Source organism: Pseudomonas sp. FSL R10-0399 (assembly GCF_009600165.1).
In the GTDB taxonomy this organism is placed as follows: Bacteria; Pseudomonadota; Gammaproteobacteria; order Pseudomonadales; family Pseudomonadaceae; genus Aquipseudomonas; species Aquipseudomonas helleri.
In genome coordinates this window covers 1-54,347 of sequence record NZ_WIWK01000033.1, presented here as the reverse complement: position 1 = coordinate 54,347, position 54,347 = coordinate 1, and the positions used below count along the sequence as shown (strand labels likewise).

Annotated in this window: 48 protein-coding genes and 1 tRNA gene; 23 read left to right on the top strand and 26 right to left on the bottom strand. The window is 57.1% G+C overall.

The genetic code is table 11. The annotated features are described in order from the left end of the window. Positions 1-293: 293 nt before the first annotated feature. The 6 genes from GHO41_RS12160 to GHO41_RS12135 form a co-directional block, all read right to left on the bottom strand. A complete protein-coding gene (locus GHO41_RS12160) occupies positions 294-995 on the bottom strand; it encodes an ABC transporter ATP-binding protein (RefSeq protein WP_153433715.1) in 702 nt (233 codons plus the stop codon). Then, a complete protein-coding gene (livG, locus tag GHO41_RS12155) occupies positions 996-1,763 on the bottom strand; it encodes a high-affinity branched-chain amino acid ABC transporter ATP-binding protein LivG (RefSeq protein WP_123751932.1) in 768 nt (255 codons plus the stop codon). After that, complete coding sequence (locus GHO41_RS12150; protein WP_048369466.1) at positions 1,760-3,016, bottom strand: high-affinity branched-chain amino acid ABC transporter permease LivM; 1,257 nt, start codon at positions 3,014-3,016, stop codon at positions 1,760-1,762. Before GHO41_RS12150 ends, livG begins: the two co-directional genes overlap by 4 nt. Continuing rightward, the gene (gene livH / locus GHO41_RS12145; RefSeq protein ID WP_123751934.1) at positions 3,013-3,936 is read right to left on the bottom strand and encodes a high-affinity branched-chain amino acid ABC transporter permease LivH; all 924 of its coding nucleotides are present in this window, start codon (positions 3,934-3,936) and stop codon (positions 3,013-3,015) included. Before livH ends, GHO41_RS12150 begins: the two co-directional genes overlap by 4 nt. A 247-nt stretch (positions 3,937-4,183) precedes the next feature. After that, positions 4,184-5,311, bottom strand: coding sequence for a branched-chain amino acid ABC transporter substrate-binding protein (locus GHO41_RS12140; protein WP_371928907.1), 1,128 nt, complete (start codon positions 5,309-5,311; stop codon positions 4,184-4,186). Then, entirely contained in the window at positions 5,298-5,558 is a 261-nt protein-coding gene (locus tag GHO41_RS12135; RefSeq protein ID WP_153332395.1) for a hypothetical protein, read from the bottom strand. Before GHO41_RS12135 ends, GHO41_RS12140 begins: the two co-directional genes overlap by 14 nt. A gap of 111 nt (positions 5,559-5,669) precedes the next feature. On the opposite strand from GHO41_RS12135, the gene GHO41_RS12130 reads away from it, so the two are divergent. Continuing rightward, complete coding sequence (locus GHO41_RS12130; RefSeq protein ID WP_048369860.1) at positions 5,670-5,975, top strand: DUF2288 domain-containing protein; 306 nt, start codon at positions 5,670-5,672, stop codon at positions 5,973-5,975. 167 nt (positions 5,976-6,142) lie between these two features. Here GHO41_RS12130 and GHO41_RS12125 read toward each other — a convergent pair whose 3' ends face one another. Both GHO41_RS12125 and rapA read right to left on the bottom strand, forming a co-directional pair. Continuing rightward, complete coding sequence (locus GHO41_RS12125; RefSeq protein ID WP_048369472.1) at positions 6,143-8,338, bottom strand: bifunctional diguanylate cyclase/phosphodiesterase; 2,196 nt, start codon at positions 8,336-8,338, stop codon at positions 6,143-6,145. 234 nt (positions 8,339-8,572) lie between these two features. After that, a complete protein-coding gene (rapA, locus tag GHO41_RS12120; RefSeq protein WP_153433713.1) occupies positions 8,573-11,419 on the bottom strand; it encodes an RNA polymerase-associated protein RapA in 2,847 nt (948 codons plus the stop codon). A gap of 155 nt (positions 11,420-11,574) precedes the next feature. Between rapA and GHO41_RS12115 the strand changes: the two genes are divergently transcribed. From GHO41_RS12115 to ccoM, 3 genes are all read left to right on the top strand, one after another. Further along, complete coding sequence (locus tag GHO41_RS12115; protein ID WP_048369861.1) at positions 11,575-11,886, top strand: hypothetical protein; 312 nt, start codon at positions 11,575-11,577, stop codon at positions 11,884-11,886. 96 nt (positions 11,887-11,982) lie between these two features. Further along, positions 11,983-12,144 carry a hypothetical protein gene (locus GHO41_RS29805; protein WP_088500241.1) on the top strand — a complete coding sequence of 54 codons (162 nt, stop codon included), beginning with the start codon at positions 11,983-11,985 and terminating at the stop codon, positions 12,142-12,144. Between the two features lie 143 nt (positions 12,145-12,287). Further along, the gene (gene ccoM / locus GHO41_RS30560) at positions 12,288-12,401 is read left to right on the top strand and encodes a cytochrome c oxidase subunit CcoM (RefSeq protein ID WP_048369476.1); all 114 of its coding nucleotides are present in this window, start codon (positions 12,288-12,290) and stop codon (positions 12,399-12,401) included. A 132-nt stretch (positions 12,402-12,533) separates the two neighbouring features. Here ccoM and GHO41_RS12110 read toward each other — a convergent pair whose 3' ends face one another. Both GHO41_RS12110 and GHO41_RS12105 read right to left on the bottom strand, forming a co-directional pair. Further along, positions 12,534-14,006 carry an inorganic phosphate transporter gene (locus GHO41_RS12110; RefSeq protein WP_048369477.1) on the bottom strand — a complete coding sequence of 491 codons (1,473 nt, stop codon included), beginning with the start codon at positions 14,004-14,006 and terminating at the stop codon, positions 12,534-12,536. A 346-nt stretch (positions 14,007-14,352) separates the two neighbouring features. After that, the gene (locus GHO41_RS12105; protein WP_048369479.1) at positions 14,353-14,553 is read right to left on the bottom strand and encodes a hypothetical protein; all 201 of its coding nucleotides are present in this window, start codon (positions 14,551-14,553) and stop codon (positions 14,353-14,355) included. A gap of 799 nt (positions 14,554-15,352) precedes the next feature. Between GHO41_RS12105 and pcaR the strand changes: the two genes are divergently transcribed. From pcaR to pcaC, 8 genes are all read left to right on the top strand, one after another. Continuing rightward, on the top strand, positions 15,353-16,195 hold the full coding sequence (gene pcaR / locus GHO41_RS12100; protein WP_048369481.1) for a pca regulon transcriptional regulator PcaR: 843 nt from the start codon (positions 15,353-15,355) through the stop codon (positions 16,193-16,195). Between the two features lie 249 nt (positions 16,196-16,444). Then, a complete protein-coding gene (locus tag GHO41_RS12095; protein ID WP_048369484.1) occupies positions 16,445-17,302 on the top strand; it encodes a CoA transferase subunit A in 858 nt (285 codons plus the stop codon). Further along, a complete protein-coding gene (locus GHO41_RS12090) occupies positions 17,299-18,081 on the top strand; it encodes a CoA-transferase subunit beta (protein ID WP_371928906.1) in 783 nt (260 codons plus the stop codon). Before GHO41_RS12095 ends, GHO41_RS12090 begins: the two co-directional genes overlap by 4 nt. Further along, complete coding sequence (gene pcaF / locus GHO41_RS12085) at positions 18,078-19,283, top strand: 3-oxoadipyl-CoA thiolase (RefSeq protein ID WP_173430588.1); 1,206 nt, start codon at positions 18,078-18,080, stop codon at positions 19,281-19,283. Before GHO41_RS12090 ends, pcaF begins: the two co-directional genes overlap by 4 nt. A 114-nt stretch (positions 19,284-19,397) precedes the next feature. Continuing rightward, a complete protein-coding gene (locus GHO41_RS12080) occupies positions 19,398-20,690 on the top strand; it encodes an MFS family transporter (protein WP_048369489.1) in 1,293 nt (430 codons plus the stop codon). A gap of 48 nt (positions 20,691-20,738) precedes the next feature. Then, a complete protein-coding gene (locus GHO41_RS12075) occupies positions 20,739-22,091 on the top strand; it encodes a 3-carboxy-cis,cis-muconate cycloisomerase (RefSeq protein ID WP_153329558.1) in 1,353 nt (450 codons plus the stop codon). Positions 22,092-22,104: 13 nt separating this feature from the next. After that, entirely contained in the window at positions 22,105-22,905 is an 801-nt protein-coding gene (gene pcaD, locus GHO41_RS12070) for a 3-oxoadipate enol-lactonase (RefSeq protein ID WP_371928904.1), read from the top strand. 10 nt (positions 22,906-22,915) lie between these two features. Then, positions 22,916-23,308 carry a 4-carboxymuconolactone decarboxylase gene (gene pcaC / locus GHO41_RS12065; protein WP_048369492.1) on the top strand — a complete coding sequence of 131 codons (393 nt, stop codon included), beginning with the start codon at positions 22,916-22,918 and terminating at the stop codon, positions 23,306-23,308. 219 nt (positions 23,309-23,527) lie between these two features. On the opposite strand, the gene GHO41_RS12060 is transcribed toward pcaC, so the two are convergent. From GHO41_RS12060 to GHO41_RS12050, 3 genes are read right to left on the bottom strand one after another with little or no spacing between them, the layout of a single operon-like run. Further along, positions 23,528-24,979, bottom strand: coding sequence for an AdeC/AdeK/OprM family multidrug efflux complex outer membrane factor (locus GHO41_RS12060; protein WP_153433710.1), 1,452 nt, complete (start codon positions 24,977-24,979; stop codon positions 23,528-23,530). After that, complete coding sequence (locus tag GHO41_RS12055) at positions 24,976-28,131, bottom strand: efflux RND transporter permease subunit (RefSeq protein ID WP_153433709.1); 3,156 nt, start codon at positions 28,129-28,131, stop codon at positions 24,976-24,978. Before GHO41_RS12055 ends, GHO41_RS12060 begins: the two co-directional genes overlap by 4 nt. Positions 28,132-28,134: 3 nt before the next feature. After that, a complete protein-coding gene (locus tag GHO41_RS12050; protein WP_048369498.1) occupies positions 28,135-29,286 on the bottom strand; it encodes an efflux RND transporter periplasmic adaptor subunit in 1,152 nt (383 codons plus the stop codon). 265 nt (positions 29,287-29,551) lie between these two features. Here GHO41_RS12050 and GHO41_RS12045 point away from each other — a divergent pair, with 265 nt between their 5' ends. After that, positions 29,552-30,202 (top strand): TetR family transcriptional regulator, encoded by a 651-nt coding sequence (locus GHO41_RS12045; protein WP_153389873.1) that lies wholly within the window; start codon positions 29,552-29,554, stop codon positions 30,200-30,202. A gap of 211 nt (positions 30,203-30,413) precedes the next feature. On the opposite strand, the gene fdxA is transcribed toward GHO41_RS12045, so the two are convergent. Both fdxA and mutS read right to left on the bottom strand, forming a co-directional pair. Then, positions 30,414-30,737, bottom strand: a complete 324-nt coding sequence (gene fdxA / locus GHO41_RS12040) for a ferredoxin FdxA (RefSeq protein WP_153332387.1) — start codon at positions 30,735-30,737, stop codon at positions 30,414-30,416. A gap of 129 nt (positions 30,738-30,866) precedes the next feature. After that, entirely contained in the window at positions 30,867-33,446 is a 2,580-nt protein-coding gene (mutS, locus tag GHO41_RS12035) for a DNA mismatch repair protein MutS (RefSeq protein ID WP_153433708.1), read from the bottom strand. 192 nt (positions 33,447-33,638) lie between these two features. Between mutS and GHO41_RS12030 the strand changes: the two genes are divergently transcribed. The 5 genes from GHO41_RS12030 to recX all read left to right on the top strand — a co-directional run bounded on the left by GHO41_RS12030 (position 33,639) and on the right by recX (position 37,392). Further along, a complete protein-coding gene (locus GHO41_RS12030; protein WP_153389871.1) occupies positions 33,639-34,373 on the top strand; it encodes an XRE family transcriptional regulator in 735 nt (244 codons plus the stop codon). A gap of 426 nt (positions 34,374-34,799) precedes the next feature. After that, positions 34,800-35,141, top strand: coding sequence for a phage holin family protein (locus GHO41_RS12025; protein WP_048386556.1), 342 nt, complete (start codon positions 34,800-34,802; stop codon positions 35,139-35,141). A 77-nt stretch (positions 35,142-35,218) separates the two neighbouring features. Then, positions 35,219-35,719 (top strand): CinA family protein, encoded by a 501-nt coding sequence (locus tag GHO41_RS12020; protein ID WP_048369506.1) that lies wholly within the window; start codon positions 35,219-35,221, stop codon positions 35,717-35,719. An 84-nt stretch (positions 35,720-35,803) separates the two neighbouring features. Further along, positions 35,804-36,916, top strand: coding sequence for a recombinase RecA (gene recA / locus GHO41_RS12015; protein ID WP_048369508.1), 1,113 nt, complete (start codon positions 35,804-35,806; stop codon positions 36,914-36,916). 8 nt (positions 36,917-36,924) lie between these two features. Beyond that, entirely contained in the window at positions 36,925-37,392 is a 468-nt protein-coding gene (recX, locus tag GHO41_RS12010) for a recombination regulator RecX (protein ID WP_153329550.1), read from the top strand. 87 nt (positions 37,393-37,479) lie between these two features. Here the strand turns inward: recX and GHO41_RS12005 are convergent, their stop codons facing one another. Together GHO41_RS12005 and GHO41_RS12000 are read right to left on the bottom strand one after the other, a co-directional pair. Then, complete coding sequence (locus tag GHO41_RS12005; RefSeq protein WP_153329548.1) at positions 37,480-38,589, bottom strand: TIGR00730 family Rossman fold protein; 1,110 nt, start codon at positions 38,587-38,589, stop codon at positions 37,480-37,482. A gap of 198 nt (positions 38,590-38,787) precedes the next feature. Continuing rightward, a complete protein-coding gene (locus tag GHO41_RS12000; RefSeq protein WP_048369514.1) occupies positions 38,788-39,198 on the bottom strand; it encodes a PA3611 family quorum-sensing-regulated virulence factor in 411 nt (136 codons plus the stop codon). 229 nt (positions 39,199-39,427) lie between these two features. Here GHO41_RS12000 and GHO41_RS11995 point away from each other — a divergent pair, with 229 nt between their 5' ends. From GHO41_RS11995 to GHO41_RS11985, 3 genes are all read left to right on the top strand, one after another. Further along, positions 39,428-40,174, top strand: coding sequence for a tRNA-uridine aminocarboxypropyltransferase (locus tag GHO41_RS11995; RefSeq protein ID WP_123751968.1), 747 nt, complete (start codon positions 39,428-39,430; stop codon positions 40,172-40,174). 301 nt (positions 40,175-40,475) lie between these two features. Continuing rightward, positions 40,476-41,126 carry a response regulator transcription factor ErdR gene (gene erdR, locus GHO41_RS11990; protein WP_048369516.1) on the top strand — a complete coding sequence of 217 codons (651 nt, stop codon included), beginning with the start codon at positions 40,476-40,478 and terminating at the stop codon, positions 41,124-41,126. Positions 41,127-41,201: 75 nt separating this feature from the next. Beyond that, positions 41,202-41,564, top strand: a complete 363-nt coding sequence (locus tag GHO41_RS11985; RefSeq protein WP_048369518.1) for a diacylglycerol kinase — start codon at positions 41,202-41,204, stop codon at positions 41,562-41,564. Here GHO41_RS11985 and GHO41_RS11980 read toward each other — a convergent pair. Then, complete coding sequence (locus GHO41_RS11980; protein ID WP_048369520.1) at positions 41,561-42,487, bottom strand: LysR family transcriptional regulator; 927 nt, start codon at positions 42,485-42,487, stop codon at positions 41,561-41,563. The genes GHO41_RS11985 and GHO41_RS11980 overlap by 4 nt on opposite strands. Positions 42,488-42,604: 117 nt before the next feature. Between GHO41_RS11980 and fpr the strand changes: the two genes are divergently transcribed. Then, entirely contained in the window at positions 42,605-43,384 is a 780-nt protein-coding gene (fpr, locus tag GHO41_RS11975; protein ID WP_048369522.1) for a ferredoxin-NADP reductase, read from the top strand. Positions 43,385-43,492: 108 nt separating this feature from the next. On the opposite strand, the gene tsaA is transcribed toward fpr, so the two are convergent. From tsaA to rimO, 5 genes are all read right to left on the bottom strand, one after another. Next, positions 43,493-44,194: a tRNA (N6-threonylcarbamoyladenosine(37)-N6)-methyltransferase TrmO gene (tsaA, locus tag GHO41_RS11970; RefSeq protein WP_153433707.1), complete on the bottom strand. Its 702-nt coding sequence runs from the start codon at positions 44,192-44,194 to the stop codon at positions 43,493-43,495. Between the two features lie 112 nt (positions 44,195-44,306). Continuing rightward, positions 44,307-44,768: a DUF1456 family protein gene (locus tag GHO41_RS11965; protein WP_153433706.1), complete on the bottom strand. Its 462-nt coding sequence runs from the start codon at positions 44,766-44,768 to the stop codon at positions 44,307-44,309. 75 nt (positions 44,769-44,843) lie between these two features. Next, positions 44,844-45,554: an rRNA pseudouridine synthase gene (locus GHO41_RS11960; RefSeq protein WP_048386573.1), complete on the bottom strand. Its 711-nt coding sequence runs from the start codon at positions 45,552-45,554 to the stop codon at positions 44,844-44,846. 71 nt (positions 45,555-45,625) lie between these two features. Further along, complete coding sequence (locus GHO41_RS11955) at positions 45,626-46,099, bottom strand: GNAT family N-acetyltransferase (RefSeq protein WP_153433705.1); 474 nt, start codon at positions 46,097-46,099, stop codon at positions 45,626-45,628. A gap of 104 nt (positions 46,100-46,203) precedes the next feature. After that, positions 46,204-47,541: a 30S ribosomal protein S12 methylthiotransferase RimO gene (gene rimO, locus GHO41_RS11950; RefSeq protein ID WP_123751956.1), complete on the bottom strand. Its 1,338-nt coding sequence runs from the start codon at positions 47,539-47,541 to the stop codon at positions 46,204-46,206. Positions 47,542-47,850: 309 nt separating this feature from the next. On the opposite strand from rimO, the gene GHO41_RS11945 reads away from it, so the two are divergent. Next, positions 47,851-49,752, top strand: a complete 1,902-nt coding sequence (locus GHO41_RS11945) for a potassium transporter Kup (RefSeq protein WP_153433704.1) — start codon at positions 47,851-47,853, stop codon at positions 49,750-49,752. Between the two features lie 105 nt (positions 49,753-49,857). Here GHO41_RS11945 and GHO41_RS11940 read toward each other — a convergent pair whose 3' ends face one another. The 3 genes from GHO41_RS11940 to GHO41_RS11930 form a co-directional block, all read right to left on the bottom strand. Continuing rightward, positions 49,858-51,138 carry a virulence factor family protein gene (locus tag GHO41_RS11940; RefSeq protein WP_048369610.1) on the bottom strand — a complete coding sequence of 427 codons (1,281 nt, stop codon included), beginning with the start codon at positions 51,136-51,138 and terminating at the stop codon, positions 49,858-49,860. After that, a complete protein-coding gene (gene mprF / locus GHO41_RS11935; RefSeq protein ID WP_153433703.1) occupies positions 51,138-53,780 on the bottom strand; it encodes a bifunctional lysylphosphatidylglycerol flippase/synthetase MprF in 2,643 nt (880 codons plus the stop codon). The genes GHO41_RS11940 and mprF overlap by 1 nt, the downstream gene beginning before the upstream one ends. A gap of 257 nt (positions 53,781-54,037) precedes the next feature. Continuing rightward, positions 54,038-54,114: transfer RNA gene (locus GHO41_RS11930), tRNA-Met, on the bottom strand. Positions 54,115-54,347: the final 233 nt, after the last annotated feature.

The following is a 54,347-nucleotide window of genomic DNA, read 5'->3' as shown; positions in this document are numbered from 1 at the left end:
GATCTTGTAGTCGCTGACGAGGCACGAGGCTGCGATGCGAGCCGTAGGGCCGCCACGATTTGCAGCCAACTCCCCCGCAGCAGTTGCCGAGTTTTACGAGGCTACGTCCGATTGCGAAGCGATCGTAAATACTCAATGCAAGGTTGAACGGACACACCGCGGAGCATGGTTTTGCGACTGCTGCGCAGCCGGACGTAGCCTCGCGGTGCTCGTCAACGACTACAGGGCGCGCAGCGCGATCTGCGGGCCAATAAAAAACGGCCCCGCAGGGCCGTTTTGTGTAGCAGGCAGGGTTAACCGCCCAGATACGCGTCACGCACTTTTGGATCGTTGAGCAATTGCTCGCCAGTGCCTTGCATGACCACCCGGCCGTTTTCCAGCACGTAGGCGCGGTCAGCAATTTTTAGCGCCTGGTTGGCGTTTTGCTCAACCAGGAACACGGTCACGCCTTCATCACGCAGCTGTTCGATGATGTCGAAAATCTGCTGAATGATGATGGGCGCCAACCCCAGCGACGGCTCATCGAGCAGCAGCAGCTTGGGTTTGCTCATTAGCGCACGGCCAATGGCGAGCATCTGTTGCTCGCCACCGGACATGGTGCCGCCGCGTTGGGTAAAACGCTCTTTAAGACGCGGAAACAGGTGCAAAACCTTGTCGAGTTGCTCCTGATAATCGTGCTTTTCAGTAAAGAACCCGCCCATGGCGATGTTCTCTTCTACGGTCAAACGGGCAAATACCCGACGACCTTCCGGCACGACCGCGATGCTTTTGCGCATGATCTGCGCCGAGGTCAGGCCCACCAGCTCTTCACCCATGTAGCGAATACTGCCGCTTTGGGCTTGTGGCGAACCGCACAGGGTCATCATCAGCGTCGATTTACCGGCACCGTTGGCACCGATCAAAGTCACGATTTCACCCTGGCGCACTTCGACGTTGACGCTGTGCAGCGCCTGGATCTTGCCGTAGAAGGTCGAGACGTTTTCAAACTGCAGCATTTACGCTTCCCCCAAATAGGCTTTGATCACGTCAGGGTTGTCGCGGATTTGCTCCGGGGTCCCGTCGGCCAAAGGTGTGCCCTGATTGATCACCACGATATGGTCGGAAATGCTCATGACCAGTTTCATGTCGTGTTCAATCAGCAAGACCGTTACGTTGTGCTCATTGCGCAATACGCTGATGAGCATCTTGAGGTCTTCGGTCTCTTTAGGGTTGAGGCCCGCCGCGGGCTCGTCGAGCATGAGCAGGCGCGGGCGCGTCATCATGCAGCGAGCGATTTCCAGACGGCGTTGCTGCCCATAGGCCAAGGTGCCCGCCGGGCGGTTGGCGAACTCGGTCAAGTTGACCTTGTCCAGCCAGTACGCGGCATATTCCATGGCCTCGCGTTCGCTTTTACGGAACGCCGGGGTCTTGAACAGACCGGCCAGGAAGTTGGTGTTGAGGTGGCGGTGCTGAGCGATCAGCAGGTTCTCAACGGCGGTCATGTCCTTGAACAAACGAACGTTCTGGAAGGTGCGCACCACGCCTTTGCGGGCGATTTCATGACCAGACAGCCCTTGAATCGGCTCGCCATCGAGCAGGATGGTGCCCGCAGACGGTTTGTAGAAGCCCGTCAGGCAGTTGAACACGGTGGTTTTGCCGGCGCCGTTAGGGCCGATCATCGATACAACCTGTTTTTCCTGGACGGTCAGGGCTACGCCATTCACCGCCAACAAGCCGCCAAAGCGCATGCTCAGGCCGCTGACTTTCAGTAACTCGCGGCTCATTTTCGCAGCTCCAGGTGAGGACGTTGCATAGGCAGCAGACCTTGTGGCCGCCAGATCATCATCACAACCATCAGGGCTCCGAACAGCAGCATCCGGTACTCACTGAATTCACGCATCATTTCTGGCAGCAGGATCATCACCACGGCCGCCAGAATCACGCCCAGTTGCGAGCCCATGCCACCCAGTACCACGATCGCCAGAATGATCGCCGACTCAAGGAAGGTGAACGATTCTGGGGTCACCAAACCTTGGCGAGCGGCAAAGAAGCTACCTGCGAAACCGGCAAAGGTAGCGCCCAGGGTGAACGCCGACAGTTTGATAATGGTCGGATTCAAGCCCAGTGCGCGGCAGGCGATTTCGTCTTCACGCAGGGCTTCCCACGCGCGACCAATCGGCATACGCAGCAAACGGTTGATCACGAACAGCACGATCAGCACCAGCACCAGCGCGATCAGGTACAGGAAGATGACCTTGTTGATCGAGTTGTAGGCGATACCGAAGTATTCGTGGAAGGTTTGCATGCCTTCGGCAGCGGTCCGGTCGAAGCTGAGGCCAAAAAGAGTAGGTTTTGGAATGTTACTGATGCCGTTCGGTCCACCGGTGATGTCCGTCAGGTTACGCAGGAACAGACGGATGATTTCACCAAAGCCCAAGGTCACGATCGCCAGGTAGTCACCGCGCAAGCGCAGCACCGGGAACCCCAGCAGGAAACCAAAGGTTGCGGCCATCAACCCTGCCAATGGCAGGCACACCCAGAAGCTCAGGCCGAAGTAGTGCGCGAGCAGCGCGTAGGTGTAGGCACCGACCGCGTAGAACCCCACATAGCCCAGGTCCAGAAGGCCGGCCAGGCCCACCACGATGTTCAGGCCAAGGCCCAGCATCACGTAGATCAGGATCAGGGTGGCGATGTCGACGGCGCCGCGTGAGCCATAGAACGGCCAGATCAAGGCGACAACGACCAGCCCCAGAATGATCCAGCGTTGGGTGCTGGGCAGGGTCAGGAAGTTGGTTGCCTTGGCAGGGACTTTCGGCAGGCCCGGTGAAGCACGCCAGGCGGCGCTCAGTTGATGGTGGAACAGCACACGCAAAAACATCAGCAAAGAGCAGATCGCAATCACGCTCAGGGTGAAGGTGCTGGTGTGGTGAACTTCAATGTTGATCCCGACGATTGTCAGTTTCAGGCCGAGTACCGGGTAGGCGACGGCCCAGACCAACAGGGCGCTGAAGAGCGCCGCTTTAAGATTCCTGATCATACTTTTTCAATCTCCGGACGTCCCAGAATGCCGGTCGGACGGAACAGCAGTACCAACACGAGCAGGCTGAATGCCACGACGTCTTTGTACTGGTCGCCGAAAATGTCAGCACCAAAGGCCTCAGCCACGCCGAGCACCAGACCACCGAGCATCGCGCCGGGAATGCTGCCAATCCCGCCCAATACCGCTGCTGTAAAGGCTTTAAGCCCTACAAGGAAGCCGGAACCGGGGTTGATGACACCGTACTGAACGCTGATCAGAACAGCGGCAACGGCTGCCAGGGCAGCACCAATCACGAAGGTCAGGGCGATCACGTTGTTGGTGTTGATGCCCAGCAGGTTGGCCATCTTCATGTCTTCGGCACAGGCGCGGCAGGCGCGGCCCAGGCGTGAACGGGAGATGAACAGGGTCAGGCCGAGCATGGCCACCAGAGTGACGACGAAGACCACGATTTGCATGTAGGAGACGACAACTTCGCTCGCACCACCTGGGCCGAAGCTGAAGCCGCCGGGGATCAGGTTAGGAATCGATTTGTCTTTTGAGTCCTGGGACAGCAGCACCATGTTTTGCAGGAAGATCGACATACCAATGGCAGAGATCAAGGGGATCAAGCGGTTACTGCCACGCAAGGGACGGTAAGCCACCCGTTCAATGCTGTAGCCGTAAGAACTGGTTACTACGATGCTCGCGATAAACGCCCCGGTCAGCAGCAATGGCACGCTGTCCAGGCCCATCATGGTCAGACCGGCGATGGCGATAAACGCAATGTAGGAACCAATCATGTACACCTCGCCATGGGCGAAGTTGATCATTCCAATAATGCCGTAAACCATCGTATAGCCGATGGCGATCAGGGCATACGTGCTGCCAACGTTGAGGCCGTTAACCAGCATTTGGAAGAAGTGATAGATGTCAGGCATTACAAGCTCCTAAAAACCTGAGACGCATTTCACTGGTGGAGTCATTTTCCGGCCTGTTTCGTACGCTTTTTTAGCCGTTTGAGCACAGGTCTTTTGCCAGCGAACCGCTGGTGACGGTTTTAAAGATTTTCAGGTGGGGAGACTTTCGGATCACGAAAGCGCGGCCCAATTTCTGTGGGCTTAAGGCCCGTAAAACAAAGCCCACCGTTCGCGCAGTGGGCTTTGTAGTCAGATCAAGAACCGACCCTTATTGAGGGCTTACTTCTGTTTTAGGCTTGCCGAAGTGCCATTCGTAGACCACGAATTTGAAGTCTTTGAGGTCACCTTTGGCGTCGTAGCTCAGATCACCCGTAGGAGTTTTGAACGTGCCAGCATGGATGGCTTCAGCCACTTTGGCCGGGTCTTCGCTCTTGGCTGCGGTGATGCCTTGGGCGATCAGCTCAACCGCAGAGTAAGCCGGGAACACGAACGGGCCGCTAGGGTCCTTGCCATCTGCCTTGATGGCATCCGCGATCGCCTTGTTTTCCGGGGCTGTATCAAAGGATTTTGGCAGGGTAACCAGCAGGCCTTCGGAAGCATCCTGGGCAATTTGCGAGATGGAATCGTTGCCCACGCCTTCAGGGCCCATGAACTTGGCGTTCAGGCCTTTCTCTTTGGCTTGGCGCAGGATCAGGCCCAGTTCAGGGTGATAGCCGCCGTAGTACACGAAGTCGACGTTAGCTTGCTTGAGCTTCTGAATGATGGACGCGAAGTCTTTGTCGCCAGCGTTAACACCTTCAAATACAGCAACCTTAACGCCGTCTTGTTCAAGCGTCTGTTTGACGGCAGTCGCGATGCCTTCGCCGTATTGCTGTTTGTCGTGCAAGACAGCAACGATTTTCGGTTTCACGAACTTGGCAATGTAGTTACCCGCTGCCGGGCCTTGGGCGCTGTCCAGACCGATGGTGCGGAATACCAGTTTGTAACCACGGTCAGTGATCTCCGGGCTGGTGGCAGCCGGGGTGATCATGATGATGCCTTCGTCTTCGTAAATGTCCGAAGCCGGTTGAGTGGAGCTGGAGCACAAGTGGCCTACAACGAATTTGACGCCATCGTTGACCACTTTGTTGGCCACCGCGACCGCTTGTTTTGGATCGCAGGCATCGTCGTATTCAACGGCTTCAAGTTGCTTGCCATCGACGCCGCCTTTGGCGTTGATGTCTTTGATAGCTTGTTTAGCGCCCATGAACTGCATGTCGCCGTACTGGGTCACAGGCCCGGTTTTAGGGCCAGCAATACCGATCTTGATGGTGTCTGCAGCAAACGAATGGCTGGCAACCCCGGCCAAAACCATAGCGGCAAACAGTTTAGTAATCTGCTTCTTAGCCATCTTTATTGGTGCTCCACTCTTCTGTTGTAATTTTTATAGTCCTGGAAGCCAAGGCAGCCGGACCGGGTTTTTTCTGAGCGAAATTCCCGACCAATCCCCCCTGCAACTGTACCGGTACAGTGTAGAGCGCCGGTTCAACGCTTGAATAGCGGGCTACCGGGAGAAAAAGCAGGAAATGTCGCTTAAACGAAAGAAAGAGACAGAATGGCGGCGGATTATGTTGTTGATCTATATCGGGATGTTGCCAGCTCAACAGGTTCGTCCTTGGCGCTTCACTCTTTCCTCGTTTCCATACCTCTGTTTGGGTTTTTCTACCGGGTGTGCGGCGCTATCATTGCGCCGATTTTTTTACCTGGTGAATCCCATGAATCAAGAACCTAGCACCCTCTATGCCAAGCTGCTTGGTGAGACCTCAACAATTGAATGGAAGGTGTTGCTGCCATTCTTCGCCAAAGGTGACTTGTTGTGGGTTGACCCCGCACTGGACTTGATCGACGCGGCCATTGCCGTGACTCAGGATGAAGCAGAGAAGATCAAGGCCTGGATGGCTTCTGGCGTATTTGGAAAGATGACTACAGAACACGCGCTAGACGTTAATGCGCGAGATCCTGAGCTGTGGGCCGTGGTGGTATCGCCTTGGGTGATGGTCCAGGAAAGGGCACAAATTTAATTGAACGCACCAAACAGGAGCGTTTATAGAGGGGCGATTTGGGCGAGGTGGTGTGTAGGCCAGTAACTGGTTTCACAATAGTGGCCACTTGCCGTAGAGAAACGCCACAGTCAGTTCTGTGGCATTTCGCTAAATGGGTAGCTGCTAAATGGGTAGCGAATGCGCTACTACAGTTGAAGCGCCGAGTAGCCCGATGCAAAGCGGTGAGATTGATTGAGCTGTTCCAGCACGCCGGGCAGCGCTTCAAACGGTACAGGGCGGCTGATCAGATAACCCTGGATAAAGTCGCAGCCATAGCGGCTTAAAAGCTCGAGTTGCTGGGTGGTCTCGACACCTTCGGTCACCACTTGCAGTTGCAGTGTGTGGGCCATGACGATAATTGCCTGAACGATTTCCATGTCCTGGCTGGAGGTTTGGATGTCCTGGATAAACGAACGATCAATTTTCAGGGTATTGAGGGGCAGGCGCTTTAAATAGGCCAGGGACGAGTAGCCGGTGCCAAAGTCGTCAATCGACAAGGACACGCCCAGCGCGCGTATCTGCCTTAATAGCTGTGAGGTATTGCTGATATTGCCCATTAAAGCGTTTTCAGTGACTTCAAGTTCCAGCCGATGCGGGGCGATCCCGGAGCAATACAGCGCATTTTCAATGTCCTCAGCCAGTTCTTCGCGCACCAGGTTGAGTGCCGAGCAGTTGACGGCAACCCCAAGCTGCTGCCAGCCGAGCCGTGAAAGTGTCGCCAGATCGGTGCAGGCTCTGCGCAACACCCAATGATCCAGTTCGGCAATCAGCCCGTTGGCCTCAGCAATATTGATAAAACGGTCCGGGCCGAGCAAGCCATGCTCCGGGTGCTGCCAGCGGATCAATGCCTCCAGTTTGGCGACTCGCCCTTGCTTGAGGTCGATGATGGGTTGGTAGTGCAGTAGCAAGCCGGTGTCTTCATTCAGCGCCTGGCGCAGTTCTTCTTCGATTTGCAGCTCGAGTGAGGCGCGTGTGGTCAGGTTAGGGCTGAAAAAATTCAGGCTGTTGCGACCACCGCCTTTGGACTGATAGAGCGCCAGATCCGCGTGCTTGAGCAGCTCAATGCTGCTGGTGCCGTCGTCCGGGAACACACTGATGCCAATGCTGGTGGTCATGACCATGCGCCTGCCCGTCAGCTCGATGGGCTCTTTGAGCGTGTGCATGATGCGCTTGGCCATGCTTTGCGCTTCGTCGCGATCGTGGATGTCGATCAGAATACAAAACTCGTCGCCGCCAAATCGCGCCACCACATCCCCGTGATTGCGGGCGGCGCCTCTGATCTGATTGGCAATGGTCTTAAGCAGCTCATCGCCTGCGTCGTGGCCCAGGCTGTCATTGATCCGCTTGAAGTGATCGATGTCGAGAAACAGCACCGCCAGTTTGCTGTTCTTGGCGGCCGCGTCAGCGAGTTTTTCAGCAAAGATCTGGTTGAAGCCGCGCCGATTGATCAGGTTGGTCAGCGGGTCGTAATGCGCCACTTGCTGCAATGACATGCGGGCTTCATCAAGCTGGCTGAGCAGGGCATTGACCCGTGCCAGGTCGTGCTCTTTTTGTTGCAGCTTTTTATCGACCAAGGCCGCACTGATGCTGCTGCCGATCAACAACAGCGTGATCATGGCGACCATTAAGGCGACTTGCCAGTGGTTGGTTTCAATGTGGGTCTGGTTGATCTCGCCCTCAGGCGATAGCGTGTGCAGTGCCCACATGCCAATAAAGTGGACGCATAAAATGGCGGTGCCCGCGGTGAGGCTGATGGCGTATTTAAAAAACTGATGGGCCATGCCGTGGGTAGTGCGCAAGGCTATGGCCATCTGCAAGGCCCAATAACTGGCACCCACAGCCAGGATTAAAGAAAGGGCAACGCCGATGAATTCGTAGTGTTGCTGGCTGTTGGAGTGCATGGCGGTCATGCCGGTGTAATGCATGCCGCCGATGCCCAGGCCAAATATCAGCGCTGCGAGCATTAAGGGTATGCGCGAAAGGCCGGGCTGATTGAGCAGATGCATGGCAATCAGTGCGCTGACCCAGATGATAACCAGCGAGCCGATGGTGATGCCCAGGTTGTAATGAACCTCAAGCGAAGACTCAAAGGCCAGCATGCTGATGAAGTGCATGGCCCAAATACCGCCTGCCAGGCAGCTTGCGCCCAGCCATCGCCAAACCGTTTTGGCCGTGGCTTTTTCTGCATTGGCGGCACGTTCACCCATATGCAGCGCAGCCAAGCTCGCGGCGCAGGCCACCAGCCAGGCGAGAAACACCAGGTACAGGTTGTGGCTGCTGTGCAGTGTCTGGAGGCCGTGCTCAGCATGTGCGCCGAGAAACTGCCATTCGAACCATTCCATTGCGGCCCTCGGCACTGAGTCCAGGTTTGCCAGTCAACAGGTGCTGACGTGCTTTCAGTGTAGAGGCTGGAATAGGGCGGGGGAGGGTGGTGGCTATATGATGCTAATCATTTCGTAATAAACAATTAGTTTTTAATCGCGAACTTCGGTTGAAAACCTGTAGGAGCGAGCTTGCCTCGCGATCTTTTAAAGATCAAAAGATCGCGAGGCAAGCTCGCTCCTACAGAATGCGGGTTAGCCGGCGACTAGGACGCGAATCGCTTCAAGGCGCAGCGCGGCTTTTTCAAGCATGGCCAGCCCTTGTTCGCGTTGTTTACGCAAGGCAACCAACTCGCTGTCACGTACGGTCGGGTTGACCGCTTGCAGCGCAGTCAGGCGCGCCAGTTCTTCTTCTGTGTCGGCTGCCAGACGGCGTTGCGCTTCGGCTACACGTTCAGCGTGACGTGGCGCAACCTTGGCTTCGCCGGCATTGATTTTCGGCGTCAGGTTATCGCGCTGCGCCTGGATGAACTTGTTGGCGCTGGCACGGGGCACGCTTTCCAGTTGTTCATTCAGGGTGTCGAAGGCCACGCGCGAGGACAGGTCGTTGCCGTTGGCATCGAGCAGGCAACGCAGTGCAGCAGGCGGCAGGTAGCGGCCCAGTTGCAGGGAGCGCGGGGCAACGGCTTCGCTGACGTAAATCAGTTCGAGCAGAACGGTCCCGGGCTTGAGCGCCTTGTTTTTGATCAGTGCCACGGCGGTATTGCCCATCGAGCCCGAGAGCACCAAGTCCATGCCGCCCTGCACCATCGGGTGTTCCCAGGTGATGAACTGCATGTCTTCACGCGACAGCGCCTGGTTGCGGTCGTAGGTGATGGTCACGCCTTCGTCGTCACCCAGCGGGAAGCTGGCGTCGAGCATTTTCTCGCTCGGCTTGAGAATCAGGGCGTTCTCGGAATGGTCTTCACTGTCGATGCCGAACGCATTGAACAGGGTTTCCATGTAGATCGGCAGGGTGAACTGGTCGTCCTGCTCAAGAATCGCTTCTACCAGGGCTTCGCCTTCACCTGTGCCGCCGGAGTTGAGCTCCAGCAGGCGGTCACGACCGGTGTGCAGTTCTTGCTCCAGGCGCTCGCGCTCGCTGCGGGCTTCGTTGATCAGCGCTTGCCACGGGGTGTCGTCGGTTTCTTCAAGCAACGGCAGCAGGCGTGGGCCGAACTGGTGTTGCAGGGCGTTGCCGGTCGGGCACGTGTTGAGGAACGCGTTCAGAGCCTCGTGATACCACTGGAACAGGCGCTCTTGCGGGCTAGTTTCCAGGTACGGCACGTGCAGTTCGATGACGTGCTTCTGGCCGATACGGTCCAGACGGCCGATACGCTGCTCCAGCAGGTCCGGGTGGGACGGCAGGTCGAACAGCACCAGGTGATGGGCGAACTGGAAGTTGCGGCCTTCGCTGCCGATTTCCGAACAGATCAGCACTTGTGCGCCGAACTCTTCATCAGCGAAGTAAGCAGCTGCGCGGTCACGTTCAAGAATGTTCATGCCTTCGTGGAAGACCGTGGCAGGAATGCCGGAGCGAACGCGCAGGGCGTCTTCCAAATCCATGGCGGTTTCGGCGTGGGCACAGATCACCAGCACTTTAGTGCGCTTGAGCATTTTCAGGGTGTCGGTGAGCCACTCTACGCGAGGGTCAAAGCGCCACCAGCGCTCTTCATCGCTGGCGTCCGGCTGGGCCTGGAAGCTGACTTCCGGGTACAGCTCGGCGTGATCACCGATGGGCAGTTCGAGGTATTCGTCCGGGCACGGCAGCGGGTAAGCATGCAGTTTGCGCTCGGGGAAGCCCTGGATCGCGGCGCGGGTGTTACGGAACAAAACGCGGCCAGTGCCATGACGGTCGAGCAGTTCGCGAACCAGACGCGCGCTGGCTTCGGTATCGCCTTCGTTGACTGCGGCGAGCAACGAGTCGCCTTCAGTACCCAGGAAGTTATGGATGGTGGTGTGCGCTTCAGGGGACAGGCGGCCTTTATCCAGCAGTTCCTGTACCGCCTGAGCGACCGGGCGATAGTTCTCGCTCTCGGCGCGGAAGGCGGCCAAGTCGTGGAAGCGGTTTGGATCGAGCAGGCGCAAACGTGCGAAGTGACTGTCCTGACCCAGTTGTTCCGGGGTCGCGGTCAGCAGCAAGACGCCAGGGATTACGCCGGCCAGTTGCTCGACCAGACCGTATTCAGGGCTGACTTGATCTTCGTGCCACACCAGGTGGTGAGCTTCGTCGACCACCAGCAGGTCCCAGTCTGCGTCGAACAGGGCTGCTTGCGCTTTAGGGTCGTCAACCAGCCATTCCAGAGCCACCAGAGCCAACTGGCAGTCTTCAAACGGGTTGCCGGCATCGCTTTCAATGAAGCGCTCTTCGTCAAACAGTGCGACTTCAAGGTTGAAGCGGCGACGCATTTCGACCAGCCACTGGTGTTGCAGGTTTTCCGGAACCACGATCAGCACACGGCTGGCGCGGCCACTGAGCAGTTGGCGATGAATCACCAGGCCCGCTTCGATGGTTTTACCCAAGCCCACTTCGTCAGCCAGCAATACGCGCGGCGCGATACGGTCGGCCACTTCACGGGCAATGTGCAGTTGGTGAGCGATAGGTTGCGCACGCACGCCACCCAGGCCCCACAGCGGCGATTGCAACTGGCGGCTAGTGTGCTCAAGGGTGTGGTAACGCAGCGAGAACCACGACAGCGGGTCGATTTGCCCGGCGAACAGGCGGTCGCTGGCCAGACGGAACTGGATAAAGTTCGACAGTTGCGTTTCTGGCAGGGTCACCAGCTCGTTTTGTTCGTTGAAACCGTGATAAACCATCAGACCGCTGGAGTCATCGACTTCGCGAACGGTCATCTTCCAGCCTTCAAAGTGGATGATGGTGTCGCCCGGCGAGAAACGCACGCGCGTCAGTGGGGCGTTACGCAGCGAATATTGGCGGGTTTCGCCAGTGGCCGGATAGAGCACGGTCAGCAAGCGACCGTCCTGTGCCAGAACGGTGCCTAAGCCTAGCTCAGCTTCGCTGTCACTAATCCAGCGTTGCCCCGGTTGATACTGCTGCGCCATGCTGCCTGACTCCCGCTTTGAAAAAGCCGAGTATATTAACGCAGCAGAGTCCTCAGTCCAAAGGACTCTGACAAAAAGCTGCTCTACTCAAAAGAAGCCAATGGCGCTTTTCGATGAGTGGTTTTCAGCCGGACGCAGAACAGGAGCACACCATCATGCTGCCGCCGATTCTACCGCTGAGCGTTGTCCCCGTGACCTCACAACAAGACCCGGTACGCCCGCGACCTGAAATCCCGGCGGTGGTGCCTGCCCAGGCCAGTTCGGGGGACAGCACGGTCAACATCAAACACCATGATGCTGACCAGGCAGCCTTGTTATTGCGCGAAGAGCAGCAGCGTCAGCAACACAAACGCCAGCATGAGGGGCAGCCGCCGCTGCCCGATGAAGTCCAGGCGGATCAGCCTGCCGATGATGGCGTGGTCGATGGGACGCAGCGTCAGGGTTTATGGATTGATATCGAGGTATGACTGGATTTTTTCTGGCCTGTTGTCCGGCCTCAACGCATTATTGCGCTGTCCCTTGAACCCTTTTAGCCAACAGCCTCTGACAGTGACCTGATTTTTATGAGCCAAGACAGCAATCTGGTTGACCTGGGTGCAGAACGTGCCAAGCGCGTGCATGACCTTAAAGAGAAGCGTCTGAACGAAGTGCGCCAGGCATTCGAGCAAGCAATGCCCTTGGCAAATGCCAAGAAAAAGCCGAAAAAGAAACCTAAAAAGCGCTGATCTACCGCGTTTTAGCTGATCTGGGTCAACTTTTCTTCCCAAGCCTCGTCGGGCCGTGATCACTATTGATCCCGGTCAACGTATGCGCCTGCCTGTGTGGTTAATCTAGCTCCAATACAAACAGACACGAGCAGGAGGCCGTCATGTTTCTCGACAATGTGGTTATCGCAGGGGTAGTGACGGTCGGTCTCATGGTGTTGTTCTTCGCAGGTCTGGGTTTTTTTATCTGGAGAGACTCCCAGAAGCGCAATAAGTAGCGCCGGGTCTTTCTGGTACACGAGCACGCAAGGCATTTTGGGCGACTTCGGTCGCCTATTTTTTTGCCTGTAATAAACGCATAAAAAAAGGTACGCCCCGTGAGGGGCGTACCTTTTTTGTCAGGCGCTGGATCAGTTGAGGGCGATGGACGCCAACCAGAACAGTGCTGCAGACAGCCCGACAGTGGCCGGCAGGGTCAGCACCCAAGCCATCAGGATGGTCTTGATGGTGTTGCCTTGCAGGCCGCTTTTGTTGGCAACCATGGTACCCGCCACGCCTGAAGACAGGATGTGCGTGGTCGAGACCGGAAGGGCAAACACGTTGGCCAGGCCAATCGCGATGGTGGTAGTGATCTGAGCGGCCATGCCTTGGGCATAGGTCATGCCTTGCTTGCCGATCTTCTCGCCGATGGTTTTAACCACGCGTCTCCAGCCAACCATGGTGCCCAGGCCCAGGGCCAGTGCGACAGCCAGAATCACCCAGAACGGTGCGTATTCAGTGGTGGTGGTCAGGTCTTTACGCAGTTTTTCGAGATCCGCCTTTTCACTGGCGTCGAGCACTGGCAGCTTGCTGACTTTTTTCGCCGTGTCATCCAGGCACAGCAAATAGCGACGAATTTCGATGCGCTGCTCAGAGGTCATGGAGTGGTAGTCAGTCACGCCCTTGAGTGAGCTCAGCAGAGCGGCAATGGTTGGCTCGGTTTGCTGCGGATTGCAGCTGAACTTGCCCGGCAGGTCGCTTTTAATGCTTTTGCCCAGTGCCAGGTATTCGTTCAGGCTCTCGTGGTTACGCTGATAGAACTGGCTCAGGTGCAGCGTCGCGTCGCGCGTTCGCTCGATCTGGTAAGTGCTACTGTTCAAGTCCAGAACGAAGGCGCTCGGCACGATACCGATCAGTACCAGCATGATCAGGCCAATACCTTTTTGACCGTCGTTGGAGCCGTGAACGAAGCTCACGGTCATGGCAGAAATCACCAAAACCAGACGGTTCCAGAACGGCGGATGCTTTTTATCATCCAGCTTGCGGCGTTCTTCTGGGGTCTTGTGCATCTTGGAGTTAGGACGCCACCACTTCAGGCCCACCAGCATGAGGCCGGCAATGATGAAGCCCGCCAGTGGCGAGAACACCAAAGAAGCGCCAATCTCAATAGCCTTCTGCCAGTTAACGCCTTCGCTCACCGGGATGCCGTTGATCAGGGCGTTGGCCAGGCCGACACCGAGGATCGAGCCGATCAGGGTGTGGGAGCTGGAGGCCGGAATCCCGAAGTACCACGTACCCAGGTTCCAGGTAATGGCTGCAGCCAGCAGCGAGAACACCATGGCCAGGCCATGTCCGGTGTTCACGTTGACCAGAAGCTCTACCGGCAGCAAGTGGACGATGGCGTATGCCACCCCGACTCCGCCCAGCAGAACGCCCAGAAAGTTGAATACACCGGAGAAGAACACCGCCAGGTGAGGCGGCATGGCTTTGGTGTAGATGACAGTCGCTACCGCGTTCGCGGTGTCATGAAAGCCGTTAATGAACTCGAAGGCGAGAACAAAGGCTAGGGCGAAGAAGAGGCTGATAAGAACCCAGGCATCCAATCCGCTTAGTAGATCGATCATGAAGGTTTTCTGACACGGTCATAAAGGGGGCCGGATTATGCCAGAAAACCTTGGTAATCGATGCACTTGGTGCTCGCCGGTAACATCTATAAATGAAAAAAGCGGTAGGACACCCCGATTTACAGAGGCCCAAAAACAGCTCCAAGCCGCTGATAACAAAGGCTATAAGCGTTTCAGAGGGGAGGGCCTGTGCCTACGTGACGGTCTGATTTGAGTGTGTGAAATTTCTGTAATCAGACAGTTTGGTGGCTTGGGCAGACCTTTTGTCGGGCAAAGGTCAGCCTCCGAGCAATGCAGCGGCAGGAGGCGTTGTAGCCGTTTTTACACAGATTTCAGCCGTGGTGATTCACGACTCTTCAGCTTTGAGTTCTTTCTCAATTTTTTGAATTTCTTGAGAAAACGCCTGATCCAGCAGGCTTGCACGTTTGCGCCAAGGCTTGCGCTCGGGCTCCGGCTTTGCGGCATAAGTGGTCACTTCGCCGCCATAAACATCCTTGTAACGTTGTTCCTGACGCTCAAGTTCTGCGCGCAGTTCGTCTTTCGTCACAGTGCTACCTAATTAAGTAAAGATTAAACCTGGTGAACCACTCGGCAAGAGAGGTTGATACATCTGACGTTTGAGTCAGCTTTAGACGGATATCTATAAGCAGCGTCAAGGTTAAATCAACCACTCTGTGCAGGCGGCAACGTCATTAATTAACGCATGAGCGCTGTCGCACTTAAGTGCTCACCCCAGAGGGTGGACAATTCAGGTCGCACTTGGAAGTTAAGCCTCTCGGCCTATTGAGTTCAACGAGCGGGTTGGATCCAAAAGGCGGGAATGCTTGACTCTGTGCATTCAATTACTTGCGGGCCATAAAGGCTTGAGTAAGGCGTCTACTATCGCCGAAGCGCTTTAGGTCCGTCAACTTCCAAGTGCAAACTTTGTTGCAAAAATTCAGGGAATGAACAGCTTTCGGCATTTTTTAGAACTATTAATACGAGTGAAGGTAAATGGAGTGTCAAGTTGTTGAGCGCTACCGTCAGCTTAATTGACCGGGCATATAAGGAAAATGCACTCCAATGAGTGGGGGAGGCTGTTTGTCGCAGTGTAGTCGGTAAAAAAAGCTTAATGGAAATCAGACGCAGGTGTTGTCTGTAGTTATAAAGTACGGCAATGGAACTTTATTAAACGCACAGGATCATGGGGCGTTGCCTACGTCTCATTCATATCCGTGATGAAGAGTGAGGATATTGCGATTATCGGTCATCGGTTCGATAATCGGCCAATATTGCATCTGCCATGTGTCTGTTGTTACCGGGGCCGATCTGTAATAACAATAAAAGCGACATCAGGGGGATAGGGTATGAGTGAGCAATTGCGCAATGCAGTGACTGGCCTGGCGCCACCGATTGTGGCGTCACCAGCCAAACGTATTCAGGCGTTTACCGGCGACCCCGACTTCATGGCCTCGCTGGCCCGTGGTCTGGCCGTGGTGCAGGCGTTTCAGGAGCGTAAACGGCACCTGACGATTGCGCAGATCAGCCATCGAACCGAGATCCCCCGCGCCGCTGTACGGCGTTGCTTGTATACGTTGATCAAACTGGGCTATGCCACCACCGATGGCCGGACCTATTCGTTGCTGCCCAAAGTGTTGACCCTGGGCCATGCCTATTTGTCATCGACGCCGCTGGCGGTGTCGGCCCAACCGTATCTGGACCGCATGAGCGAGCAACTGCACGAAGCCTGCAACATGGCGACGCTCGAAGGTGACGACATCCTCTACATCGCCCGTTCGGCCACCACCCAGCGGCTGATTTCAGTCGACCTTTCGGTGGGCGGCCGTTTGCCTGCGTATTGCACGTCGATGGGGCGTATTTTGCTGGCGGCCCTTGATGATGTGACCCTCAACGAATACCTGGCCCACGCTGAGTTCCAGGCCAAAACCAGTCGCACCCTGCATACCCCCGAGGCGTTGCTTGAATGCTTGCAGAAAGTTCGCGAGCAGGGCTGGTGCGTTGTCGACCAAGAGCTGGAACAGGGGCTGCGTTCGATTGCCGTACCGGTGTACGACGCTTCCGGCCAGGTGCTGGCGGCCCTGAACGTCAGCACCCACGCCGGGCGCGTGTCACGTACAGAACTGGAGCAGCGCTTTTTGCCGATCATGCTCACTTCGAGCCGCGAACTGAGCGCACAGTTGTTCACCTGACCTCGCCGTTAAGTACATTAACCCTGTAGGAGCGAGCTTGCCTCGCGATCTTTTGATCTTAAAAAATCGCAGTCTTTGAGCTACGTTTCGGTCAATTCCAAGCAGGCTAACTATGTGTTCGATTACCGAACACATCGTCGATTATCGGATTGTTTGAGCCGGGAGGGCGGCTTAACCTGCTGACAGTCCGGTGCCGCTCGACGCACCGTTTTCTATTCAGTGGCAAACAAGAAACGGGAGCTACCCCTCATGGCAGAAATCATTTCGTTACACGACGCCGTGAAACAGTTTGTGAATGACGGTGATACGGTCGCCCTCGAAGGTTTCACTCACTTGATTCCGACCGCAGCAGGTCATGAAATCATTCGTCAGGGCAAGAAAGACCTGACGTTGGTCCGTATGACGCCTGACTTGATCTACGACCAATTGATCGGCGCCGGCTGTGCACGAAAGTTGATTTTTTCCTGGGGCGGCAACCCTGGTGTCGGTTCGTTGCACCGTCTGCGCGATGCCGTCGAAAAACAGTGGCCGCAGCCGCTGGAAATCGAAGAACACAGCCACGCCGACCTGGCCAATGCCTATGTGGCGGGCGCTTCGGGCTTGCCATTCGCGGTACTGCGCGCCTATGCCGGTTCCGACTTGCCCAAGGTCAACCCGCTGATCAAGACTGTTACCTGCCCGTTTACCGGTGAAGTGCTGGCTGCGGTGCCTTCGGTGCGCCCTGACGTCACGGTGATCCACGCGCAAAAGGCTGACCGCAAAGGCAACGTGCTGTTGTGGGGCATTCTGGGCGTACAAAAAGAGGCCGCCTTGGCCGCCAAGCGCTGCATCGTGACGGTTGAAGAGATTGTCGATGACTTGCAGGCGCCGATGAACGCCTGCGTCCTGCCAACCTGGGCTTTGAGCGCTGTATGTCACGTGCCGGGTGGTGCGCATCCTTCCTACGCACACGGTTACACCGAGCGTGATAACCGTTTCTATCAGGCCTGGGACCCGATTGCCCGTGACCGCGAAACTTTTACCGCATGGATAAACGAATACATCCACGGCACCGCCAATTTCAGTGAGTTCCAGGCCAAGCTGGCCCGCGCTTCGGAGGCAAAATAATGGCTTACTCCACCAACGAAATGATGACCGTTGCCGCCGCCCGCCGTTTGAAAAATGGCTCGGTGTGTTTTGTCGGCATTGGCCTGCCTTCGAAGGCTGCGAACCTGGCGCGCCTGACCTCGTCGCCGGATGTGGTGCTGATTTACGAGTCTGGCCCGATTGGCGCAAAGCCTAATGTGCTGCCGCTGTCGATTGGCGACGGTGAGCTGGCCGAAACGGCTGACACGGTCGTCTCCACCAGCGAGATTTTCCGCTACTGGTTGCAAGGTGGTCGGGTTGACGTCGGCTTTTTGGGTGCCGCTCAGGTAGACCGCTTCGGCAATATCAACACGACTGTGGTCGGTGACTATCACCATCCAAAGGTCCGCCTGCCGGGCGCGGGTGGTGCACCTGAAATCGCCGGTTCTGCCAAAAGCGTGCTGATCATCCTCAAACAATCAGCCCGTTCGTTTGTCGACAAACTGGACTTCATTACCTCGGTTGGTCACGGCGAAGGCGGCGACTCGCGCAAGCGTTTGGGCCTGCTTGGCGCAGGGCCAGTGGGGATCATCACGGACCTGTGCATCATGGAACCCGAAGCGCAGACCAACGAATTCGTGGTCACCGCCCTGCACCCCGGTGTGACGCGTGAACAAGTTGTGGCGGCAACGGGCTGGGCGATTCGCTTTGCCGACAAGGTTGAGCAAACCGCCGAGCCAACCGACGTTGAGCTAAGCGCTTTGCGTGACCTGGAAGCGCGCACGGCCCTGGCTCACGGTCAGGCACCAGGAGAAGCGTGATGCGTGAAGTGTTTATCTGTGACGCGATTCGAACCCCGATTGGCCGTTTTGGCGGGGGCTTGTCGGCCGTTCGTGCCGACGATCTGGCGGCAACGCCGATCAAGGCACTGATCGAACGCAACCCCACGGTCAAATGGGACGAAGTCGACGAAGTGTTTTTGGGCTGCGCCAACCAGGCGGGTGAAGACAACCGCAACGTCGCGCGCATGGCGGCGTTGCTGGCCGGACTGCCGGAGAGCATCCCCGGTGTCACCCTCAATCGTTTGTGTGCCTCGGGGATGGACGCGATTGGCACGGCGTTCCGTGCCATTGCCAGCGGTGAAATGGAGTTGGCGATTGCCGGCGGCGTTGAATCGATGTCGCGGGCACCGTTTGTGATGGGCAAGGCTGATGCCGCGTTCTCGCGCAACATGAAGCTGGAAGACACCACCATTGGCTGGCGCTTCATCAACCCGTTGATGAAAGCTCAATACGGTGTCGATGCGATGCCGCAAACCGCCGACAACGTGGCCGATGACTATCAGATTTCTCGCGCCGACCAGGACGCCTTTGCCCTGCGCAGCCAGCAGCGCACAGCGGCTGCACAGGCGGCGGGCTATTTTGCTGAAGAGATTGTGCCGGTACGTATCGCCCACAAAAAAGGCGAAAGCGTGGTTGAGCGCGATGAACACCCGCGTGCCGACACCAGCCTCGACACCCTGAGCAAACTCAAACCGGTCAACGGCCCGGACAAAACCGTCACCGCAGGCAATGCCTCGGGGGTCAACGACGGGGCTGCGGCGTTGATTCTGGCCTCGGCTGATGCGGTCAAGCGTCATGGCCTGACTGCCCGCGCACGGGTGCTGGGCATGGCCAGCGCCGGGGTTGCACCACGGGTGATGGGCATTGGCCCGGTGCCTGCGGTGCGCAAACTGGTTGAGCGTCTGGGCCTGGCGGTCAGTGACTTTGATGTCATCGAACTCAATGAAGCCTTTGCCAGCCAGGGGTTGGCCGTGTTGCGTGAGTTGGGGCTGGCGGATGATGCGCCGCAGGTTAACCCCAATGGCGGCGCCATCGCGTTGGGCCATCCGCTGGGCATGAGCGGTGCGCGGCTGGTGCTGACGGCCCTGCACCAACTGGAAAAAACCGGCGGTAAAAAAGGTCTGGCGACTATGTGTGTAGGGGTCGGCCAAGGCTTGGCGCTGGCGATAGAACGGGTCTGATTTGCCCTGACGACGCGCCAGACGATTAAGGACTCAATCGTTTGGCGCATTGTGGTTGCAGGGTACTTGTTGCAAGGTATGTCTGAAAATAACTAACCAGATGAGTCTAAAATCATGACAACAGACACTCACTACACAGGAGAAGAACGTAGAAAAAGGATCTTCGCGATTGTCGGTGCCTCCTCGGGCAACCTGGTCGAATGGTTCGATTTTTACGTTTACGCGTTCTGTGCAATCTACTTTGCGCCAGCTTTTTTCCCCTCCGATGACCCTACGGTACAACTGCTGAACACGGCCGGTGTATTTGCGGCGGGCTTCTTGATGCGTCCTATCGGTGGCTGGCTGTTTGGCCGGGTGGCCGACAAGCACGGGCGCAAGAACTCAATGATGATCGCGGTGATGATGATGTGCGCCGGTTCATTGGTCATCGCCTTTTTGCCGACCTACGCCTCGATTGGTGCGTGGGCACCCGCATTACTCTTGATGGCGCGGTTGTTCCAGGGCCTGTCGGTGGGTGGTGAATATGGCACCACGGCCACTTACATGAGTGAGGTTGCCCTCAAGGGGCAGCGTGGTTTCTTTGCCTCGTTCCAATACGTCACGTTGATCGGCGGGCAGTTGCTGGCAGTGCTGGTGGTGGTGATTCTCCAGCAGATTTTGTCAGATGAGGAACTGCGCGCATGGGGCTGGCGCATCCCGTTTGTGATTGGTGCCATCGCAGCCGTTATTTCGCTGTTGTTGCGTCGTTCCCTGGAAGAGACCACCAGCGCTGAATCCCGTAATGACAAAGACGCCGGTAGCATTGCGGCGCTGTTTCGTGACCATAAAGCTGCGTTTATCACCGTGCTCGGCTACACCGCTGGCGGCTCGCTGATTTTCTACACCTTTACCACGTACATGCAGAAATACCTGGTGAACACCGCCGGGATGCACGCCAAAACCGCCAGTTACATCATGACCGGCGCGCTCTTCCTTTATATGTGCATGCAGCCGTTGTTCGGCATGCTCGCGGACAAAATCGGCCGTCGAAATTCGATGCTCTGGTTTGGCGCCTTGGGCACATTGTGCACTGTGCCGATTTTGCTCAGCCTGAAAACCATTACCAGCCCGTTTCTGGCCTTTGTGTTGATCACCCTGGCGCTGGCGATTGTCAGCTTCTACACCTCGATCAGCGGTTTGGTTAAGGCCGAGATGTTCCCGCCACAGGTACGGGCGTTGGGTGTGGGCCTGGCCTACGCCGTGGCTAATGCAGTGTTTGGCGGTTCGGCGGAATATGTGGCCTTGGGCCTGAAGTCCATGGGCATGGAAAACACCTTTTACTGGTACGTGACGGTCATGATGGCCATCGCCTTCCTGTTTAGCTTCCGTTTGCCGAAGCAGCCCAAATACCTGCATCACGATATGTGATGAGTTTGCGCGCGCCGATGTTCGGCGCGCGCCTGCAAAGGAAGGTTTATGAGTAACCAACTGTTCGATGCCTATTTCACGGGCAAGGCTATGGGTGCGGTGTTTTGTGACCATGGCCGGGTTCAAGCCATGCTCGACTTTGAGGCCGCTCTGGCTCGGGCTCAAGCCAGCACAGGGCTGATTCCGTCGTCAGCAGTTGCACCGATTGAAGCGGCTTGCCGCGCCGAACTCTACGACTTTGAAGCCTTGGGGCTGGCCATTGCCAGCGCTGGCAACTCGGCCATCCCGTTGGTGAAAGCGCTCGGCAAGCAGATTGCCAGCGTCAGCCCCGAGGCCGAACGTTATGTGCACCTGGGCGCGACCAGCCAGGACGTGATGGACAGCGGGCTGGTGCTGCAACTGCGCGCTGCCCTCGCACTGATCGAGCAGGATTTGCAGCAGTTGGGCGAAGTTCTCGCGCAACAGGCCCAGCGTTATGCCACCACGCCCTTGGCTGGTCGCACCTGGTTGCAGCAAGCAACGCCCGTGACCTTGGGTATGAAAATCGCAGGTTGGCTGGGCGCAGTTACGCGCAGCCGTCAGCGGCTTCAAGCATTAAAACCACGTTTGCTGAGCCTGCAGTTTGGCGGTGCTTCGGGCACCTTGGCCGCGCTGGGTGAGCAAGCGTTACCCGTGGCGCACGCGTTGGCCGCCGAGTTGAAGCTCGCGCTGCCCGACCAACCCTGGCACACCCAGCGTGACCGTCTGGTGGAGTTCGGTGCGGTACTCGGGTTGGTGGCAGGTAGCCTGGGCAAGATGGGCCGCGACATCAGTTTGCTTATGCAGACCGAAGCGGCGGAAGTCTTCGAGCCTTCTGCGCCGGGCAAGGGCGGGTCCTCGACCATGCCGCACAAGCGCAATCCGGTGGGTTCTGCCGTATTGATCAGTGCGGCGACGCGGGTTCCCGGGCTGCTCAGCACTTTGTTCAGCGCCATGCCTCAAGAACACGAGCGCAGTTTGGGCTTGTGGCATGCCGAGTGGGAAACCCTCCCAGAGATTTGCTGTTTGGTGGCAGGCGCGTTGGCTCAAGCCCTCAATATTGCCCAGGGGCTGGAAGTGGATGCCGAGCGCATGGCGCAAAACCTCGATTTGACCCACGGCCTGGTATTGGCCGAAGCCGTGAGTATTGAATTGGCGCAGCGAGTGGGGCGCGAAACCGCGCATCACCTGTTGGAGCAATGCTGTAAGCGGGCCGTGGCCGAGCATCGGCATCTGCGTGCGGTGTTGGGCGATGAGCCCGAGATTAGCGCGCAGTTATCGGCAGCCGAACTGGATCGCTTGCTCGATCCTGCTCATTACTTGGGGCAAGCGACGACGTGGGTCGAGCGGGCACGGGCTGAACATTTTGCGTTGGCAGTCTAAAAAGGAGATGGTCGTGGGGCGTGTACAACTGGCAGAAGGTGAACTCAACTACCAACTCGATGGCCCGAAAGGCGCCCCGGTGTTGGTGTTGTCCAACTCATTGGGCACGGACCTGGGCATGTGGGCAACGCAAGTTCCGGCGTTCGCGGAGCATTTTCAGGTGCTGCGGTACGACACCCGTGGCCATGGCCAGTCGCTGGTGACCGAAGGTCCGTACAGCATTGAGCAGTTGGGTGGCGATGTACTGGCGTTACTCGATGCGCTGCATATTGAGCGCGCGCATTTTTGCGGCCTGTCGATGGGCGGCCTGATTGGCCAGTGGTTGGGCATTCATGCCGGTTCACGGCTGAATTCACTGGTGGTGTGCAACACCGCGGCCAAGATCGGTGAGCCGTCGGTGTGGAACCCGCGGATTGAAATGGTGCTGCGTGACGGTGCAGCGGCGATGGCTGGATTGCGTGATGCCTCGATTGCCCGCTGGTTTACCGCAGACTACGCCCAGGCCCACCCGGATCAAGCCAAACGCATTACTGACATGCTGGCGGCCACCTCGCCGCAGGGTTATGCCGCCAACTGCGCGGCGGTGCGTGATGCCGATTTTCGTGATCAGCTCGGCGCGATTCGCGTGCCGACGCTGGTGATTGCAGGAACCGAAGACGCCGTGACGCCGCCTTCGGGCAGCCATTTCATTCAGGAACACGTGGCAGGTGCCGAATACGCTGAGTTCTACGCGGCGCACTTGTCCAACGTGCAGGCCGGTGATGCGTTCAGCCAGCGGGTGCTGGCGTTTTTGTTAACACAACAAGCGGTTTAAGGAGCGTTTTGTGGACGAGAAACAACGTTATGAAGAGGGCATGGGTGTACGCCGCGCCGTGCTGGGCGATGCACACGTCGACCGCAGCCTGAACGCCCTGACCGAGTTCAACAGCGAGTTCCAGGAAATGATCACCCGCCATGCATGGGGTGATATCTGGACGCGGCCGGGATTGCCACGTCATACCCGTAGCCTGATTACCATTGCGATGTTGATCGGCATGAACCGCAGTGAAGAACTCAAACTGCACCTGCGCGCCGCTGCCAACAATGGCGTGACCCGTGCAGAGATCAAAGAAGTGATCATGCAGAGCGCGATTTACTGCGGCATTCCGGCAGCCAACGCGACCTTCCATTTGGCGGAGTCGGTGTGGGACGAGTTGGGCGTCGAGTCCCGGGAATAATTTGTGGGAATTGCTGCCCCGTCTACGACGCCGCGTTGTCGCGCAGCAAACAGGCCACCGACTATCTTTAGCATCCCCCAATCGGTGCCCTCTCCTTCGGGAGAGGGCTAGGGTGAGGGGGATCTTGACTTTAAAGATCGCGAGGCAAGCTCGCTCCTACAGTCAGTGATCAACAAAAAACCCGCCAATTGGCGGGTTTTTTGTTTTATCGGGTCGCTATCAAGCTTTTGGCGGCTTGTCCGATACAGGCCGGTTTTGCCCGGTCTGCTCGTACCAGCCACCGCCCAGCGCCTTGTACAGTGTGACTTCGCTGGTCAGCTGCGACAGGCGATCGGTGATCAACGCCTGCTGCGCGCTGAACAACGAGCGCTGTGCATCAAGGAAGGTCAGGTTGCTGTCGACACCAATCCGATAACGGCGCTCAGCCAGACGGTAGTAGTCCTGGTTGGCGTTAACGAAATCGGCTTGCGCCTGCAACTGCTGGTTGTAGGTTTGACGTGCTGCCAGGCCGTCAGAGACTTCCTGGAATGCCGTCTGGATCGCCTTCTCGTATTGCGAGACGGTGATTTCCTTCTGGATTTTCGAGTAGTCCAGGCTCGCGCGCAGAGCGCCTGCGTTGAAGATCGGCAGGTTGATCTGCGGCGAGAACAGCCAGGTGCCCGAACCGCCCTTGAACAGACCCGAGAGGTCTGGGCTCAAGGTCCCGGCATTGGCGGTGAGGCTGATGCTCGGGAAGAACGCGGCACGTGCGGCACCAATATTGGCGTTGGCCGCCAACAACTGGTGCTCGGCCTGAAGGATGTCCGGACGACGTTGCAGCAAGTCAGACGGCAAGCCCGCTGGCATTTGGGTCAGCAAATCAGCCGACAGCGGTTTGGCTGGCGGCAGATTGTCCGGGACGGTAGTGCCGAGCAGCAGGGCCAGGCTGTTTTCATCCTGGGCAACCTGACGGGTGTACTTGGCCAATTGAACTTTGGCGTTTTCCACTGACGTGCGCGACTGACTGAGTTCCAGGGCCGAAGCCACACCCACTTCATTGCTGCGCAGAGTCAGCTTGTAGCTTTCATCGAACGCCTTGAGGGTGTCTTCAGTCAGCTTGAGCAGCTCTTTGTCCGCTTGCCAGGTCAGGTAAGCGGTCGCAACGTTGGCCACCAGACTGATCTGGGTGGAACGGCGGGCTTCTTCGGTGGCGAAGTAGTTTTCCAGAGCCTGATCGCTCAGGCTGCGGATACGTCCGAACAAGTCCAGCTCATACGCACTGACCCCAAGGGTCGCAGAGTATTGGCTGCTAATGCCTGCCTTGCCGGTTTGCGACATGCGCGCCGGGGTGCGTTGACGGCTGCCGCTGGCATCTGCCGTTACAGCCGGGAACAGGTCCGCACGCTGGATGCGGTACTGCGCGGCGTAGGCGTCGATGTTCAGCGCCGCGACCCGAAGGTCGCGGTTGTTGACCAGCGCTGTCTGGATCAGCTGTTGCAGGGCTGGGTCATGGAAAAACTGACGCCAGCCTTGTTCTGCAGCGGCCTGGTTTGGCGCCTCATTCGGCGAGTAGGCCGGGCCCTGCGGGTATTGCGCGGCTATCGGCGCTTCGGGGCGCTGGTAGTCCGGTATAAGCGAGCAGCCACTCAGCGTAAACGCTGCAACCGCTACTGCGAGAAGCGACTTGCTCATTGGCCAGCCTCTTTGTTTGGAGTGTTAGTCAGTTCTTCTTTTTGCTCAGTGTCTTTTTTATTGCCAATCGAGGAGACGGCAACAAAGAACAGCGGCACCCAGAAAATAGCCAGCAGGGTCGCACTCAGCATCCCGCCGATTACACCTGTACCGATAGCGTGCTGGCTGCCCGAGCCTGCGCCGTGGGAGATGGCCAGCGGCACAACGCCGAGAATGAACGCCAGGGACGTCATGATGATCGGTCGCAGACGCATCCGGCACGCTTCAATCGCGGCATCGAACAGACTACGCCCTTGTTCATGCAGTTCCTTGGCAAACTCGACGATCAGAATGGCGTTTTTCGCTGCCAGACCGATTGTCGTCAATAGACCTACCTGGAAGTACACGTCGTTGGACAGGCCACGCAGGCTGGTAGCCAGCAGCGCACCAATAATCCCCAGCGGTACAACGAGCATGACCGCGATCGGAATCGACCAGCTTTCATACAGTGCGGCAAGACACAGGAAGACCATCAGCAAGGAAATTGCGTACAAGGCAGGGGCTTGCGAACCTGACAAACGTTCCTCGTAAGACAGACCTGTCCAGGAAATACCGACACCTTTAGGAAGCTTCTTGGCGATGGCTTCAACTTCTGCCATGGCCTCACCACTGCTGTAGCCCGGAGCAGGTGTACCCAGAATCTCCATGGCTTCTACGCCGTTATAACGCGACAGTTTAGGTGAGCCGTAAATCCACTCGCCCTTGGCAAAGGCCGAGAACGGCACCATGGTTCCCTGGTCGTTACGCACGTACCACTTCTTCAGGTCTTCCGGGCTCATACGGGAAGAGGCGGTACCTTGCAGGAACACCTTTTTTACCCGGCCGTGGTCGATGAAGTCGTTGACGTAGCTGGCACCCAGCGCGATGGACAGCGTGTTGTTAAGGTCCGACAGACTTACGCCCAACGCTTGCGCCGCTTCGTCGTCGATGATCAGTTTGTACTGAGGTTCGTCGTTCAAGCCGTTTGGACGCACACCCGCCAGTACTTTGCTTTGCGAAGCCATGCCAAGGAACTGGTTACGCGCTTCCATCAGTTTCTCGTGACCAATACCGGCCTGGTCTTGCAGGTACAAGTCAAAACCGGTGGCGTTACCCAACTCCATTACCGCTGGCGGAGCAAAAGCAAACACCATTGCATCGCGGAAAGTGAAGAAGTGCTTCTGGGCACGTGCTGCCAGGGCAAACACGCTGTTGTCGGCATCACGCTCGCCCCAAGGCTTGAGCATGATGAATGCCAGGCCCGAGCTTTGACCACGACCTGCGAAGTTGAAGCCGTTAACGGTAAACACCGAGGACACCGCCGATGTTTCGTCGGTGAGCAGGTATTCACGCATCCGGTCGATGACTTCCTGAGTTCGCTCGGCCGAGGTACCCGGTGGGGTTTGAACCTGAGCAAAGAGTACACCCTGGTCTTCTTCCGGCAGGAAGGAGCTAGGAATGCGGGTGAACAGGAACACCATGCCAACAACGATCAGGACATAGGCCAGCAGGTACGGCGCTTTGTGGCGCAGAATGCTGCCTACGCTTTTTTCGTAACCGCGTACGCCGCTGTCAAAAGTACGGTTGAACCAGCCGAAGAACCCACGTTTGTTCTGACCATGATCACCTTTGGTGATTGGTTTTAGCATCGTGGCACACAGGGCCGGGGTGAACACCAGGGCGACCAGAACCGACAGGCCCATGGCCGATACGATGGTGATCGAGAACTGACGGTAGATCACACCGGTGGAGCCGCCGAAGAACGCCATTGGCAGCAATACCGCCGACAGTACGAGGGCAATACCTACCAGAGCGCCCTGGATCTGGCCCATGGACTTCTTGGTGGCTTCTTTGGGCGGCAGGCCTTCCTCGGCCATTACCCGCTCGACGTTTTCCACCACAACGATGGCATCGTCCACCAGCAAGCCGATGGCCAGGACCATACCGAACATGGTCAGGGTGTTGATGCTGAAGCCCGCAGCGGCCAGGATCCCGAAGGTACCCAGCAATACAACCGGTACTGTCATCGTGGTGATGATCGTAGCGCGGAAGTTTTGCAGGAACAGGAACATCACCAGGAACACCAGCACGACTGCTTCTACCAGTGTTTCAACAACCCCTTTGATAGAGGCCGAGATTACCGGAGTGGTGTCATACGGGAATACGACTTCCATCCCTGGCGGGAAGAAGGGTTCCAGGTCAGTAATGGTTTTGCGAACGGCTTTGGCCGTGTCCAGGGCGTTAGCGTCAGAAGCCAGTTTGATTGCAATACCGGAAGATGGCTTGCCGTTGTACTGGGCGCTGATGCTGTAGTTCTCACCGCCCAGGCCCACTTCGGAGACATCACCCAGACGAACCTGAGAGCCGTCGGTGTTCACTTTCAGCAGGATCTTTTTAAACTCGTCGGCGGTTTGCAGGCGGGTTTTACCAATGATCGTTGCGTTCAGTTCCTGGCCTTTCAGCGCAGGCAGGCCACCCAATTGGCCGGAAGACACCTGGACGTTCTGCGCCGCGATCGCGGTTTTAACATCCACCGGGGTCAGGTTGTACTTGTTCAACTTGGCCGGGTCTAGCCAGATACGCATGGCGTACTGGGCACCGAACACCTGGAAGTCACCCACACCTGCCGTCCGCGACAGCGGGTCTTGCATGTTGGAGACGATGTAGTTCGACAAGTCGTCCTTGTTCATGCTGCCGTCGGTGGACACCACGCCGACTACCATCAGGAAGTTTTTCACTGCCTTGGTAACCCGGATACCCTGCTGCTGCACTTCTTGCGGCAGCAGCGGGGTGGCCAGGTTCAGCTTATTCTGGACCTGGACCTGAGCGGTGTCAGGGTTGGTACCCTGGTCGAACGTTACGGTAATGGTCATGCTGCCGTCGGAGTTACTTTCCGATGACACGTAACGCAGGTGGTCAATACCGTTAAGTTGCTGCTCGATCACCTGAACCACGGTGTCCTGTACGGTTTGTGCCGAAGCACCCGGATAGGTCACGGAAATCGAGATGGCCGGTGGTGCGATGCTCGGGTACTGGTTTATCGGCAGCTTGAGGATCGATAAAGCCCCGACCAGCATGATCACCAGGGCTATTACCCAGGCGAAAATTGGACGGTCGATAAAAAATTTCGACATGGTTTATTCCCCTTTACTGCCCGAAGCTTTATCAGTGGCCGGGGCCGATGCCGGGGTTGCGCCTGGAGTCTTGTCCATGATTTTGACTTCAGCGCCTGGACGGACGTACTGCAGGCCGTCTGTAATCAAACGGTCACCGGCGTTCAGGCCTTTTTCTACCAGCCAGTCGCTGCCAACCGTGCGCGTTGCTTGCAACACACGCAGCTCAACTTTGTTGTCCGGACCGACGATAAGGGCCGTTGGCTCGCCTTTGGCGTTGTGGGTGACACCAATTTGCGGGGCCAAAATGGCATCGCTGTTGATGCCCGCTTCCAGTTGGGCGTGAACGAACATGCCAGGCAACAGAACGCTGTCAGGGTTCGGGAACACCGCACGCAGGGTGACGGAACCGGTGGTCTCGTCTACCGAGACTTCGGTGAACTCAAGACGACCTTCCAGTGGGTATTCGCTACCGTCCGGCAGGGTCAGTTTGACTTTGGCAGCGTTCTCACCGGCTTTTTTCAGACGGCCATCTGCCAGGTCGCGACGCAGTTCCAGCATCTCTACCGAGGACTGGGTCACGTCTACGTAAATCGGGTCCAGTTGAGTAATCACGGCCAATGCATTGGCTTGGCCACTGGTTACGAGTGCGCCTTCAGTGAACAGCGAGCGACCAATACGACCTGACAGCGGCGCCAGGACCTTGGTGTAGCGCAGGTTTACCTGAGCGGTTTTCAGTGCAGCTTCGGCTTCTAGACGAGCAGCTTCGGCGTTGTCGTATTCCTGACGGCTCACGGCTTGCTCTGCAACCAGTTGCTTGTAGCGATCAGCCAGGGATTTGGCCGATTGCAGGGTCGCCTTGGCGCTCAGCACGCTGCTCTCGTAGATCGCCGGATCGATTTGATACAGCTGCTGGCCTTCTTTAACGTCGCTGCCTTCTTTGAAGTAGCGCTTAAGGATAATGCCGTTCACTTGAGGGCGAACTTCTGCCGAACGGTATGAAGTCGTTCGACCAGGAAGATCGGTAGTCAAGGTAAATGGCTGGGTTTTCAGCGTCACGACGCCGACCTGAGGGGTTTGTGGGGCAGGTGCTGCCTCTTCCTTCTTACATCCGCTGAGCAGCGAAGCTAGGGTGATGGCAGCAACCAGAGCGGTAACAGCTGGCTTAAATTGCATGAAGATCCTCGGGTCAGGCACGCGAAAGCGCACAAGAATAGTGGAAGGGTATAGAAAGCTGTTCCGGGTGGATAATGAGCTTGCTAAGGAATATACTTACATTCATGTCTGTTTGTAAACAGTGGGAACCTGTCGCAAGCGGCGTTCCAGAGTCCATTTTTGAGTCCGTAGTAGACCGGGATAAGGCAGAACAAACGCCACCCGATGCCGGTTTGGATACCGAACTGAAATTGTCCAGACCCTCCTGATTGAGGTTGTGATTGTTATGGTGCGTCGTACCAAAGAAGAAGCTCAGGAAACCCGGAGCAAAATCCTCGAAGCAGCCGAGCAGGCCTTTTATGAAAGAGGGGTTGCCCGCACTACGCTGGCTGATATCGCTGCGTTGGCGGGTGTCACCCGGGGTGCCATTTACTGGCATTTCAGCAACAAGGCTGACCTGGTTCAGGCCATGCTGGACAGCCTGCGCGAACCTTTGGAAGAACTGGCCAAAGCCAGCGAGAGCCAGGAGGAGCTTGATCCGCTGGGTTGCTTGCGCAGTTTGTTGGTCCATTTGTTTCGTCAGGTGGCGACTGATCCGAAAACGCGGCGTATCAATGAGATTTTGTTTCATAAGTGCGAATTCACTGACGAAATGTGCGATTTGCGCCGTCAACGCCAAATGGCAAGTGTCGACTGTAACAGCCGGATCGAGCTCACGCTGAGTAATGCAATCCATCGCGAACAACTCCCTTCGAACCTGGATGCCCGTCGTGCGGCAATCGCTTTGCACGCCTATATAGACGGTATTCTTGGGCAATGGCTGCTGGTTCCCGACTGTTTTGAGCTCTATAAACAAGCTGAAATCTGGGTCGACACCTGCATTGACATGCTGCGGCTCAGTCCTACCCTGCGCAGCCCGGAGCTCAATAGAGCTTGAGTCTAGTTGCCTGAAGGCATAAGGCTAGTGAAGTTTTTACCCGTCGCGTGAATTGATACCAGATGGCCTTTATATATGTCTACGCTGCGGGTTTAAAGTTAGTCAGCTAAGTATTTTGTACTGTAATTGTTACCGGCCTGTTGTCCTCATCATCCTTGAACGCAAAAAGCCCCGACTCGCAAGAGACCGGGGCTTTTTGGTGCAGCGTGAATCAGCGTTCGAGATCTTTGATCTTGTCTGCCACGCCATCCCATTCTGCCGCGTCCGGCAGAGCGTCTTTCTTTTCAGTGATGTTTGGCCAGATTTCAGCCAGCTCAACATTCAACTGAATAAATTGTTCCATGCCGGCAGGCACTTCATCTTCAGAGAAGATGGCTTGTGCAGGGCATTCAGGCTCACAAAGCGCGCAGTCAATGCACTCATCCGGGTGAATTACCAGGAAGTTCGGGCCTTCGTAGAAGCAGTCCACCGGACAGACTTCTACGCAGTCGGTGTACTTGCACTTGATGCAGTTGTCGGTGACGACGAAGGTCATTTCTAATTTTCTCCTCAGGCGGCGGCAGCGAAGCCCTTACAGTTCGGGTTCGCAGGGCTCGGGAGTGATATCTACTGACCAGGCTAAAAGGGCAGTAGCATCCCGAACCGCGCGCGATTCTAGCAGCTTTTAAAGGCGTGTCTTTAATGTGTAGAGCAAATCAAGTGCTTTACGCGGCGTCATGTTGTCCAGATCGAGCTTGGACAGGTCATCCAGTACGGGGTGCGGCAGGCTGGTAAACAGATCGCTTTGCTGCGGTACTGCTTTCTTGCCAGGTGCTGGTCGCGGTACTTCATGAGGCAGGCTGGTCGTTTCGAGTCGGCTCAAATGTTCACGTGCCCGGGTGATGACATTGGCTGGAACCCCGGCCAATTGTGCAACGGCCAAACCATAGCTTTGACTGGCCGGGCCTGGCAAGACATGGTGCAAAAACACGATGCGTTCATTGTGTTCGGTTGCGCTCAAATGCACGTTGGCGACCAGCGGTTCGTTCTCGGGCAGAACGGTCAGCTCAAAGTAGTGCGTGGCAAACAGGGTGTAAGCGCGCAAGTGAGCGAGGCGTTCAGCGGCCGCCCACGCCAGGGATAAGCCATCGAAGGTACTGGTGCCGCGGCCCACCTCATCCATCAGCACCAGGCTGCGATCGGTCGCGTTGTGCAGAATATTGGCTGTTTCGCTCATTTCCACCATAAAGGTAGAGCGACCGCCTGCCAGGTCATCGCTGGAGCCGATCCGGGTGAAGATCCGGTCGACCAGTGACAGTTCGCAGCTGGCAGCCGGTACAAAGCTACCGATATGGGCCAGCAAGACGATCAATGCGGTCTGGCGCATGTAGGTCGATTTACCGCCCATGTTAGGACCGGTGATCACCAGCATGCGGGTTTTGTCATCCAGCGCCAGATCGTTGGCCACAAACGGTGTTGTCAGTACTTGCTCGACCACCGGGTGACGGCCCTGCTCGATACGCATGCACGGCTCGTCGACGAAGCGCGGGCAGTTCAAGTCCAGGTTCAGTGCGCGTTCGGCCAGGTTGCTCAGCACATCGAGCTCGGCCAGCGCGGCGGCAGTGTCCTGCAAGGGCGGCAACTCGCCGATCAGGGTTTCCAGCAGCGCCTCGTAGAGCATCTTTTCGCGGGCCAGCGCGCGGCTTTTGGCCGACAGGGCTTTATCTTCGAAGGCTTTTAGCTCTGGCGTGATAAAGCGCTCAGCGCCTTTGAGGGTTTGCCGGCGAATGTAGTCAGCAGGTGCTTGTTCGGCCTGTTTGCTCGGCAGCTCGATAAAGTAGCCGTGCACGCGGTTATAACCCACCTTGAGGTGGCTCAGGCCGGTTCGGGCTTTTTCACGTGCTTCAAGATCAATCAGGAACTGCCCGGCGTTCTCGCTCAGCGATTGCAGTTCATCCAGCTCGGCGTCATAACCGGTTTTCAGCACGCCGCCGTCACGGATCACTGCGGGCGGGTTGTCATTGATGGCTTTTTCCAGCAGCGCCGCCAGTTCCGGGTAGGTGCTGGTGACGGTGGCCAGATGTTGCAGGTGTGGGGCTTCGAGGCCGATCATCGCATCTTGCAGTTCAGGCAGGGCACCCAGGGCATCACGCAAGCGCGCCAGATCTCGCGGGCGAGCATTGCGCAGGCCGATACGCGCCAGAATCCGCTCCAGATCGCCGATCTCTTTAAGCTGCGGTTGCAGTTTCTCAAAGCGATAGCCATCGAGCAGGCAGGTAATCGATGACTGACGGGCCAACAGCACGCTCAAGTCACGCAGCGGGCGGTTCAGCCAGCGGGTCAGCAGGCGGCTGCCCATCGAGGTCTGGCAACGGTCGACCACCGATTGCAAGGTGTTGTCGCGACCACCGGCCAGGTTGGTATCCAGTTCCAGATTGCGACGGCTGGCGCCATCCAGCACCACGGTGTCATCCAGACGCTCATGGCGCAGGCTACGCAAATGGGGCAGGGCGGTGCGCTGGGTTTCTTTGGCGTAGCTGAGCAAGCAACCGGCAGCGCCAATTGCCAGGGTCAGGTTTTCGCAACCAAAGCCTTTTAGGTCTTGGGTCGAAAACTGCTGGCACAGGCTTTTAAATGCCGAATCACGTTCAAAGTCCCACGGCGCGCGGCGACGAACGCCACGGCGTTTTTCGGCAGGCAGGCCTTGCGGCCAGTCGTCCGGAATCATCAGCTCCACCGGGTTGATGCGTTCCAGTTCGGCCAACAGGTTTTCCCAGCCTTTAATCTCCAGCACCGAGAAATTGCCGCTGGTAATGTCCATCACCGCCAGGCCAAACAGACGCTCATCGCCCAGTACGGCGGCAATCAGGTTGTCACGGCGTTCATCCAGAAGCGCTTCATCGCTGACGGTGCCCGGCGTGATGATACGCACCACTTGACGCTCGACCGGGCCCTTGCTGGTTGCCGGGTCGCCGATCTGCTCGCAAATCACTACCGACTCACCTAGCTTGACCAACTTGGCCAAGTAGCCTTCGGCAGCGTGATAAGGAATACCGCACATCGGAATCGCCTGCCCGGCCGACTGCCCGCGAGCCGTCAGGGTGATGTCCAGCAACTTGGCGGCCTTCTTCGCGTCTTCATAGAAAATCTCGTAGAAGTCGCCCATGCGATAGAACATCAACTGATCGGGGTGCTGGTTTTTGAGGCGCCAGTACTGCTGCATCATCGGCGTGTGTGAAGACAGGTCGGAAGTATTCTTACTCATGAGAAGGCTTAGGCGGATTCGATTAAAAGGTGGGTGAAAAGCGGGCGTCAGGCGCGGCTGTTTCGCAATGGGCGCAAGGTTAACATGTCAGCCCCCCGCATCTACAGGTGCGTGCCGGGCGTGCTGACGCGTTGCTATAAATAGAAGAAATAGCATTTGCCATCTATAAACACGCCCAGCACTATTCCCGGCATGTCCAAACGAAATGTTTCAACGGTCTTGAAAGAACTGCTTGCCCGGCACCAGATCAGCGCGATGACGCTGCATCGGAGCACGGGAGTCCCGCAGTCCACACTCTCGCGAATTTTGAGCGGGAAAATTGTCGATCCTTCCGACAGACATATCTCCAAAATTGCCGAGTACTTCCACATCAGCACTGATCGTCTGAGGGGACGGGATGATCGCGCCGGCTCAGGCTTTTCTGACAATCCACCCAGGCATGCTGAGTTGCGTGACATCTCGTTGTGGGATGACGACACCCCCGTGGCCGATGACGAAGTGTCCATTGCGTTCTTGCGCCAGGTCGAATTGGCCGCGGGTTCGGGGCGTTTTGCCATTGAAGAGAGCGAGCGGGCCAAGTTACGGTTCGGCAAGCGCAGCCTGCGCCACAACGGCGTGGAGTTTGACCAGGCAAAGTGTGTGACGGTACGCGGTGAAAGCATGCTTCCGGTGCTGCGTGACGGCGCCACGGTGGGCGTCAATGTCGGCAAGCGCTCACTTGAGGAGGTCATCGACGGTGACCTGTATGCGCTCAATCACAACGGCCAGTTGCGCGTGAAACAGTTGTATCGTCTGGCCTGTGGCATTCGTTTGCGTAGTTTTAATCGCGATGAATACCCCGATGAGGACTATGACTACTGTGATCTGGAGGATGAGCAACTGGTAATTTTGGGCCACGTCTTCTGGTGGGGCATGTACGCTCGCTAGCCTGCAGTTTTAAGAATGAGCCCACGTCTAAGTGCAATGCTGTTCACATAAGCGAAAGCGAACCCTGTAGGAGCGAGCTTGTCTCGCGATCTTTTGACCTTTTAAAAGCTCGCGAGACAAGCTCGCTCCTACAGTTACTCGTACGCATCTCATAAGTGAACAGCATTACACGTCTAAGTGGGCTTTTTCGTGCTTATTGAAAGACTGATCGCACTGCTCACGTTGCCTTTTCTGGCTGATAGCAGCGTTCAAAACAAATATATGCATTGGTGCATTGACTGTATATCCATACATGCATAGTCTTTGTCTCATCGCGGTTCCCCGATCTGACTCGCGCAGGGATGCAACGCGGCGGGCAGCGCGCCCGCTGTTCAGCTCAGGCCAGAGACTGGCTTTTATCAGTAAGGATTCAGGAGTGATGGCACGATGAATGAGCCGCAAATATTGCAGGATATGCCGCTGCTGCTGGTCATCCTTCTCGCTTTGGTGGGCGGCGTCTTTGGCGAGATGTGGCGCGCTGATAAAGAAGGTGCCAGCGGCTGGCTGCTGGTCCGGCGGCTGGCGTTACGTTCCGGTGCCTGCATGGTGTGTGGTGTTTCCACCTTTATGTTGTTGTACGCCGCCGGGATGTCGATTCTGGCGGCTGGCGCCTTTGGTTGCTTGACCGCGCTGGCGGGGGCCGATGCTGCAATTAGCGTGTATCAACGCTGGGCAGCCAAGCGCCTGGGGGTCGACAGCGCAGCGCCGGACTCGCGTAGCGAACGCTAGGCTTGGGCGGCATCGCCTTGCAACGCTCACCGGCTCGTGTAGGTTATGGCGCTTGGGCGTACCCACAGGAGAACCTCATGGACCCACTCTCTCAACTGGCGGCTGAACTTGGGCGCCATCTACAGACTCTTAACGCTCACGTGACAACCGCCGAGTCGTGCACGGGCGGGGGTATTGCAGAAGCCATCACCCGTATCGCCGGCAGTTCTGCCTGGTTCGAGGCGGGGTTTGTGACCTATTCCAATCAGCAAAAGACCCGGCAGCTTGATGTGCCGCAGGCGCTGTTTACTCAGGTTGGAGCCGTGAGCCGTGAAGTGGTCGAGGCGATGGTCCGCGGCGCGCAGGCGCACAGTGATGCACGCTTTGCTGTCGCCGTCAGTGGCGTCGCCGGCCCGGGCGGCGGTTCGCCAGAGAAACCGGTGGGCACGGTCTGGCTGGCGTGGGGCGTTGGTGACGAGGTGACGGCCGAGTGCAGGCACTTCCCGGGTGATCGCGATGAGGTCCGTCGACAAACCGTTATTGCGGCGCTGGAAGGCCTAATACGCCGAACGGTACGAGAAATAGAAAATCAGGGGTAGGCGATCGTTTAACCCTGTGGAATAATACTGGCTACTTATACAGTTATCGGCCGTCATGGCCTTATTGATTTTGAGAGGACTTTAATGGACGACAACAAGAAGAAAGCCTTGGCTGCGGCCCTGGGTCAGATCGAACGTCAATTCGGCAAAGGCGCCGTCATGTTGATGGGCGATCAAGATCGCCAGCCAATCCCTGCTATCTCTACAGGTTCGCTGGGTCTGGACATCGCGCTGGGCATTGGCGGTCTGCCAAAAGGCCGTATTGTTGAAATCTACGGTCCAGAGTCCTCGGGTAAAACCACCCTGACGTTGTCTGTGATTGCACAAGCGCAAAAAGCGGGTGCAACCTGTGCCTTCGTTGACGCCGAGCACGCGCTTGACCCTGAATATGCGGGCAAGCTGGGTGTGAACGTCGATGACCTGCTGGTTTCCCAGCCCGATACGGGCGAGCAGGCGCTGGAAATTACCGACATGCTGGTGCGTTCCAACGCCGTTGACGTGATCATCATCGACTCCGTGGCCGCGCTGACCCCTAAAGCTGAAATTGAAGGCGATATGGGCGACGCACACGTGGGCTTGCAAGCCCGTTTGATGTCGCAAGCACTGCGTAAAATCACCGGTAACATCAAAAACGCCAACTGCCTGGTGATCTTCATCAACCAGATCCGTATGAAGATCGGCGTAATGTTCGGTAGCCCGGAAACCACTACCGGTGGTAACGCCCTGAAGTTCTACTCGTCTGTTCGTCTGGACATCCGTCGTACGGGTGCCGTGAAAGAAGGCGACGTGGTGGTGGGTAGCGAAACCCGCGTCAAAGTGGTCAAGAACAAAGTGGCACCGCCATTCCGTCAGGCCGAGTTCCAGATTCTTTACGGCAAGGGCATCTACCTCAACGGTGAGATGATCGACCTGGGCGTATTGCACGGCTTCGTTGAAAAAGCGGGTGCCTGGTACAGCTACAACGGCAACAAAATTGGTCAGGGCAAGGCGAACTCCGCCAAGTTCCTGGACGATAACCCGGACATCAAGGACGCCCTCGAGAAACAACTGCGCGCCAAGCTGTTGGGCCCAAAAACTGACAGCGAGCTGGCCGAGCTGAAAGTTATGCCGAAAATGAGCAAGGCTGCCAAAGCGGCTGCTGAAGAAGCAGAAGCGGCAGAAATCGAGTTCGAAAACTCTGCAGAAAACGATAACTGATACAACTCATGACTGTCGTTTTGGATAACCTCGTCGCGGTGCGACGAGCTGCAATGGACCTGCTCGCGCGACGCGAGCATGGTCGAGTCGAGCTGATACGTAAGTTGCGTCAGCGCGGAGCTTGCCCCGACATGATCGACATCGCCCTCGACCGTTTAACGGAAGAAGGGCTGTTGTCGGAGTCGCGTTACCTCGAAAGCTATATCAATTACCGTGCAGGCTCTGGCTATGGCCCTTTGCGTATTCGCGAAGAGCTTGGGCAACGCGGTTTGTCGCGTGGCGATATTGAAGAGGCGTTGCGCGAGAGTGGCTTTAACTGGCAAGAACAGCTTGAAGACACCTGGCGTCGCAAGTTCGCAGGCAAGTTGCCCGAAGATGCAAAAGAGCGTGCCCGCCAAGGCCGCTTCTTGAGTTATCGCGGTTATACGATGGACATGATTGGTCGCGTATTAAGCGGCCGAGAATTCGACGACTAGCGACTACCCCGTAGTCGCTGCCGAAGGATGCGATGGGTCGCGCAGCGGCCCTGTTTCTAATCCAGACACCCAACTCTGACGTCAGCCTTATTCCGCCAGCGATTCACACTCTGCCGACGTGGCTGCCATGTCGGTCATTTCCCAGTGTTGCGGCAGATTGATAAAGTCGACCAACTCCCGCAAACGTCCCTGATTACGCCCGCTGAATGCAAAGCTCAAACGGTATAAGTTGAGTGACGCGTCATGGTCTATGCCGTCATCCGACGACTGACAAAACCCATTACTCAAGCAGATATCGGCGAATGCTTTTTGGATATGCGCCAGCGCGTGCACATTGAGCGGGTACTTCATGCGCACAACGAACGTTTTATTCAGCCAGCGGGTTGAATGGAAGTTGTTATAAAACTGATTGATCTCAGCCAATGCCTCTTCGGCACTGTAGGTAAAGCGCATCAGTTTCAGATCGTTAGGCAGAATGTACTGATTGGCTTCCAGCTCGTTGTGGACGAACTCCAGCGCACTTTTCCAATAGGTGCCGCCCGGCATGTCCAGCAACACGATGGGCACCAAAGGAGACTTGCCGGTTTGAATCAGCGTCAAGACTTCCAAGGCTTCATCCAGCGTGCCAAAGCCACCAGGGCACATGACCAGAGCGTCTGCCTCCTTGATGAAAAACAGCTTGCGGGTGAAGAAGAAGTGGAAGGCCAGCAGGTTGGCAGAGCCATTGATCGTCGGGTTGGCGCGCTGCTCAAAAGGCAGGGTGATATTGAACCCCAGGCTGTGTTCAAGCCCCGCGCCTTCGTGGGCGGCGCCCATGATGCCAGCACCGCCTCCGGTAATGACCATCATGTCGGCGCGTGCCAGTGTCGCACCCACTTCACGGGCCAGTGCATACAGCGGGTGTTCTACCGGGGTGCGTGCCGATCCGAAGACCGTGACTTTGCGGCGGCCTTTGAAGGTTTGCAGTACACGGAAGGTTTTTTCCAGCTCGCGAACAGCTTGCAACATGATCTTGGCGTTCCAGCGATCAAGATCATCGTGGGCCATGCGCAAAACAGTGAACAACATTTCGCGATACAGCGGCCGGTTGGGGCTGTCGGGTGCGACAAGCTGCAACTGCGCGTCCACGTGTTGAGCGAGGTCGAGGCCCTGGCCCTCGAAATACAGGGGCAGGGAATCACTGGATTGATCGGGCATGCATTACTCCTTCAACACAACATCCTTTAAAACGCCGCACGTGGGGCTGCCCCCCAAGACACAGCGTGTCACCATCATGCCTTGATAATGGTCCTGAGTTGTTGGCGCTGGCAACCGCTAATTGGCTGATGTAAATGAAGAATTGGAGAGGAGGAGGGTGCACGCCATTGTTATCAACGGCGTGCAACAGACGCGGAATCAGCCTTTGCGCTTGCAGTTATCGGCGCGGATGTCTTGGGTCAGTACCGATTTGTTATTGCCGTATTCCCGGATGTCGAAGCGCATGGTGGCACCACGGGCCAACAGTTTGCGGAAATTGGGGTCGCTGCAAACGCTACGGCCTAGCTGCGGGACGGCCAACTCGGGAGCAGAGCGCATTTTGGCGGCCATGTTCGGGCTGGCTTCCAGGCTGTTGATCAGTACGGTGCCATCAACCGTGAAGCCTTTATCCAGCAAATCGGGGCTGATAGCCCGTGGTTTCCCAACGTTGCTGGCTTCTGCGGTCGCTTGCAGGGACTTGTTCAGATTGAATTCTGCAAGAGAGGCCGCTTGCGCGCCCAAAGGCAGTGCCAGCATTAAGGCTACGGTTGGAATAATAGTGCGCAACATGAAACTCTCCTGTTGTACGTGACGCAGGCTTTGACCCACCATCGATCTGTGCGTTCAGTGGCGCAGGAGTATAGGTCAGCATTGTGTGTCAGGAAATGCCCGTGGTCATGGTTTGGCATGCAGGCGTGCGGCCTCTGGTAGACTGCGCGCCTTCCTCTATTGAATCCGCTTCTGCGCCAAACCGTGGCGAATCAGCGGTTGCTGGCGTAAGTAAAAACCCATGACCTTGATGACCTTTTCCCCTAACGCTGTAGCCCGTTTGCGAGACGAGCGCGAAGAGGAAAGCACTAAACCTTATTTGGCGCGTGGCTCTCGTGCACCGCGTTGCCATACCTGCCGTGTGATTGAAAGCCATTGCCTGTGCCGGTGGCGGCCAAAGGTCAACACGCGCGCGGGCGTTTGCTTGCTCATGACTAAAAAGGAAGTGTTCAAGCCGAGTAATACCGGCTGGTTAATCGCGGACGTGGTCAGCGACAACTTCGCCTTTATCTGGTCGCGTACTGAAACCGATAAAGACCTGCTGGCGTTGTTGGCTGATCCGCAGTGGCAGCCTTATCTGGTGTTTCCCGGCGAGTATGTAGCAGCTGAGCGAGTCACCCACACCGTCGAAGTCGACAGCAGCAAGCGGCCGCTGTTTATTCTGCTGGATGCGACCTGGACTGAAGCGCGCAAGATCTTTCGCAAAAGCCCGTATCTGGATGGTTTGCCGATCCTGAGCCTTTTGCCTGAAAAGCTCTCACGCTACCGGTTGCGTCGTTCAACGCGCAGTGAGCATTTGTGTACCGCCGAAGTGGCCAGTTTGTGCCTTGATCTGGCTGGCGATACGCAAGCATCGGCTGCCCTGGATGCGTACTTTGATGTGTTCAGCCAGCATTACCTGGATGCCAAAAACCAGTTGCCGGTGAATGAGTCGAGTACAGCGCATCAAGAACTGGGCTTTTTTGTAAAAGACCTTTCTCAGATCCGGGCTCAATAGACTAAAGAAGTAGCGCTACAATTTTCGAAGCGAAATAAGCGGCTGGCCCCATTCCATTTGAATGCTGGCGCAGTAATGGCTGTTACTGGACCTTGGTGTCAGGTTTTACGCTTGACCCTACAGTTTTGGCTGGGCATGCTTGGCGCCGATTCGGCGGCAGATGCTGCTCAAACGCTTATAAGTTCTAACTTCTAGCGTAAATCTTGCCCTTTGATGCACAGTTTTCAAACTGTTGCTCGAGTTGCCTTAGCGGGTTCTGGTTTTAAACTTGGCCCGCCTGAAAAACAGGATCATTTAAACAATGGCCACATACGAAATCCTGATTGCTGATGACCATCCGTTGTTTCGCAGTGCCTTGCACCAGGCCGTTGCCCTGGGTTTGGGCTCTGATGTTCGCTTGGTCGAGGTCGCCAGTATTGCCGAGCTGGAAAAACAGCTGGCGATAAAGGCCGATTGGGATCTGGTGCTGCTCGACTTGAACATGCCAGGTGCTTACGGTTTCTCCGGGTTGGTGTTGTTGCGCGGTCAGTACCCGCAAATCCCGGTGGTGATGGTGTCTGCTCAAGAAGAGGCCTCGGTCATGGTGCGCTCGCGAGAGTTTGGCGCCAGTGGCTTTATTCCTAAATCCAGTTCAATGGAAGCCATTCAAAACGCTGTGCGCACGGTACTGGATGGCGATGTTTCCTGGCCGCCCCAAGCCTTTGAAGAAGTGCCGGTTTCGGCAGAAGCCAAAGCGGCCAGCGAAGGCTTGGCCAGCCTGACACCTCAACAGTTCCGGGTTTTGACCATGGTTTGCGAGGGGTTGCTGAACAAGCAGATCGCCTACGAGTTGAGCGTTTCGGAAGCGACGATCAAAGCGCATGTGACAGCGATTTTCCGCAAGTTGGGGGTGCGTACCCGCACTCAGGCCGCGCTGCTGCTGCAACAACTCGAATCTATATCGAGCCATTAAACTGTCAAACTTCACGCATTTTTGACGCGGCCTGATTTAGCTTTTTCCACTCATTTTTTACGCAGTTGCCTATCTATGTCACCTTTCAAGGGTAAAACCGGATTTAAACGGATTTTGAATGCTGGCGGTTACTCGCTGGACGGTTTGCGTGCAGCGTTTACCGGTGAGGCGGCATTTCGCCAATTGGTGCTGCTCAATGTGGTGCTGATCCCGCTGACGTTCCTCCTGGATGTCAGCCGGGTCGAGCGAGCACTGCTGATAGCGGTATGCCTGTTGGCGTTGATTGTCGAGCTGCTTAACTCAGCCATTGAAGCGGCGATCGATCGAATTTCCCTCGACTTGCACCCGCTGTCAAAGAACGCCAAGGACATGGGCAGCGCCGCACAGTTTGTCGTGCTGACCCTGATTGCCGTGGTGTGGGCGGTGATTCTGCTTTAAGCGATCGCAGGCAGAACAATTTCGTCGCTGCGCTGAACCCCGGCGGTAAAGGCGCGGCACAGCTCCAGAAATTCGCGCATGGCGGAGGTTTGATACTTCTTCTTGTGCCAGATAAAGAAAAACTGCCGCGCCAGATCCAGGTCAGGGGTTTCGACCGCTACCAGGCTGCCGCGACGGAAAGCGTCACGCAGTGCCAGGCGCGAGATACAACCGATGCCCAAGCCGGACTCAACGGCCCGCTTGATCGCTTCGGTGTGTTCCAGCTCAAGGCGGATGTTAAGCGCGCTTTGATGATGGCGCATGGCTTGATCGAACGTGAGGCGCGTGCCCGAACCTTGTTCACGTAAAATCCAGGCTTCGCGGGTCAGTTCTTCGAGGGTGGCATGCCCACGGGCGGCCAGTGGGTGTTGAGGGGCGCAAAAGACTACCAGCTCGTCTTCAACCCAGCTCTGAACGTCGATGTCCGGGTGGCTGCAGTCGCCTTCGATCAGACCCAGATCAATTTCATAGTGAGCAACTTGTTGCACGATATGAGCGGTGTTTTGGACAATCAGTTTGACCTGGCTTTCCGGGTGAGCCTGCATGAAGCTGCCAATCAGCAAGGTTGCCAGGTAATTGCCAATCGTCAGGGTCGCGCCGACGGTCAGTGAGCCAAAGCCGGACTTGCCGTTAAGCAAGTCTTCGATTTCCTTGGCCTGGTCCAGCAAGGCGACGGCCTGTGGCAATAACTGCCGACCCAGGGCGTTGAGGCTTAAGCGCTTGCCCGCGCGGTCGAACAGTTGGCAACTGGTCTGTCGCTCCAGTTCGGTGATTGAGGTACTGGCTGCCGATTGTGAAAGGGCCAACAAGCCTGCCGCACGGGACACGCTCTCTTGTTGGGCGACGGTAACGAACACCTGGAGTTGTCTGAGAGTAAATCGCATATCGATATAACCGATAACCCTTATCTTAATAATTCAGTTAACAGATATTGTCGTCGCCATTAGAATGCTGTGCAATTGCGCTCATAGTCAGCGCTGGCGAATTTAGGAGCCCCGTACATGAGCAACATGAACCACGAACGTGTCCTCAGTGTTCACCACTGGAACGACACCCTTTTCAGTTTCAAGTGCACCCGTGATCCGGGCCTGCGCTTTGAGAACGGTCAGTTCGTGATGATCGGCCTGCAACAGCCCAATGGCCGTCCGCTTATGCGCGCCTACTCCATTGCCAGCCCGAACTGGGAAGAGCATCTGGAGTTCTTCAGCATCAAGGTGCCGGATGGTCCGTTGACCTCCCAGTTGCAGCATTTGAAAGAAGGCGACGAGATCATCATCAGCAAGAAGCCTACGGGTACGCTGGTGCTGGACGACTTGAAGCCTGGCAAGCATCTGTACCTGCTGAGCACGGGCACTGGCCTGGCTCCTTTCATGAGCGTGATTCAGGACCCGGAAACCTACGAGCGTTTCGAAAAAGTGATCCTGTGCCATGGCGTGCGTTACGTCAACGAAGTTGCGTACCGCGAGTTCATCACCGAGCACCTGCCGCAGAACGAATTCTTCGGTGAAGCGCTGCGTGACAAGCTGATCTACTACCCAACCGTGACCCGCGAGCCGTTTGAAAACCAGGGCCGTCTGACTGACCTGATGCGCAGCGGCAAACTGTTCAGCGACATCGGCCTGCCGCCGATCAACCCGCAGGACGACCGTGCCATGCTGTGCGGCAGCCCAAGCATGCTCGACGAAACCAGCGAAGTGCTGAACAGCTTCGGCCTGACCGTTTCGCCACGTATGCGTGAGCCGGGTGATTACCTGATCGAGCGCGCCTTCGTCGAGAAGTAAGCGTCGCTGCACAAAAAAGCCCGCGTACCTCAAGGTAGCGCGGGCTTTTTATTGTTGGCGACGACAGGACCTGTAGCAGCTCGCCTCGCGATCCCTTGATCCTGGTGCTTAACCCTGGCTGGCTAAAACAACCTCAAGCACACGAATCACCCCCGGCTCCGGATAATGCCAGCGCACATCCAGATCCCAGAACTGCGCACCGTATTCACGCTCGGCAGTCGGCGTTTGGTAAGCCGGGCGTGGGTCTTGCGCCAGGCATTGCTCAATCAGCGCCACCAACGGTTCCTGCAAGCGCAACCCATGGGCGTGCGCCTCGTGCAGCGCTGAGTCAGCCCACTGCACGGGGATCAGCACCGGCGCCGCGCTGGCCATGCTGTTGCTCGCACTGCTGATAATGTCGGCGTAGGGCACATACGGCTTGATATCGAGAATCGGCGTCCCGTCGAGCAGGTCAATGCCCGAAATGTGCAAGCGACCGGCTTCGACCTTATCCAGTTTGACCACCGACTGGCCGATTCCATTGGGCCGGTGAGTCGCGCGGGTGGCAAACACCCCCATGGACTTATTGCCGCCCAGGCGTGGCGGGCGCACCTTAAGCCGGGGCTTGTCTTCCAGTGCCTGGTGAAACACAAACAACAGCCACACATGACTGGCCTGCTCAAGGCCTTGCACGGCATCGCCTTGGTCAAAGGGCGCAACCAGCTCCAGAACACCCCTGGCAGCGGGTGCCAGTTGGGGTTGTCGCGGGATGGCAAACTTCTCCTTGAAACAGGAGCGCACAAAGCCGACAGGCGAGACGGTGTAGGGCATGGTCGCGGGCTCCCAGCGATGAGCTGCAAGTTTTAAGCTGCAAGCTAATAGCGGCAAATATTCTGATTCAGGCTTTTGACTTTATCTTGCAGCTTGTAGCTCAACGCTTCTTTTAAGCTCTAACCCGCAGGGTTAGCCCCTTCAAGAAGTTACGCAGCAACTGGTCGCCACAGGTGCGGTAGTTGTTGTGGCCAAATTTGCGAAACAGAGCGCTCAGTTCTGGTTTGGATACCGGGAAATCAACCGACTTGAGGATCGCGTGCATGTCGTCCTCTTTCAGTTCGAACGCCACGCGCAGTTTTTTCAGGATGATGTTGTTGGTCACAGGCAGTTCAACCGGCTGCGCTGGACGGCTATCGTCCTTGCCGCGCTTGAAGATCACCAGGCCGTCAAGAAAGTGCGCCATGACGTTGTCCGGGCAGCGAACAAAGCCTTCTTCTTCGTCTTTTTTGAGGTAGGTTTCGATGTCAGCTTTGGTGACGTCCAGACCGCCCAGTTTGATGATCTCGACAACTTTGTTGTCGCTGATGTCTAGCATGTAGCGCACGCTGCGCAGTACGTCGTTATGAATCATGTGGGTAATCCTGATAATCAGCAGTGAGCACCGCAGGCAAGGCTGCGGTGTCGAAATAGGTGGGCGCGGCCGTGTTTAGAACTTTTCTTTGGCCGTCATGTAGCGCCATTGGCCAACGGGCAGCTTGCCCATCGAGACGCCGCCAATACGAATCCGGCGAATCGAAATAACGGTGAGGCCTACGGCCTGGCAGAACAATGCAATCACGCCCGGTTGCGGGTTCTTCATGGCAAAGCGTAGGCGGTTTTCACTCTGCCAGCTGGCTTTGACCGCAGGCAGCTCGCGACCTTTGTAGGTCAGGCCGTGGTTGAGCCGGTTGAGGCCATGGGGAGCCATCTCGCCCGATACCTCGACCACATACTCCTGCTCGATCTTGCTGGCATCGGCGGTCAGCTTGCGGACGATTTTCCAGTCCTGGGTAAACACCAGCAAACCGCTGGCGTTGGCTTGCAGCTCGTTGCCCACGCTCAAACGCAGAAAGTGACCTTTAAGCGGGCGCTTGCCGAAGCGGTGCTCTTCGCTCAGGGTTTGTGGGCTGAGCAGTTGCATGGCGCTGTCAGTGTCCAGGCCCGCCGGTGCATTGAGCAACAGGGTCACAGGCTCTGGCGCCGTGGCCTTGGCTTGCGGATCAAGTTCGACCTTTTGCTGGTCGACCTTGAATTGCGGTTCGTCGATGACTTCGCCATCTACCGTGACCCAGCCACCTTCAATGAACAGTTCGGCCTCACGGCGCGAGCAGCCGACGAGTTCGATGAGGCGTTTGGAGAGACGTATCGGTTCAGACATGACAGGGGCCGTAATGGAATTGGGCGGCTATTGTACCCGCCTGGCGCCGGTTAAGCCCGGCAACATTTGCCTTAACTGCGCGCCAGCGGCTTTTGGCGTTTGTAGCGCAGGTGCAGCAACGGATAAGGCTGGCCCAGGCCGTCGTTTTCGCAGCGCCCGACCACCTCAAAACCCTGTTTAAAGTAAAAGCCAATGGCTTGAGGGTTTTGCTCATTGACGTCCAGCCTCTCGGCATTCAGCTCGTTGATGGCGAACAAAAGCAGGCACTTGCCGACGCCTTGGCCGCGGTAGTCAGGGTGGATGAAGAGCATTTCAACTTTGCCGGCGGCAACCCCGGCGAAGCCTGCAATGCGCTTGCTGGAAGGGTCTTTACAGCAAATCAGCATCACCGCGTCCAGGTACTGGCTGATGACCAGTTGGCGCAGCAAGACAATGTAGCTGTCGGGTAAAAAATCATGGGTGGCTCGAACGGACGCTTCCCACACCTCGGTTAATGCTTCGAAATCTCTGAGACGTGGCGTTTGGATGGCCCATTGTTGTTTCATCGTGCGTGTCTCCGACACTGATGATTGAGGAGCCTCCTAACAATAGCCGTAAAAAAAGCCCTGACGCATTGGCGGCAGGGCTTTTTTTAAGCGCGGCGTGTGGCTTACAACGCTTCAGCCCACAAGTCGTACTCGTCGGCGTCGGTCACGCGGCACATGATCTTGTCGCCCGGCTTGATGTCTTTTTCGGTGGCGATAAACACGTTGCCGTCGATTTCCGGGGCGTCGAAGAAGCAGCGGCCAACAGCGCCTTGCTCGTCAACTTCGTCGATCAGGACTTCAATTTCCTTGCCGATCTTCAGTTGTAGGCGTGCCGCACTGATAGCTTGCTGGTGCGCCATAAAGCGCTCCCAACGGTCCTGTTTGACGTCGTCCGGTACGATGGCAGCGTCCAGCAGGTTGGCCGGGGCGCCTTCAACGGGCGAGTACTGGAAGCAACCTACGCGGTCCAGTTGCGCTTCTGTCAGCCAGTCCAGCAGGTACTGGAAGTCTTCTTCTGTTTCACCCGGGAAGCCGACGATAAAGGTCGAACGGATGATCAGTTCCGGGCAGATCTCGCGCCAGTTTTTGATGCGGGCCAGGGTCTTGTCTTCAAAGGCCGGGCGTTTCATGGCCTTGAGTACTTTAGGGCTGGCGTGCTGGAACGGGATGTCCAGGTACGGCAGGATCTTGCCGGCCGCCATCAACGGGATCAACTCGTCAACGTGCGGGTACGGGTACACGTAATGCAGGCGAACCCAGACACCCAGTGTGCTCAAGGCTTCGCACAGTTCGGTCATGCGGGTCTTGACCGGCGCGCCGTTCCAGAAACCGGTGCGGTATTTGACGTCGACGCCGTAGGCGCTGGTGTCCTGGGAAATTACCAGCAGCTCTTTAACCCCGGCTTTAACCAGGCGCTGAGCTTCGTCCAGTACATCGCCCACCGGACGGCTGACCAATTTGCCGCGCATCGAAGGAATGATGCAGAAGCTGCAGCTATGGTTACAGCCTTCAGAAATTTTCAGGTACGCGTAATGGCGCGGCGTCAGCTTGATGCCTTGTGGCGGCACCAGGTCGATCAGCGGGTTGTGGTCCTGACGGGGCGGCACCACTTCGTGAACCGCGTTGACCACTTGCTCGTACTGCTGAGGGCCGGTCACGGCGAGCACGCTCGGGTGCACGTCGCGGATGTTGCCTTCTTCGACGCCCATGCAGCCGGTCACGATGACCTTGCCGTTTTCCTTGATGGCTTCGCCGATGACTTCCAGCGATTCAGCCTTGGCGCTGTCGATAAAGCCGCAGGTGTTGACCACCACGACGTCGGCGTCCTGGTAGGTGGAAACAACGTCGTAGCCTTCCATGCGCAGTTGCGTAAGGATGCGCTCGGAGTCGACCAGCGCTTTCGGGCAACCCAAGGAAACAAAGCCAACCTTAGGGTTGGCTGGCGTGGTAACGGTGGACATGGCGAACCTCGGTATGTAGTGACGTTACATGCCCGTAAAGGCTGCACGACGAACGGGCGCTTGGAGTTTGCGCGCCTCTGATCAAAAAAAGTGCGCAATTTTAGCTATGGTGAACGCACTTGACCAGCGTTATACGGGGATTTACGACGAGTGCTGCGCTATGCTGCGCGCCGTTGCGAAACCCGCTTTTTAACGAAGCTGATTTCGTAGGTAAAAGTCGTGGCTAACAGTCAGAAAATCAGAGCATGCTGCACACCAAATGCGGCGCTCGCCATTAAGAAACACGGTCCAAAGTCGTAGGAGTGGTTAATGGGGCATGTCAGTAGTCCGGCAACAGAAGACGGTCACTCAAAGGCAAAACCTATCGGAATGCTGGTTGCCGCGGTTGGCGTGGTATATGGCGATATCGGTACCAGCCCGCTGTACACCCTTAAAGAGGTGTTTACCGGCGGGTATGGCGTACAGGTTAACCACGATGGTGTCTTCGGCATTTTGGCGTTGATCCTGTGGTCGCTGATCTGGGTGGTCTCGATCAAGTACGTGCTGTTTATCCTGCGCGCCGACAACGAAGGCGAGGGCGGGATCATGGCCCTTACTGCGCTGGCGCGCCGCGCGGCCTCGCCTTATCCCAAGTTGCGCACGGTGCTGGTAATTCTGGGGTTGATTGGCGCTTCGCTGTTCTATGGCGACAGCATGATTACCCCGGCCATTTCCGTGTTGTCGGCGGTTGAAGGTCTGGAGCTGGCGTTTGCCGGGTTGGATCGCTGGGTCGTGCCGCTGGCGCTGATTGTGCTGATCGCGCTGTTTTTGATTCAGCGTCGCGGCACGGCCACACTCGGCAAGCTGTTCGGGCCGATCATGGTGCTGTGGTTTGTGGTGCTCGGTGGCCTGGGGATTCATGGCATCGCTCATCACCCGGAGGTGCTTAACGCGCTGAACCCGGTGTGGGGCGTGCGTTTCTTTGTCTCGCACCCGGGCATGGGGGTGGCGATTCTGGGCGCGGTGGTGCTGGCGTTGACCGGTGCTGAAGCGCTGTACGCCGACATGGGCCACTTTGGGCGCAAGCCGATTGCCCGCGCCTGGTTCATTCTGGTGCTGCCTGCGCTGGTGCTCAATTACTTCGGCCAAGGGGCTTTGCTTCTGGAAAACCCGGAAGCGGCGCGTAACCCGTTCTACCTGCTGGCACCAAGCTGGGCGTTGATCCCTCTGGTGGGGCTGGCCACGCTGGCCACCGTTATTGCCTCTCAGGCAGTGATTTCCGGGGCCTTCTCGTTGACCCGCCAGGCCATTCAACTGGGCTACATCCCGCGCATGCACATTCAGCACACGTCCAGTGCCGAGCAGGGGCAGATCTATATCGGCGCGGTGAACTGGTCGTTGATGGTCGGGGTTATTTTGCTGGTGTTGGGCTTTGAGTCGTCGGGCGCCCTGGCGTCGGCCTACGGTGTGGCCGTGACCGGGACCATGTTGATCACCAGTATTCTGGTGTCGGCGGTCATGCTCATGCTGTGGAAGTGGCCACCTGTGTTGGCGGTGCCGGTGTTGGTCGGCTTTCTGCTGGTTGACGGCCTGTTCTTCGCCGCCAACGTACCGAAAATCGTCCAGGGCGGTGCCTTCCCGGTTTTGGCGGGGATCGTGCTGTTTATCCTGATGACCACCTGGCGGCGTGGCAAACAATTGCTGGTGGATCGTCTGGATGAAAGCGCGTTGCCGCTGCCGCTGTTTATCAGCAGCATCCGTGTTCAGCCGCCGCATCGGGTGCAAGGTACAGCGGTGTTCCTGACCGCCCGGCCGGACGCAGTGCCGCACGCGCTATTACATAATCTGCTGCACAACCAGGTGCTGCATGAGCAAGTGGTTTTGCTCACCGTGGTCAACGAAGACACGCCGCGCGTGCCTGCGCAGCGGCGGTTTGAAGTGGATGCTTACGGTGAGGGGTTCTTCCGGGTCATCTTGCACTTTGGCTTTATGGATGAAACGGACGTGCCCGAGGCGCTCAAACTGTGCCATCTCGACGAGCTGGACTTCAGCCCGATGCGCACGACCTACTTCCTGAGCCGCGAGACGGTCATTGCTTCCAAGCTGGTGGGTATGGCGCGTTGGCGGGAAGGGTTGTTTGCCTTCATGTTGAAGAACGCCAACAGCAACTTGCGCTTCTTTAACCTGCCGGTAAACCGGGTGATCGAACTGGGAACCCAGGTCGAGATGTAAGCCGTCCTGTAGCGACGTTAAAACTCTGTAGGAGCGAGCGTGTCTCGCGATCTTTTAAGATCAAAAGATCGCGAGGCAAGCTCGCTCCTACAGGGGTTGCGTGTGTTACGGGGCAGTAGCCTGATGCTTTTTGATCATGTCTACCAGGCGTTGAGCCAGGGCCGGGTAGTTTTCGTCGAAGTGGTGACCGCCTGGCAGCTTGACGCTTTCGCCTACAGTCGTTTTGGCCGTGCAGCCGCTTTCGTCTGTCTCTTCGGCGCCATAGATGCACACCACTTTGTTGGCTGGCAGCTTGGACATTTCTTCGCCGGTATCGGCTTCAGCGCCTGCTTTGCCGAGCCAGCCATCAACGTGAATCTCAAAGCTGCCACTGCGGGCGAAGGCCAACAGGATAATCGCGTCTACGCGTTTCTGTTCGGCTTCAGGCAGGCGATTGAACGTGGCCGGCAGAACGTCTGCACCAAATGAGTAGCCGACCAGAACAAAGCGCTGGGTGCCCCACTTTTGACGGTAGTGCTGCATCAATTCAGTCAGGTCGGTAGCGCTTTGTTCCGGAGTCTTGTGCTGCCAGTAGTAACGCAGCATGTCGATACCGACCACCGGATAACCGATCTTGGCCATCTCGCCGGCCACGTCACGGTCCAGGTCGCGCCAGCCGCCATCACCCGACAGGAACAGCGTCACTGTGCTGTTTTGCTGGCCTGCAGGCACTTCAACCACAGGCATGTTCAGCCCGCCGTTGTTGTCGCCAACCAGAATCTTGCGCAGTTCGTTGCTCAATACCTGAGGGAAGTGAATGTCATAGTCGCTGATGCTGGTCTGAGCGTTCGGCTGATCACGTACGAAAGCAGCGCTAGGGTCGTCAGGGTTGTCGTTCCAGGCCACCAGCCAGTTACCGTGTGCAGCAGATTTAGGCACGGGCAGCGTGCAGCCAGGTTGCTCAAGCGCAAAACCTACCGACACGGCTTGCGCCTTGTCGTTGGTTTGCTCGGCCAGCCAGCGCCAGGCCAGGGTTGCGCCAGGGCCGATGCCGCTAACCAGCGTAGGTGGGCCTTTCAACTGTTGCAGTGCCGTTTGCAGGGCTTGCTGCTGCAGGGTGCAGTCTTCCTTGGGCAGAATGACCTGTACCAATTGCGCCTTGCCGCCACGGCTCAGCGCCGAGAGTTGAGCGTCGGTCAGGGCCTCTTCGGCCGGTGTTGCAATCACCACTTGGGCCCGCGCGGTCTGGCCAGGTGTCACTTTGGTCAGGGTCGAGCCATCGGCTTGGCTCAGGTGCTCAACCGTCGGCTCGGGGGCCGGGCGATTCCAGAACCAATAGCCGCCGGCTGCCAGCGCAGCCAGTATCACCAGAATTAACAGCAAAAAACGCCAGGAACGATGTTTCATTAACGTTTCACCAATCCAGTCAAGCCGCCTGCAATCAGGGCGGCGGTATCAGCCAGCGCTACCAGCGGGTCAAGTCCGGCAGGCACGGCCATATAACGAGGTTCCCAGTCGGGCTGGAATTTGTCTTTAAAGCGACGTAAACCCTGGAAGTTGTACAGGTGCTCACCGCGCTGGAACAGCATTGACCCTAGACGCTGAGTCAATGGCGCGCCACGACGGGGTTGGAGGCCAGACAATGGGACCATTCCCAGGCTAAAACGTGCGTATCCATGCTTTTTATAATGCTGAATCAGGCCGACCATCATGTACTCCATGGTCAGTTTCGGCGCTTGCGGGTGGGCGCGCATCAAGTCGAGGCTCGACAGCTCATGGCTGTGAGTTTCAAGCAAGTTGGCAAAGGCCACGGGCTTGCCTTCAAAACGGATGATGGCAACGCGGAAGTGCTTGATGTAATCCTCACTGAAGCGTCCGAGCGAGAAGCCTTTTTCCCGGACATTCTTGCCGGTCAGCCATGCATCGGAAATAACCTTCAGCTCATCCATGGGCGCTTCGCCCGGTTCGTGGATCTCCAGCGACAGGCCGTCGCGGGTGCCGCGGTTCCAGGTGTAGCGCAGGTCTTTCATCTCTTTGCCCTTGGCGTCGAGATCAAAGCGGTGCAGGTCAACCCGGGCTTCTTCGCCCAATTTGATCGCAGTCAGGCCGATGTCCATATAGAACGGCAGGTTCTCGGCGCGCACTTGATAAAACACAGGGCGGGCGTGGAAGGTGTCGCACAAGTCACGGAACTGCCAGATCAGCTCGGCGCGCTGTTGCGCAGGGCCGATGGGGTCGTACAGCGCAACCAGGCTGCGGCCGCGGCGGGCGTACATCAAGAACGCGCTGTCGTCCGGGTGGAACAGCAAGGCTTTGTCGCCGGTCAGGGCCAGGCCGCCATCTGGCTGGTCTGAAGCCAGCAAAATCTTCTCGGCGCGCTCCAGTTCGCTAGCATCCGGCAAGTGGATGGTAGGGCGCGCTGTGCGCAGCAACCAGGTCAGGGCCACGATCACCAGCAGCACCGCCGCGCCCATCAGCGAGCGCAGGCCGCGTGGGGCATCCGAGTCGAGAGTGAATTGCCACCAGAGCTGATGGCTGTACGGCACATCCTGATAGGCAAACAGCAGCAGCCACACCGAAGCGCCGAGTACGCAGGCACTGGCCACCAGATACAACGGTGAAAACGGCAGCTCGGTCAGGCGGCTCGGACGATAGAACGAGCGGCGGAACAGGCCCAGCAGGCTCGCGGTCAGGACCAGAATGCATGCCTCTTCCCAGTCGAAGCCTTTAAGCAGAGACAGTACGGCGCCGACCAGCAGCAGGATCGTGGTCAGCATCCAGGCTGCCGACAGTCGACGACGCAGGCCTTGGGCCAGCAACAGACAGAGCACGCCGATTAAGCTGGCGCCGAAGTGCGAGGCGTCAATCAGACGGTGAGGGATCAGAAAACCGATGTGTTCAAGGCGGGTATCGATTTCCGGAGTGGCCCCGGAAAACAGCAGAACCACGCCCGACATAAACACCAATACCGCCAGAATCGGCGCGGCAAGGCCGGAGGCCACGCGCAAACTTTGGCGGGTCTGAATCAGGCGCTGGGCTTCATTGATCAGCAGCATCAGGCAGGCAAGCAGCAGCGGCAAGATCACGTAGATCAAGCGATACAGCAGCAGCGCGGCGGCCAAAGGTGCAGCGCCGAGTTTGTCGGCAAAGGCAGCCAGCAAAATCGCTTCAAAAACCCCGACACCGCCCGGTACGTGGCTGAGTACACCGGCGGCCAGCGCCAGCAAGTAAACCAGCATGAAGGCGCCAAACGGCGGCGCTTCGGGAAGCAGCAAATACAGCACCGTGGCTGCTGCGGCGACGTCCAGCGCGGTAATCACAAATTGCAGCAGGGTCAGCCGTGCGCTTGGCAGGCGCAGGGTGCGGCGTCCAGCTTTGACCAGTAGGTTGTCCGGGATGGGTTGTTCAGGCAGGCGACGGCGATAAATGCCCAGCGCCAGCAAGCCAAACAGCAACAGCACGGCGACTGAAATGGCCGCCAGAATGTAAACCGGAATATGCAGGGCGGCGGAGGCGGCAGGCAGGTTGCTGAGGGTTGCCAGCGCAGCGAGCGGCGGCAAGGCGCAGCCCAAAGACAAGCTGGCAAACAGCGTCATGTGCGCGACTTCAGAGGCCCCTACGCCATGGCGTGCGTACAAACGATAGCGCACAGAGCCGCCGGACAAGAGCGACAGGCCTATGGCGTTACCAATGGCAAAGGCGGTAAATCCGCCCAGTGCCAGGGTTCTGGGCGGCAGTTTGACGCCGGCATAGCGACTGGCAGACCACTCGTACCCGAGCAAAATCACAAAACCTACAGCTGTTGCAGCCACGGCACCGAGCAGGGCGGGCCTGGGGACGTCCATGATGGAGTCGTGCAAGGCGTACAGGTCGAGTTCGCTGAGCAGATGGCGGCAGGCAATCAGGGCTATGGCGAACAGAAGCAGGGTGAGCGCGAGTCCAATGGGTTGGCGGTACTTGCTCAGCAGGTCCAGTAAATGCAGGCGTTTGGCTGCAATCGGGTGGGCTGCTGAAGCGGGTTCTTTAAGTTCTGGCGAGTTATCGGGCATCAATCACCTCGTGAATCGTGCGCGATAGGATGGAGGCATAGACTCAAGTTACCAATCCTTTTGGTCAAAATATTTCAAAATACTTTCAACTGTTTGCTTGATGTTCAGGTTTGGCATGTGAAAAAAAGGTAATTGCTACCGCTCAGCATAGACGAGCCAATCTTCAGATAGATGACAGAACCTTTAATCGCAGGAGAGAAATACTTTTTGATCACGCACAAAAAAGGCCACTCTTTCGAGTAGCCTTTTTCGATGTTTGGTTGCGGGAGCCGGATTTGAACCGACGACCTTCGGGTTATGAGCCCGACGAGCTACCAGACTGCTCCATCCCGCGTCTGTGTGGGCGCATTCTACAGAGGCGCGCTGAGTTGTCAACCTTAAATCACCTAAGCGATTGAATTATCCGGTTTTAATGCCTTTCTCCCGGCTACGGGAGGAGGGTGGAAAACACTCAGGCACAAAAAAGGCCACTCTTTCGAGCAGCCTTTTAATGTTTGGTTGCGGGAGCCGGATTTGAACCGACGACCTTCGGGTTATGAGCCCGACGAGCTACCAGACTGCTCCATC

Bases quoted from the DNA above. Each gene is read 5' to 3' on its own strand.
- GHO41_RS12150 (WP_048369466.1), bottom strand. From the start codon at position 3,016: ATGATCAGGAATCTTAAAGCGGCGCTCTTCAGCGCCCTGTTGGTCTGG.
- GHO41_RS12080 (WP_048369489.1), top strand. From the start codon at position 19,398: ATGACAACAGACACTCACTACACAGGAGAAGAACGTAGAAAAAGGATC.
- GHO41_RS12075 (WP_153329558.1), top strand. From the start codon at position 20,739: ATGAGTAACCAACTGTTCGATGCCTATTTCACGGGCAAGGCTATGGGT.
- GHO41_RS12050 (WP_048369498.1), bottom strand. From the start codon at position 29,286: ATGCAATTTAAGCCAGCTGTTACCGCTCTGGTTGCTGCCATCACCCTA.
- ccoM (WP_048369476.1), top strand. From the start codon at position 12,288: ATGTTTCTCGACAATGTGGTTATCGCAGGGGTAGTGACGGTCGGTCTC.
- fpr (WP_048369522.1), top strand. From the start codon at position 42,605: ATGAGCAACATGAACCACGAACGTGTCCTCAGTGTTCACCACTGGAAC.
- pcaR (WP_048369481.1), top strand. From the start codon at position 15,353: ATGAGTGAGCAATTGCGCAATGCAGTGACTGGCCTGGCGCCACCGATT.
- GHO41_RS11995 (WP_123751968.1), top strand. From the start codon at position 39,428: ATGACCTTTTCCCCTAACGCTGTAGCCCGTTTGCGAGACGAGCGCGAA.
- GHO41_RS12005 (WP_153329548.1), bottom strand. From the start codon at position 38,589: ATGCCCGATCAATCCAGTGATTCCCTGCCCCTGTATTTCGAGGGCCAG.
- GHO41_RS12025 (WP_048386556.1), top strand. From the start codon at position 34,800: ATGAATGAGCCGCAAATATTGCAGGATATGCCGCTGCTGCTGGTCATC.
- tsaA (WP_153433707.1), bottom strand. From the start codon at position 44,194: ATGCCCTACACCGTCTCGCCTGTCGGCTTTGTGCGCTCCTGTTTCAAG.
- GHO41_RS29805 (WP_088500241.1), top strand. From the start codon at position 11,983: ATGAGCCAAGACAGCAATCTGGTTGACCTGGGTGCAGAACGTGCCAAG.
- GHO41_RS12020 (WP_048369506.1), top strand. From the start codon at position 35,219: ATGGACCCACTCTCTCAACTGGCGGCTGAACTTGGGCGCCATCTACAG.
- GHO41_RS12030 (WP_153389871.1), top strand. From the start codon at position 33,639: ATGTCCAAACGAAATGTTTCAACGGTCTTGAAAGAACTGCTTGCCCGG.
- GHO41_RS11955 (WP_153433705.1), bottom strand. From the start codon at position 46,099: ATGAAACAACAATGGGCCATCCAAACGCCACGTCTCAGAGATTTCGAA.
- GHO41_RS11965 (WP_153433706.1), bottom strand. From the start codon at position 44,768: ATGATTCATAACGACGTACTGCGCAGCGTGCGCTACATGCTAGACATC.
- GHO41_RS12045 (WP_153389873.1), top strand. From the start codon at position 29,552: ATGGTGCGTCGTACCAAAGAAGAAGCTCAGGAAACCCGGAGCAAAATC.
- livH (WP_123751934.1), bottom strand. From the start codon at position 3,936: ATGCCTGACATCTATCACTTCTTCCAAATGCTGGTTAACGGCCTCAAC.
- GHO41_RS11985 (WP_048369518.1), top strand. From the start codon at position 41,202: ATGTCACCTTTCAAGGGTAAAACCGGATTTAAACGGATTTTGAATGCT.
- GHO41_RS12000 (WP_048369514.1), bottom strand. From the start codon at position 39,198: ATGTTGCGCACTATTATTCCAACCGTAGCCTTAATGCTGGCACTGCCT.
- recX (WP_153329550.1), top strand. From the start codon at position 36,925: ATGACTGTCGTTTTGGATAACCTCGTCGCGGTGCGACGAGCTGCAATG.
- GHO41_RS12115 (WP_048369861.1), top strand. From the start codon at position 11,575: ATGCTGCCGCCGATTCTACCGCTGAGCGTTGTCCCCGTGACCTCACAA.
- GHO41_RS12060 (WP_153433710.1), bottom strand. From the start codon at position 24,979: ATGAGCAAGTCGCTTCTCGCAGTAGCGGTTGCAGCGTTTACGCTGAGT.
- GHO41_RS11980 (WP_048369520.1), bottom strand. From the start codon at position 42,487: ATGCGATTTACTCTCAGACAACTCCAGGTGTTCGTTACCGTCGCCCAA.
- GHO41_RS12160 (WP_153433715.1), bottom strand. From the start codon at position 995: ATGCTGCAGTTTGAAAACGTCTCGACCTTCTACGGCAAGATCCAGGCG.
- GHO41_RS11940 (WP_048369610.1), bottom strand. From the start codon at position 51,138: ATGAAACATCGTTCCTGGCGTTTTTTGCTGTTAATTCTGGTGATACTG.
- GHO41_RS12110 (WP_048369477.1), bottom strand. From the start codon at position 14,006: ATGATCGATCTACTAAGCGGATTGGATGCCTGGGTTCTTATCAGCCTC.
- rapA (WP_153433713.1), bottom strand. From the start codon at position 11,419: ATGGCGCAGCAGTATCAACCGGGGCAACGCTGGATTAGTGACAGCGAA.
- GHO41_RS11960 (WP_048386573.1), bottom strand. From the start codon at position 45,554: ATGTCTGAACCGATACGTCTCTCCAAACGCCTCATCGAACTCGTCGGC.
- recA (WP_048369508.1), top strand. From the start codon at position 35,804: ATGGACGACAACAAGAAGAAAGCCTTGGCTGCGGCCCTGGGTCAGATC.
- rimO (WP_123751956.1), bottom strand. From the start codon at position 47,541: ATGTCCACCGTTACCACGCCAGCCAACCCTAAGGTTGGCTTTGTTTCC.
- GHO41_RS12130 (WP_048369860.1), top strand. From the start codon at position 5,670: ATGAATCAAGAACCTAGCACCCTCTATGCCAAGCTGCTTGGTGAGACC.
- GHO41_RS12125 (WP_048369472.1), bottom strand. From the start codon at position 8,338: ATGGAATGGTTCGAATGGCAGTTTCTCGGCGCACATGCTGAGCACGGC.
- mutS (WP_153433708.1), bottom strand. From the start codon at position 33,446: ATGAGTAAGAATACTTCCGACCTGTCTTCACACACGCCGATGATGCAG.
- fdxA (WP_153332387.1), bottom strand. From the start codon at position 30,737: ATGACCTTCGTCGTCACCGACAACTGCATCAAGTGCAAGTACACCGAC.
- GHO41_RS12055 (WP_153433709.1), bottom strand. From the start codon at position 28,131: ATGTCGAAATTTTTTATCGACCGTCCAATTTTCGCCTGGGTAATAGCC.
- erdR (WP_048369516.1), top strand. From the start codon at position 40,476: ATGGCCACATACGAAATCCTGATTGCTGATGACCATCCGTTGTTTCGC.
- GHO41_RS12095 (WP_048369484.1), top strand. From the start codon at position 16,445: ATGGCAGAAATCATTTCGTTACACGACGCCGTGAAACAGTTTGTGAAT.
- GHO41_RS11945 (WP_153433704.1), top strand. From the start codon at position 47,851: ATGGGGCATGTCAGTAGTCCGGCAACAGAAGACGGTCACTCAAAGGCA.
- livG (WP_123751932.1), bottom strand. From the start codon at position 1,763: ATGAGCCGCGAGTTACTGAAAGTCAGCGGCCTGAGCATGCGCTTTGGC.
- mprF (WP_153433703.1), bottom strand. From the start codon at position 53,780: ATGCCCGATAACTCGCCAGAACTTAAAGAACCCGCTTCAGCAGCCCAC.